The sequence below is a fragment of the Methylothermus subterraneus genome, from assembly GCF_054656915.1.
The window spans coordinates 163,768-218,978 of sequence record NZ_BAAHXK010000003.1; the positions used below are offsets into that span (position 1 = coordinate 163,768).

A 55,211-nucleotide genomic window follows, 5' to 3' on the forward strand; every position below is an offset into this window, starting at 1 on the left:
TCGATCTGGGGCAGCTCAAACTCTTCGACCTGTTCTACGTCCACCTCAAACCGCACGGTTTTCCCAGCAAGGTTTTCGGCGTGGTAGTCTTCCGGGAAAGTCAGCTCAAATTCCAAGTGATCCCCGGGTTTGCTGCCCAACAATTTCTCTTCAAAGCCAGGAATCATCTGGCCAGCGCCGAGTTCAATTTGGAAGTGCTCTACCTTGCCTTCCGCAATCGGCTGATCTCCTTGGAATGCCTCAAAAGTTAGAGTGATCCGATCGCCGGTTGCGCTCCCTCGCTCTACCGCGCGCCAGGTTTTCTTCTGTTCCCGTAGGCGTTCGAGCATGTTTTCCAAATCCGCCTCGGTGATTTGGCAAACCGGTTTGCGGATTTCCAAAGTGTCTAAGGAAACCAGCTCGATTTCCGGATAGACTTCAAATTGCGCTTCGAAGGCGAAACCTTCTTGGGTTTCCTGGGGAATGATTTTGGGTTCGCCCGCCGGGCGCAGGGCGTGCTCTTTGAGCGCGGCGTTAAAGCTTGAACCGATCAAGTCGTAGATGACCTCTTCGCGGACCTGCTTGCCAAAGCGCTGACGCACGATGTGCGCAGGCACTTTGCCTGGCCGGAAGCCGGCTACTTTCACCCGTTGCGCCAGAGACTTTAAACGGGTGGCGACCTCAGACTGGATTTCTTCCTCTGGGATCTGGACGGTCATTTTGCGGCCGATAGCAGAGGTGGTTTCAACAGAAATCTGCATGCGTTTTTACCTCGTGCGGACTGGGTAAGTATCAACGGTTACTACGGGTTTTAGGTTGGGTCAACCGGCGGGCGGACTCAAGAGTTGGTGCGAATGGAGAGACTCGAACTCTCACGGGTTGCCCCACTGGAACCTAAATCCAGCGCGTCTACCAATTCCGCCACATTCGCAAAAACACCTTCTTGTCAACGCCTTGGGAGTATCGAGATTATAGGACCAAAGCCGTGCTTTGGGCAGGGTGCTAGCTTAGCCAATTTCGTACAACAGTCAAGTTCTTAAAGGATAAGCGATGGTTGAGAGCGAAGGCGCAGTTAAATACCGTTTGCAGTTTATTTTGGATGAGCCTCCCCGTTGGGAGGATTGCCCAACCTTAGAGGCTTGGCGGCGGATTTTGTTTCATCTGCGCTTGATCGGTCTGGACCCAAACCGCTACCAGGGGCTGGCTTATGGCAACGTCAGTCAACGTCTGGCAGGAGATAAGTTTATCATTTCTGCCACCCAGACCGGTGGTTTGGAGCATCTAGGACCTGAACATTATTGTCTGGTGGAAAAGGCCGATCTTGCGGCCAATCGGGTCGTTGCGCGGGGACGTTATCCCCCATCCTCGGAGGCCTTGACCCACGCCGCTGTTTACCAGGCGGCTCCTGGAGTTGGGGCAGTCGTACACGGGCATTGTCCAGAGATCTGGCATCTTGGGGAGCGCTTGGGTTGCAAGCAAACTTCGGCTGCTGCTTCTTATGGGACGCCCGCTCTGGCTTGGGCGGTCTTAGAGCAAGTGAGAACTCAGCCTGAACAAGGTATCATAGTGATGCGTGGCCACCTCGATGGGGTTTTAGCCTATGCGGGCTCTCCCCGCGGCGCTGCGATCCTTTTGATCGAGGCTTTGGCGCGCGCATGGTCCCAAGTTTAGGCTTGAGGGAGGTAGAGGATGGGAAAAGCACGGTTTGGTTTGATCGGGTTATGGATTCTAGCCAGTGGCGCCGATGCCTTGGAAGCCGTCTCGATCCGCACATTGTCTCTGGAGTCTGCGCTGCAAGCGGCTCAAGCGGCCGTTGCCGACTGTCAAGGCAAAGGCTACGCTGTGAGTGCCGCCGTGGTCGATGCAGGCGGCCATCTTTTAGCGTTGCTGCGCAGTCCCAAGGCCGGTCCGCATACGGCCGACAGCAGTCGCCGCAAGGCGTATACCGCTTTGAGCTTAGGCAAGCCGACTCACGAGTTAGCGAGGATGGTTGCTAAGGATCCGGAGATTCAGGCCTTGCGCGATATGAACGAGATCATCTTGATCTTAGGCGGGGGGCTGCCGATTCGCATCGATGGCCAGGTGGTTGGAGGCATCGGCGTAGGCGGCGCGCCGGGAGTCCTATGGGATGTGGCTTGCGCCGAGGCCGGGATCAAAGCCATCGGTGGCCAGTTGGAAAAGGAATAAAAAAGCAGGGTAAAAACCCTGCTGTCAAAGAGGAGGAAAATCGCACTACTGTCATGCAATCGCGGTTCGGCATCGCCAAACCTCGATTTTAGGATAGCAAGGCTTAAGATCGATTGGAATGCGACAAATTGTCGCATTTTGGTTTAAAAGAAAAATGGCAGGGGACTTACTCTCCCTGCCAAGCGAAAGAGGAGGAAATCGAGGTAATTGCCATTACCTAAAAACTACGATAGCAAATTCAGCAAACTTTGGAATGCGGCAAATTGTCGCATAGAGTGATTTTTATGCTGCGCGCTCCGGTGGATTCTGCCGATGCCGCCCGCGCCAATTTGCATTGGCTGTTCGTGCTGCGGAATCTTTTGATCACTGCCGCGGCGGTGATCGTCGTGATTGCGGTTTACGATCTTGGCGTGGCGTTGCCCACCGGACCTTTGTGGGGAATCATCGCCACGATGTTGGCGGTCAATTGCCTGACTTGGCTTAGGCTTCAAGATCTGCGCCCGGTGACTGAGTTGGAGTTGTTTCTTCACTTGGGTTTGGATGCTTTGAGCATCACTGGCTTGTTGTATTTTGCCGGCGGGGCGACCAATCCGATGGCGTGGTTTTTATTGTTGCCGTTGATTATTACGGCGACCGTCCTGCCCCAACGTTATACCTGGTATATGATGCTGCTCGCCTGCGGCGGCTACACCTTGCTGATTTTTTATTACCATCCTTTGCCCCCCCTTCCGGTTGCCCAAGTGATCCAAACCAACCGCTTGCCTGCGGAGATGCTCGAACAGCGCCACCGCTTCGAGTTGCACGCGTTTGGAACCTGGGCGGGGTTTGTCTTCAGTGCGGGATTAGTGGCTTATTTCGTGGTCGAGATGGCCAATACCTTGCGGGAGCGCGAGCGCAAATTGGCCGAGGTGCGCGAGCAGGCGTTGCGCGATGAGCGCGTGGTGGCGTTGGGGACCTTGGCCGCAGGCGCTGCGCATGAAATGGGCACCCCTCTGGGGACGATGGCCATTCTTGTCCAAGAATTGCTAGAAGATTATTCTGACCGTGAGCACGAGGAATTGCGCCAGCGCTTGCTGATTTGCAAAGATCAGATCGAGCGTTGCAAGAACGCTTTGGCGGTGATGTCGGCTTCTGCAGGACAGGTGCGCGCCGAATCGGGTCATCCGGAAGAGGTGCGCCGTTACCTGGAAAAGTTGGTCCAGCAATGGCGCCAGCAGCGGCCGGGAACGAGGTTGAAGTTTCAAGTTGGCGAAGCCGATGAGGGCGCCAAAATCGTTGCCGAGCGCACCTTAAGTCACGCCCTGATCAACATCCTCAACAACGCCGCCGATGTCTCCCCGGAAGTGGAGCTGCACGCCCGCTGGAATTCATTTCGGCTCGAGCTTGTGATCGTCGATCGCGGCCCTGGAATCAGCCCGGCATTGACCGACGCATTGGGCAAGCGTCCTGTCGTATCCAGCAAGCAAGGGCTGGGGGTCGGCTTATTTTTGGCGTATGCTACCGTCGAGCGTATGGGCGGAGCGATCGCGATGGAAGCCCTTCCTGAAGGCGGAACCCGAACGCAGATTACTTTACCTTTATTAGCCCAGTCCGCGTATGAGTGATCGCCCCAGACTGCTTTTAGTAGACGACGATTTGACCTTTGGCGAGGTATTGCAAAAGGCCTTGGTAAAACGCGGCTTTGAGGTCTTCGTGGCCCAGACCGTAGAAGAGGGGCTGGCTCAGGCAGCTCGGCTGACTCCTGAGTACGCCGTGATCGATCTGCGCATCGGTCACGATTCGGGATTGGTCCTGATCAAGAAACTTAAAGAGCTCGATGCCAACACGCGCATTGTGGTCTTGACCGGTTACGCCAGCATTGCGACCGCGGTAGAAGCGGTAAAGTTAGGCGCGGTACACTATTTGACTAAACCGGCCGATGCGGATGAGATCGTCGCCGCCTTTCATAAGGAGGAAGGCGACGTCGGGGTAGCGATCAAAGACAAGCCTTTGTCCGCCCGCAGGATGGAGTGGGAGTACTTGCAGAAAGTGCTGCTTGAGCACCACGGCAACATCTCCGCCGCGGCGCGAGCGCTGGGGATGCACCGTCGGACTTTGCAGCGTAAACTAGACAAACGCCCGGTCAAGGAATGAGCCTTGGACGCGGTGAAACTTAACTAACTAGATAGAGGAGGTCGCGCATGGCAGAGACAATTTCCCACAAGGTCGTCATCGTCGGCGGGGGCACAGCCGGCATCGCCGTAGCTTCTCACCTAAAAAAGCTCGAGGAATCCGGCGCCTTGGATATAGCCATCTTAGAGCCCAAGGACGTGCATTATTACCAACCCGGCTGGACCTTGGTTGGCGGCGGAGAGATGAAGCCCAAAGCCACCTGGCGGCCGATGAAAGCGGTGATCCCGCAAGGGGTGGCTTGGATCCAGGACGCGGTAGCGCACTTCGATCCCGACGCCAATACGCTCACGACCGCTTCCGGCAAGCAGATCCGTTACGAGTATCTGGTGGTGGCGGCAGGGATAGAGATCGCCTGGGAGCAAATCCCAGGTCTTGAGGAAGCCCTGCAACGCAACCTGGCGGTGTCGATCTACGATTACGACTTGGCGCCTAAAGTATGGGAAGCGATCAAGGGGTTTTCCGGGGGAACGGCGATCTTCACCCAACCCAAACCGCCGTTCAAATGCCCGGGAGCGGCGCAGAAGATCGCTTATCTGGCCGACGACGCCTGGCGCAAGCGCAATGTGCGGGGCAAAACCAAGCTCCTGTTCTTCTCGGCGGCCCCGAGCATTTTCCCGGTCAAGCGCTACGCCAAGACCTTGAACGAGGTCTTAAAGCGCAAGGCGATCGAGACCCATTTCCAGCACCACCTCGTAGCCATCGATGTCGATAACAAACAGGCGGTGTTCGAGCACATCGCCACGGGTGACCGCCAAAGCCACGCCTTCGATTTCCTCCACGTCACCCCTCCCATGCGTCCCCCGGCCTGCTTGAGGTCCAGTCCGTTGGCCGATGAAGCCGGCTGGATGAACGTGGACAAACACACCTTACGCCACCCCAAATACCAAAACGTCTATGGCTTGGGCGATTGCACCAATACGCCCAACTCCAAGACCGCCGCGGCCTGCCGCGCCCAGACCTACGTCGTGGTCAGCAATCTTTTGACCGAGCTGGCAGGTGGTCGGGGGATCTCGGCCTACGACGGCTATGCCTCCTGCCCCCTCATCACCGGCTACGGCAAATTGGTGTTGGCCGAATTCGACTACAACCTGCAGCCTAAGGAGACCTTTCCCATCGATCAGAGCAAGGAGCGCCGGAGCATGTATTATTTCAAGAAGTATTTCCTGCCCTGGTACTACTGGAACGTGCTCTTGAAAGGCGGAGACGCCACGATCTGGCCGGCGTGACTTGACTTTCAGCGCGTGGCGGTCAAGACGATGCTATAGTTTTAACATCGGCAGCAAAACGAAGCGGGAGCAAGATGCGCGCGCAAATTCTATTGACTGTTGGGTTACTGGCTTGGGGCGGGGCAGGGCAAGCGCTGGAGGTGGTGATTCAAGGCAAAAAACTGGTCCCTGAGCGGGAGAGCGAAACGTGCGTCGAGATCGCCGGAGAGTATCCAGGAATCCGGATCGAGCCGAGCGAAGCAGGCAAGGTGCCGCAAGTTTGCTACAGCGACGCCAGGCGTGACATATTGACCATCCACAACGCCTTGTTTGTGGCCACGGAAGGGACGGTTTCCAGCGTCCGAGACGGGGAGCAGACTTCAGGAACGGCTACCTCCGGGGTTCCGGAAGTCATCGTCGAGTTCCAGCACACTTTTCCGCCCGGTCCGAACGGCCTGATCATGGCGCGCGCCAAGATCGAGGGGTTCTTTGCCACCGCTACCGGTCTTGGGGTAGCGTCGGGAGATACCATCCGGTTTGCCGGCTCTTTTGCGCAAGAGGATCAGGAAGATTACATCGCCGAGCCCTTTATCCATACGGTGGGCGAGGAGTTGGAAAGCGCGATCTTCGAGAACAAGGCCAAGAAGCGCTATCTGATCGCCGGTCCCCGCACCCTTAAGGCCAAACTGACGTTCAGTTTCACCGCGGCGGGGCATAAGCTCGCCCTGACCAAAGGGGCCTCAGTGAGCATAGACACCGGCGCCACGTTCGAGGACAAACTGGAAGAGATGGAGAGCGCGGAAGAGTCGCCCAAGGAGGGGGAAGAGGAGGCTCCCGAGGAAGAGGAAGCGCAGCCGCCTGCGGAAGAGGAGTTTTCGTTTTGAGGGGTCAGCTCTGGCACCTTGCGCAGTAGTAAGTCGCGCGTTGGCCTAAAGCGATGCGGCGGATCGGTCGGGCGCAGCGTGGGCAAGGTTTGCCCTCTCGACCGTAAACTTGTAAGGCGAGTTGAAAGTAACCTGGCCGGCCAGTGGCGTCGCTAAAGTCGCGCAAGGTGGTTCCTCCCTGGGCGATCGCCAAAGCCAAAATACCGCGAACGGCGGTCACCAGCTTTTGGTAGCGTGGTTTTGAAATCTCGCCCGCTGGGCGGGCAGGATGGATCCCTGCGGAAAACAAGGCCTCATTGGCATAAATGTTGCCAATGCCTACGACCACGCGTTGGTCCATCAGCAACGATTTGACCGCTTGCCGGCGACCCCGAGCCAGCCGCCAGAGCCAGTCGCCGGTAAAAAGCGGATCGAAAGGCTCGAGTCCCAAGTGGCAAAGCAACGGGTGGGTCGCGGGATTTGAGGTCCATACCAAGGCGCCGAAGCGGCGCGGATCGTGGAAGATAAGCCGCTCCCCGGCCTCTAGAGTGAACGCAGCGTGATCGTGAGGTCGCAGGGGCTGCTCACTGGAGCTAAGACGGAGGCTGCCGGACATCCCAAGATGAACGATCAAAACGCCGTTTCCGGTCTGCACCAGCAGGTATTTACCGCGCCGCTTGATTTCTTCGATCGGCGCTTTGGGCAGTTGCTCGGCCAGATCGGGCGCTACCGGCCAGCGCAGCCGGGGCTGAAAGATGGCAACGCTTTGGACGCGCTTTCCCACGAGGTAGGGCTCAAGACTTTGGCGTATCGTCTCGACTTCGGGAAGCTCCGGCATCGCTTGGCGAGGACGGTTTGGGGGTCAGCAGGTTTTGGCCGACGCTGCCGTAAAAGTGGTAGCGCAGCTTTTGCTCCGGGCGCAGCAAGATCAGTTCCGGTTCGCGTTGCAGGACGACGAATTCGAGCGTTTGGCCGGCGATCGAAACGCGGATGCGCGGCTGTTCAGGCGAAGGTTCCTCGGTGGCCGGCGTGATTTGCACCGCACGCGCCGTCCGCCAGGTATCCACCAGGCGCTCTAAGTCGGCGGCCGGAGCCGCGGGTTCGGAGGTCCAGCCGCCAGCTTCTGTTGCGGTAATCCGCCAGCCGGGGAGCTCCAGGGCTTGCAAGGGGCCTTGGGGGAGCAATTGGTGCTCGACCCAGGTGGTGGCCGGGGCGGTCAGGGAGTAAAACAGGGCGTCGTCAAGCAAGTGGATGACGTCGCCGACCTGCAGATAGCGCTGAAAATTCAAGGGATTCTGGCCGCCAAAGCGGAACTCCACCGCATCGAGGCGGACGATGGCTTGAGGCGGCTGCAATTCAAAGCGCGCCAAGTCCATTCCTGCCGCGGGGTAGCGGGTTGGACTGGTTTGCTTTGGTAAGTCTAATAGCTGCTGGATATGATACGCATCGGCCAGGGCTTGGAACGGCTCGGTCATGCGCCAGACGTCTTCTGCGCGCGTAAATTCCAGGCGGTCGGTGCGGCGTTCGATGACGATGTGCCGCACCTTGCCCGGGTCAAAGTCTGCCAGCAAAGGAAGCGGCGTTGGCTCGGGAGCGCGCTCGATCCAATACACCCAAGCCGCCAGTCCGGTTACCAGGATCAGCAAGATGAAAATCGTCCACCAGCGTTTAACCATGGTTCAAGCCCGCCGGCGCCGCCACCAGATGAAAAGACCGCAAGCGAACAAGGACAGCGGCAAAAACAGCAAAAACCCAGAGCCGATCAACGCCAAGGCCGTGGGCGAGAGTTCCAGCTGCGTGTCGGGTGCGGCGCGGGCCGGGATGGAGATGAGCTGGTCGTTGTGGGTCAGCCATTGGACGAGGTTTAACCCTAGGTCCAAGTTGCTGCCGTTGCCAAGATAAGCGTTGGCGAGGAAATCGCCGTCGCCGACCACGACCACGCGCTGCTCTTGCGCTTGGTCGTCCGGTTTGTCGCTCGCCACCTTGCGGCTTAAGGCAAAACCTAAAGTTAACGGCCCGGTGCGTTCTCCTTGGTCAGGGTCCAAGCGGATCTCCCCGGTCAAAGGGCCGGTCTCGTTCCAGCTTCGGGGCAGGGTCTGTAAAAAGGCCTCGGCGCTAAATTCCCCCCCTTGGCCGGCTTCCAAAGCCCGCGCTTGGGGGAAAAGGGTAAGGCTGCGTAGGTCTTGGGTGATCGCGTGGATCGGGTATTGGGCGACCAGGGCGAAAGTGGGATCGCCGATGCCGAGCGCCTGACCGTTCGGATCGACCACCACGCCGGGGAGGAAAGTAAGGTTTAAGGCTTTTGCCAAGGGTTCTAGCCCTTTCGGTTCCCCAGGCTCGACCAACCACAACAAAGATCCTCCCTGCCGGAGAAAAGCCAACAGGCGCTCGACCTCGCCCGGGAGGTAGGCGGTCTGCGGGCTGGCGATGACCACGAGCGCGGTATTTTCCGGCAAGTCCGGGTGTTCAGCGAGATTCCAAGCGTGGACGCGGAAGCCACGGGACGTCAGGGTGCGCCCGAACTGGCCCAGGTCAAAGTTGGCTTGCCCCAAGGCAGAGCGCTCGCCATGGCCTTCGATGAACAAGATCTGCTGTTCGCTGCGTTTGGCCAAACGCAAAAGCGCCGAGGTCAGGGCTCGTTCGCTCAAATCCTGAACCTTCTCGGTGCGCCCTTGGTAGGCGACGACCAGCTCCCCGTCCGCGGTGATGCCAAGCTCCCGCACCCGGTCCGGGTGCAGGTCGGGGTTGACAAAGCGCAGCTCGATCTCGGGCTTGTGGCGCTGATACTTGGCCACCAGGTCCTGGATCCGGCCGCGCAGCTCGTTGTTTTCGCGCGCGTAGGCGGTGATCTCTACTTTCTGGTCGAGAACGGCCAGCGCCTTGCGGCTGGCCTCGGCCAGGCTGTGGCGGCCTGACGCGGTCCAGTCGAAGGTTAGCGAATAGCGCTGGGACAAAAAGCCCAAAAGCCCGATCAAGGCTAAAAAGAGAACGGTAAAGAGGAAATTTTGCAGCCGGATCTGCTGGTGAAGCCTGCGGTCGATTTTCATTTTTGCAGCCGGTCGTTATCGAGCTGACGGATGCTAAGGACCAAAAACGCCGCGCTCAAGAGCAAAAAATACGCCAAATCCGAGGTGCTGACCTGGCCTTTGAGCAAGGCTTCGTAATGGCGCAGCATGGACAGATACCCCAGCACTCGGCCGGACTCGGTGCCGATCGTGCCGCTCCAGTCGATAATCCATAAGAGCAGCAAAGCGCCAAACCCTCCCACCGCCGCCACGATGGGCTGCGGGGTGAGAGTGGAAAGATACAGCCCGATGGCGGTGAAGGCGGCCAGGAGTAAGCTCAAGGCGAGCACGCACGCGGCCAATGTCCCCCAGTCCAGCGAGGTCCCCGCCGCCAAAGACAAAGGCATCAGCGTGATCAAAAGCACCAGAAACCCCAGCAAGCCCAGCGTGCCCAAGTATTTCCCCAAGATGATCTCGGTCACCGACACCGGCGCGCTGAACAACAGGCTTAAAGTGCGGCTGCGCCGCTCCTCGCTGATCAGGCGCATGGTCAAGAGGGGGGTGATCAAAAGCAGGATGACGCCCGCGTTGCCGTACAGAGGGGCCACCACCAGCTCGGTGACGCCGGGGCTGTCTTCCAAAACCGCAAGCCGCGGCGCGAACATTTGAAAATACTCCAGCTGAGCCAAAAACAAATACCCTAAAAGCAGCTGCACCACGGCCAGGATCGACCAGGCCAGGGGCGACAAAAACAGGCTGCGCAGCTCCCGGGCAGCGATAGTAAAAATCGTCATTGCAGGGTCGGCTCTTGTTGGGTGATGTCCACGAAAATCTGCTCTATCGAGCGCTTGACCGGGCTAAGCTCTAACAGGCCCAAACCGCGCTCCACCGCCAAGGCGGCGATGGCTTCGGCCGGATTTTTGTCTTTGGCAAAAAACACTTGGTACCGAAAACGCTCGCCCGGCTCTTGAGCGACGCTCTGGACGCCATCGATTGCCATTAAGGCGTCGAGGTCTGCGGGTCTTTTGGTCTCCAGGATCAGGCTCGAGGCCCTTAGGTTGCGCTCCAACTCCGCGACGGTGGCGTTTAAAGCCAGCCGTCCTTTGTGGATGATCAGCACCCGGCTGCACACCGCCTGGACCTCGGGCAGGATATGGGTAGAAAGCAGCACCGCGTGTTCCCGCCCGAGGTCGCGGATCAGCTCGCGGATTTCCCGGATTTGGATCGGATCGAGGCCGACGGTGGGTTCGTCCAGCACCACCACCTGCGGGGAGTGCAAGATCGCCTGGGCGATGCCGATGCGTTGCTGAAAGCCTTTGGACAAATTGCCGATCAGCCGCCGCCCGACTTCCCCTAAGCCGCATCGCGCTTTGGCGTTGTCGAGCGCGAGGCGCAGCGCCTGGCCCTTGAGGCCGTGCAGGCGGCCGCAGTAGGTTAAGTATTCGTCCACCGTCAGTTCCCGGTACAAGGGCGGCGTTTCAGGCAGATACCCCAGATAACGCTTAGCGGCCTTGGGTTGCTCGAGAAGGTCGATGCCGTGGACGCGGATCTGGCCGGCGCTGGGGGCCAAATTCCCGCACAGCATTTGCATGGTGGTCGTCTTGCCGGCGCCGTTGGGCCCTAGAAAGCCTAAGATCTCGCCTTTGCTCAGGGTCAGCGACAGGTCGGCCACGGCGCAGGCGTCGCCGTAGTAGCGATAGAGGTTTTGCGCTTCGATCAGATAGCTCATGCCAACTGATCCAACAAGGCTTGGGTTTCCTGCATTAGCTTGCGGCGGTTGAGCAGGAATTTCCACCGCGCCCCGCCGCATTGCCGCCACAGCACCGCCGCGCGGATGCCGGCGAGCAGCAGGGCGCGGATTTTAGGCGCATTGGCCGGGTCGGTCAAGAACCTCCGCTCGCCGGAGACGATGATCCTAGGTCCTAAGGGGCTGATGTTCTGATGATAGACTTGGCCCAGAATCTCAAGCACCGCTTCGTCGGTCACCGAGCTTTGTGCAGCCTGCAAGGCCGCTTTCTCTACTCCTTCGCGAATCTTTTGCTGGACTTCGGGGCGCTTTTCCAACTTGCTCTCTAAAAACACCAGCATGGCACTGTAGCGGGCGTGTTCTGGGTCGATGCTCTCGCGCCCGCCCAGTTGTTGCCTCAATTTCAGCAGACCGTCGCGGATGCCGGCCAGCCCGCCGAAAACGTCCTCCACGCTCTCGGCGTCGATCTTCAACACGCTAGCGATGCTCACAGCCAGCGCTTCCTCGTCCGCCTGGCCGCGCTTGGCGATCTGCTGAACCAGATGCACGGCTTGGGCCAGGCCGGCTAAAGCGATGGCTTGATTGCGGAGGGTGCGTAACATGAACAATAAAATACCCTCTGCCGCCTAGGGCGGCAAGCCTAGGGTTTTTCAGCGCCGGATGGCGTCCTCGGTCGCTTCTTTCAGGCAAGACACCCTTAAGGGCTTAAGGCTTTGACAAAGCCGGGCCAGCTCGCCGCAGACTGAAGCGCCGGTTGCTTTATCGAGGAGAGCCGGTGGGGAGAGGAAAGATTGGTTGGCGCTGCGTGGCGCAGAATCCAGCATCCAGGCGAGTTCAAAAGGATCGAGCGCAAACTCGGTTGTGCGGTCATCGAGCTTTGCTTTGGCGGTTGGAGGCGGGGCGTAGTTTTGGATGTCCCTTGCCCAGGATCGCATCAGCGGCAACCCGTCGGCGACCAAATAAGCCATTAGCAACAAAAGCGCCGCTCCCGCCGCCCACGATCGCCCCCACGATCGCGGCGCGGGTACAGCGCTTGGCTCAGGGGGCAGGGCGATTTCGGGCGGGTCCTGGCGCATCGCCCAGAGGCTCCAAAACCTGCGGCAATGACGGCAGCGGCGCCTGCGCTCGTTCTCGATGATCTGATTAGGCTGTCCGCAATGCGGGCAAGGCATGGTGAAGCTTTTAGGCTTCAGGCTCAGCTCGCAGGGAGGAGAGGCCGGGCGGTAGTTGCACAAAAGTCCGCTTGCCACGAGGCGGATTTGCAGCGATTTCGCCTCGGCCTCAGACAACCCGCCGATCAGCACCGAACCGCTCGACCGCAGCGCTCGCCAGAGGTCGTCTGGTTTTTTTTCTAGAAGCCGGCACAGCACGTCTTCGATGGCTTGCAGGGAGCAACCCGGCTGCACAGAGAAAAACACGATCTCGTAGGTTTGCGCCATTTGCATGTCCTCCTTGACCGACAAGTGTAGTCGAAGAACAAGCGCATGGCGGGCCGTTTCAAAATCGGTTCGAAGATCTAGCGTCGTTCCCGCAGGCTTTGGGCCATGTGCTCGGCGATGACCTGGCGCATTTTGCCGAGTCGGCCCTGGGGATCTAAGCGCTCGGCTTCCTCCATTTGCTTGGCCGCCCCGTCCCGATCGCCGACCAAAAACAGCGCCTGGGCTAGGTTCAGGCGGAAGGCCGGGTCGTTTTCGTCCAGCGCCACCTGCTCGCGGGCGTAGCGCACCGCCTGCGCGTAGGCCTGATGGCGGAAAGCCACCGGCAGGGCGGCAATCAGCAGATCCTTGCGCCAGCTTCCGGTTAGGCGCGGGTTTTCCAGAAGCGCGTCCACCGCCGCAAGCAGCGCCTCAGCCGGCAGGTTCCAGCGATCTTTGAGTTGGTCCTCGAGCAGTCGGGTCAAAGTAAAGACCTGGTTGGCGGCCACCGGACCTGTGCGCAGCCTAGCCTGGAGCTCTTCCAGCAACCCTGTATCGACCGGCTTGCCGTCGAGGGCGTCCAAGGTCAACAGGCCGAAGCGACCCACCAGATAGTAATCGTCGAAGCGGTTGGCGTGGCGGTAGAGCGTCCGGGCAAGCTCCCGCAGCTCTTTGGCTTCTTCGCTGTTGCGGCCGTAGCGTTCCGACAGCTCGATCATCACCCGCGCGGCGCTGAAACTCGCGCGCGCCGACTTGGGATGGTGGGTCGCCTCGGCTATCACCAGCGTCCGCTGGTCCGACCAGGAAAGCGCCCTAGCCCAGGTGGCGGCCGCCGAAAGCGCGCCGAACCCGGCCAGAACCAAGACCCGCAGCCCAAGCCAGGATTCCTGTTCAGGGATCTGGCCGCGCAGTCTGGCGAGGACCTGGCCGAACTCGGGATGCAGCAGGTAGTAACCTAGGATCAGAAATATCCCCCACGACGGCAGGTAGTTGCGGTGTTCGTGGACGATTTCCAGCGGAAAGACGGTCGATTCCAGGCTGTGGCCGGCGAGGAAGAACAGCACCCCGAAGGCGAACACCGCCGCCTTTCGGCGCGCCCCGAGCCAAAGCGCAAGCCCGACGACCAGGATCCACTCCAGGATGGCGAGCGCGGTAGTGGGAGGGTCCCACAGCCCCCGCGAGAGGGGGATGTCGTCGTGGAACAGCCCCATCTCGCGGATGTCGGGAACAAGCAGCCAGCGCACGTACCACCATAAAATCCGCGGCTCGGTCAGCACCCGTTCGGCGAGCGTGAAATCGCGCAGCGCGTAGCCGCCGACTAGCTCTGAAAAGCGCAAGCCAAGCTGCCAGATCGCCGCGCCCGCCACCGGCAGGCCGACGCCGAGGGCATGACCAAGCTTGAGCCAGGTCTGGGCTGGCTTGGAGGCGGCGCGAAAACCGAAGATCAACCACTCGATCAAGAACAAAAACACCGGCAACAGCAGACCGTTTTCCTTGGCCAGCGCCGCAGGCGCGGTGCAAAAGACGCCCGCTAAAATCGCCGCGCCGCCTGCCCCGTCGCTGGTTTTGAGCCAGCGCCGCCGCCCCGTTGTGTAACCGAGCATCCCGAGCAAGGCGAAGGTCGCCGCCAGGCTGGTCATGCGCTGGACGGTGTAGAGCACCGAAGTCAGCTGCAACGGGGCAAGCAGCCACAGCGCCGTCACCGCCAGCGCGATCCAACGCGCCCGCGCTGGGCTTGGCGGGGCGCCCTGGGCCTCGCGCAAGGCCGCCAGCAATTGCCGTGTCAGGCAATACAGCAGCCAGCCGTTGACCAGGTGGATGAAAATGTTGGTGAGCTTGAAGAAAACCGGATTCATCCCTGCCAGCCACACGTTGACGGCAAAGCTCGCCATGCTTAAAGGGCGCTTTAAGGGGCCGGCATCGCCCGAGCGCATCACCTGCCACAGCGACTCCCAGGTGGGGCGGGCGGTCTTGAGCGCCTCGTTGAGGGTCAAGTTGCTCGTGTCGTCAAACAGAAAGCCGCCCGTGATCCCGGGCAGGTACGCCAAAAGCGCCAGAGCGAAAGTGAAAATCCACAACCCGTAAAAGCGCACGCTTCCAACCTCTTTTCGCCAACGCAGATTGTTGAGCTGGCAAATAAGGTGCCAGATGCGGGGGGCGGATTTTGCGCTTTGCGTTCGCGTTCCCGGCAAGAAACTGTGGCTTTTCCTACACATTGTGGCAAATGCCGCAGTGTGAAGCGCGTCACACTTTGCCCGCTTTTTGGAAAACCGCCGTTTTTGCGGTTGGCACGAGGCGTGCAAAAAGAGACGCGCGGAGGGAATCGAGGAAAGCACACGGAAGCGAAAAAGGGGAGCCGCTTTGGGCGGCCCAAAGCGGCTGAAAAACTTGGATCAACTGCAATTATAGGAGAAAAACCATGATGTATCCGCAAGCTATGCCAATTCCATCGCGCAAGCGCCAGGCCGGTTTGACTTTGCTCGAACTGACCGTGGTCTTGTTGATCCTCATCGGCCTGTCGGGGTTGATCCTGCCCTACGCGCAGGGGTACCTGCAACGGACGCACGACTCGACGGGAAACGACAACCTGTGGGAGCTCAACAACGCCATCAACCTGTTCCAGGCCAAGTATCTGGAATATCCCGACGGGTTCCATACTTTGGTCCAACCTGGTAACACTGCCTACAGCGATTTGATGAATACGGGTTTGGTTGATGTGGTGGCTTCCCCAGGCATGATTAGAAACATGTCCCTGACGATGGCCGGCATCAACCAAGTGTGGGATATGAAGAATGGCGCAGCCAACGGCAGCGCCACCTTCGATGCGGTCAGCTCGCTGCAGACGATTACCAAGACTTCGACAGTTCCGCTGGCGGTAGTGACTAAAGGGCCTGAGTTTTCAAGCGCCGCCCGCCATCTGGCGTATGCGTTCTACAACAATTCGGCCAAATACACCGAATTTGACACCACCTGCTACGACTACGTCGTCTTCGGCGTCGGGCCGGAAAGCGAGATGGTCAACAAGGTGATGTCCGATGCGCCGCTGCATTTTGCGGCCACCGGCGGCATGGGGCCGGAAGAAAAGTACAACCGCTTCGTGGCGGTGTTCAAGGTGGACAAGAGCAACGCCTCCGGTTGTTCCGACCATACCGAACCGGCCAAACTCGTCGGCTCGGCGATGCTGATGATGCCGAATCATCTGTTCGGTCTGGCGCATACCCAGGCGCACACTTGGGAGAACATCGGCGACAAGAACAACTGATCGCGTTCTTGTCTGACCTGACGGGCGGGCGCTTTGGCGCCCGCCTTTCTGCCGCCTAAAACCGGCCATGAAAAGAAGACACTCCGGCTTCACCCTCCTGGAGCTGACCGTGGTGCTGCTGATTCTGGTGGCGCTCGCGGGGGTGGTGCTGCCCTTCACCCAGGGAACGGTCGGTCAGGCCGCCTGCCAGGCCACCGACGCGACGCTGGCGGCGGTGAAGGAGGCGATCATGGGGTCGGGCGCGGGGCCGGGGTATTACAGCGACATGCAAAACCACTATCCCGCCTGGCAAGACGGCAGCGGCAATCTGCACTATCACCTGCATTTTCTGTTCAACACCACGACGCATGTTTCCAGCCTAGGAACCGTTTCCCTGTATCCGAAGAATTTGACCGGTTTCCATCCCAACCTGGCCCTCGGCTGGCGCGGGCCGTATTTGCAAAACGGCGGAGGCAAACTCCCTGATCCGAGCGAAATGAGCGCTTTGGGTTTTGACGACGATACCGGCGCCAACGCCAAGGTCCATTTTAAGCACAGCCAGCAACCAGACGATTTTTACATCTTTGATCAGTTTCCGACGAGACGGCCTATCGTCTTGCAAGTGCCCAACGGTTCTTTAGACTGCCCCGGACATTCTGGCGGCAATGACGGCGAATGGTGCGCCCGCCTGGTGTCCGCCGGACCCGACGGCGTATTGCAAACCCAGATCAGCGACGCCGACGCCTCCGGCCGCGGCGACGACCGGGTGTTGTTTTTGCGCATTCCGAACCCTTACTTGCCAGCCTCGCCAAGCGAACGAGAACGACGGGACGCCAACGGGAATTTGAAATGCGCACAATGACCGCCGGCACGAAAATTCTGCCTTATCTCCTCCTCTCATCCATTCTGCGTAGGCCGGATGCGCTGCGTTTATCCAATGCATTCCCCATCCCCGGGTGCCGTCGGCCCCGGCGTAAAGGAAAAGACGGGATGGCAATAAATGCATCCCAAACCGATCCTCCTTCGTGCGGGAAGCAGCGGAAGAGGGGGGCGTTTTGCCGTAGCGCCTTCGGCAATCAAACCGGCCTGACCCTGCTGGAGCTGGTGGTCAGCCTGCTGGTGCTGACGATTCTGACTTCGGTGGCGATCCGCTCGGTGAGCGGGATTCAGGAGCAGGCGCGGTATGAGAAGACGGTGCGGCTGTTGGAGGAATTTCGCCAGGCGATTGTGGGCGACGGCGACTGGAGCAAGGGCATCCGGGCGTATGCTTTGGATATGGGAACGTTGCCACCGAATTTGAGGGCGCTAATGGTGGAACCGACCACCACCGCCATGCGATGGGGAGATGCCGTTACATTCATTGGAATGGTCTCAATTCATATGGGTGTTGGCTGGCGTGGACCCTATCTCGCAACATCCGGCTCTGCAGATCATCCAGACACACTTAGGGACGGTTTCGGTGGAACACGAGATTGCGACAACGACGGCATCCAAGACTGCGACAGCAGTGCAGATACGACGAATTATGGGTGGTACTACGCACCTTTCGATGGAGTCAGCATGACAATTCTCAGTCATGGCGCCGATGCTCTGGCCGGACCTGCCGGCACTTGTGGCCAGGATGCAGATTATGAAGAAGACTGTAAATTAAAAATTCCCCTGAACTCGTGGACGATCTCCGCGCCTTTCAGCCTCAGCATGCATTTCCTATCAGGCGACGCAGACACCAATCCTCACCGCTTATGCCTGCGAATTTACACCCGCAAGGTCGACAACGACAGCAGCCTGGACAACAACATCGTATCCTTTAGCCCCGTCACCTCAGTCAGTCTGGATGTTGTGACCGGAATGACTGTGACATGGAATTTCAACACGCCGATACCTGCAGGTCAGAACTATGCAGTTGTCGTGGAATGCGATGCTGGCATCTTGGATACCACTGTAACCATCTACCCGGCGGGAAAATTGCCAGTAGCCATCGACATGCGCCCAGGCAGCACCATTCCCGTCATAGATTGGTAACACAATAACGAAAAATGCCTGTTGAATGGAAATAACCCCCCTCCTCGCCAAGCTCCCCAGCGCAGTTCGCCCCCGCTGGCCGTGGGGCCGGCGGTCTGCCCACACCTTGCTGTACGTCACCCGCACCCAAAGCTTTCGCCTGGATGCGAACTCCCAGGGCGAGGCTTTAGGCGAGATCGAGGCGGTCGAGAAGTTGTGCGAGGGGGCGGACGATCTGCTCGAGGTGGTCGAGCACGCCTTCCGCGCCCGTCCCCCGGGCCGGCGGCTGTGGCTGTTGTACGAGGGGCTGGAGACCCACTCCCTGGCGCTGCCGGCGGCGCAGGTGCACGGCGTGGGCGCGGCGGCCTTGACCCAGGCCTTGTGCTTTGAGATCGAAGCTCTGACCGGAGCTTCGGTGGTCAACCGCCAGCTCGGGTATGTGCTGACCACCTCGCCGGATGAGGAGATGCGGAGCTATTGGGCGAGCCTGCTGCCGCAGCGCTTGTTCGAGCGCCTAGAGAAAGAAGTGCGCGGCAAGGGGGCGAAGCTGGCGGCGGTGCTGCATCCAGGCGGCATACCGCTGCCCTTGACGCAGGCGGTCGAGCCGCCTTGGCGGCGCGTGGAATATTGGCCGGAAGTGGTGATTTGCCTGGCGGTGCGCCGCCGCGGCGAGCCGCAGGAGGTGCTGGTGATCCCGACCGAAGGCCTGACGCGCGCGGCCGAACGCGAGCTTGCGGAATGGCTGGCGGATCATCCGGGCTCGGTGTTTTGGGGGGAAACGCTGCGCGCCGACCATAAGCTGACTCCGAATGCGGAAGAACCATCCCTGGATCTTGGCTCGGCGGAAGGCTTGACGCGTTGGTTGGGTGCGTGGGCCAAGGTGCTCGCCCAGCGTGAGAACTACGCCCTGCCTTTGGTTCAGGCCACCGCGCGGGTTGAGAAAGAAATCGTGTATCTGGTGGCCTCCGGGGTTGCGGGGCTTATGATCGTCGCTTTGCACGCCGGTTGGCAGACGTATCTCAAGCGCGACTACGAAAGCCAAATTCAGCAGCTCGAAGCGATCCAGAAACAGATGGACGAGTACAACCAGGGAATCAAGGCTCGGAACGAGAGGCTCGCCGCCGCCGACAAGACCTTGGCCTTGCTGGAACAGAGCGGGAGCCTGGCGGGGGTCGTGGAAAAACTGCGCCGGCGCCCGGCGCGCCTGTTGGCGGCCTTGGCGTTGGCCCGCTCGCCGCAAATCGTGATCACCGAGCTGGAGATAGGCGCGCCAACCTGGGCGGTCGGTGGGGTGAGCGTGGATTTCAGCGCCCCCAACGCGTACGCCGGCGCGTTGGAGGAGGCGCTCAGGCCCTTAGGGATAAAAGTGAACCCGCCGGCCAAGGCGAGCTTGCAGGAAAACCCGGGGGGAGAAAACCGCGGTCCTTGGCGGTTTAAGATCGAGCTGGGGGATTTGAGCTTAGGGGGGATGCGCGATGGCGTGGTCCGATGAGGCGGCGCGCCAGCAGTTTTTGCGCCGCATCTTGCCGGCCCTGGCGATCTGCGTGGCGTATTTCACCTTTGCCAAAGGGTTTTTGGAGGAGAACACGCGCAAAGCTGAGGAAAAGTGGCGCGGCTTGGTCGAGAAAGGCATCAGCCAAGAGGCGCTTGCGGCTCTGGCGCAACGCATGGAAAGACTGGACGCGGACTTGGCGGCGCGGGAGGCGAAAAAACAGCGCTTTGTCCAAGAAGTGGCCCAGGTGGTGGGTGGTTTGGATCCCGTGCAGGGCGAAGCGGACTTCAACCGCCTCATCGAGCACTTGCACCAACTGCTCGGCGCCCACCAGCTAGAGCTCCTCGCCGAGCGCGAAGCTGCCCAGACCTTGGAACGGGCGACGGCGGCGGTGTCGGAGTTCAGGCAGCTTCTGACCCAGGGCGGGCTGGGGGACAAACTGCCGGCGCGCGCCTGGCAGCTTGAGTTTTTGGGCCGATACGCCGATGTGTACCGGGCGCTCGAGGCGCTCGCGCGCGACCCGCGAGTCATTTTGGTGGTTTCTTTGACCATGAAACCGCCGCCTGACGATTCCGACCCGAGGATGTTATGGACTTTGACCGTATGGATTTGAGCATGGCAAGTACGATTCCGGCCGTTTCCGAGCGCCGCAAGTCCTCCAGACAACCCAGCGGGGGCACAAGCGTGGCGATTGCCCTGGAGGCGGGTTTTGGCGAGCTTAAAGGACGCTTGCTCGATTTGTCGGAGGAGGGCGCGGGCTTGCAGGTTTGGGTGCAAGCGGAAGCCTTGGAAGTGGGCGCGGTGTTGACAGTGCGCATGAGCGAGCCGCCGGTCACCCGACGCGCGTTGATCTGTTGGGTGCGCGCCGAAACGGACGGGGGCTTTCGGCTTGGCGTGCGATTTTTGAAACCGCACGCCTTCGAGCCGCAATCCCACACTCTGGATATCGAGCACGTGCGCATCGACCCCGACTGCGTGCTCAAGATTCCCTCGTCTTTGGCGATGCGCCGCAAGGTCCTGCCGTTTGCGCGCCTCGATGGCGTTATCCACGTCGCCTGCGCCGAACCCGATTGCCGCTCGACGGTGCGGGTGATGGAGAAAATGTTCAAAGCGCCGGTCGTCACCTGGGCCACCGATGCCGAAGCCTTAGAGCGGGTGGTGCGGCGGGTGTTCGGCGATGGCCGCGACGTGCCTGGGCGCAGCCCGACGCAGCCGTTGCAGAATCTCGATGCGGATGCAGTGGCGTTGGCGGACGAGATTCTCTATGCGGCGTACTTGAAGCGGGCTTCCGACATTCACCTGGATCCCACTCCCGAAGGGGTCAAGGTGCGCCTGCGCGTGGATGGGCAGTTGGAGACCTACGCCGTGCTGCCGGCTGCCGTCCACAGCGAACTGATCGGGCGGCTCAAGGTGCTCGCCGGCATGGACATCGCGGAAAAACGCGCGCCGCAAGACGGGAGCTTCACTAAGAGTTTCGCCAGCCACGCCCGCCCGATCGATTTTCGCGTCGCCACGCTGCCGACCAAGTACGGCGAGCGGATGACCTTGCGGCTTCTGGCCTTGGATACTGACTCCTTGACCTTGGACAAACTGGGTTTGTCCGAACGCCACCGGTTGGCGGTCGAGCGGTTCTTGCAGCGCAACCAGGGGACAATGATCCTGACTGGCCCGACCGGCTCGGGCAAAACCACCACTTTGTATGCCTGCATCCGCGCCCTGCTCAACCGCAGGAACCTGAACGTGATCACCGTCGAAGACCCGATCGAGTACGAGATTTCCGGGGTGGCGCAGGCGGAGGTCGACGCCGCCGACAAGGTCAGCTTTGCGAAAGCCCTGCGCAGCATTTTGCGCCACGACCCGGACGCGATCATGATCGGCGAGATCCGCGACCTTGAAACCGCCGACACCGCCATCAAGGCGGCGTTGACGGGGCATTTAGTGTTTTCGACCCTGCATACCAACTCCGCCGCAGGCAGCATCACCCGCCTGATCGATATGGGGGTCGCGCCGTTTCTGGTCGGGGCGAGCCTGCGTTTGGCCATCGCCCAGCGCCTGGTGCGCAGGTTGTGCCCTCATTGCCGCTTCCCCCGCCGTTTGACCGAACGCGAGGCGCTGGCGCTGGGGCGCGTGGAGCTTGCAGGCAGCACCGTATACGAAGGCGTAGGGTGCATCTATTGCGGCGGGGTGGGTTATCTCGGACGGACAGGGGTATACGAGCTGCTGGAAATCGGCGAGGAACAGGCGCGGCGCATCGCTGAGGGAGCCAAGGAAGCCGAACTCGTCGCATGGATGCGCGAGCAGAAAATTCCCCTGCTGATGGACGATGCCGTCGATAAGCTCCTTGCCGGCCAAACCTCGGTCACTGAGGTGTTGCGCATCGCCCTGTCCTGGTAACTCATGCCGCAGTATCGCTATCTTGCCCGCGACCTTGCCGGCCGCCAGCAGACTGGGGTGTTAACCGCCGAGTCCCCGCAGCAGGTGGTTGCGAGGCTGCGCGACAACCGCCTGCTCGTTTTGCAAGTGGCCGAAGTCAGGCCGGGTCAAGGACGCGAGGGCCTGCCTTGGAATCCTTTAGAATATCGCCCAATGCGCCTTTATGACGTCGAGCGCGATTTTCACCAGCTTGCGGTCATGCTTAGAAGCGGCTTGCCGTTGCTGGAGGCGCTCAAGATCACCGCCGATCACGCCAGATACGCGGTGCGCAAAGTGTGGCGGCAGGTGGCGAGCCGGATCAACGAAGGCGACAGCTTGATGGATGCCTTGTCGGAGCATCGAGTGTTTGACCGCCTGATCTTGGCCATGGTGCGGGTGGGGGAGCAAACCGGCAATTTGGATTTTGTGTTGGAGCACGCCTCCAAAGAGTTGGAGGCGCGGCGCAACTTCAAGCGCCAGGTGCTTTCAGCTCTGGCCTATCCAAGCTTTGTGATCGTTTTTGCCATTGGCGTGGCGGTGTTCATGCTCGTCAAGGTGGTGCCGGAGATCAAGAAATTTCTGGCCATCCTGGGGCGCAAGCTTCCGCCGATCACCCAGGCGCTGATCGACACCTCCGACTGGATCGAAACCAATGGGCCGGGCATTTTGCTCGGGTTGGCCGTCGTCGGCGTGGTAATCGCCTTGCTGCGCCGCTGGCCGGTGACTCGTTACTGGATGGATTATGCGATTTTGAAGCTGCCAGTCTTCGGCCCCATCGCCCAGCTCGGGGGCACGGTGGACTTTTGCCGCGGCCTTTACACCATGCTTCGCAGCGGCGTTCCTATCGCGGAAGGGCTGGAGACGGTGGGGGGGGTGCTGTTTAACACTTATCTTGCTGAGCGGGTGTTTGCGGCCCGCTCTCAGGTGCTGCGAGGGGAGGCGCTCTCCAAGCCGATCGGAGAAAGATTCGGTTTTCCGCCGCTTTTGTATCGCATGCTGGTGGTGGGAGAAAGTTCAGGAACCTTAGAGCAAATCTTGGCGGAGATGACCGATTTTCATGAAAGCCTGCTCGCCCGTCGGATCCGCACCATGGCCGCGATCATGGAGCCGGTGGTGACCATCGTCGTGGGAGGCATTGTGGGGTTTGTTTATGCGGCTTTTTTGGTGGCCATGTTTTCCGCAGGAGGCAAGGGGTGAGGTGGTTGGCGCTCTGGCTGGCTTGGGGAGCGGCGCTTGCCCAGGAAGATTTGCTGCAGGTTGGCAAAACCCCGGCAGAGAAACTGGAACAGGAAACGCAGAAAGCAAAAGATAACGTGGAGGCGGCTTTGCAAAAATACGAACAAAAAAAGCAACTTCTGACCCAGGCCCTCAAAGGGCGGGATAACGCCGCGCCCGCTGGGCAGGCGAGCGCGGCTCAGTCCATGGGCCAAACGGAAGCTGCGGCTGCCTGGCAGGCCAATGTCGAGATTCCCGATCCCACCCAAGCCGATCTTGAGTTTCAGCGCCAATTCCGCGCCTTGCTCCGAGGTGGGGCGGCGAGCTCCGGCTCCGGCGAAGTCCTTCCCCCCATGCCGCAGATCGCCTTGGCGGCCAAAGTGGAGTACCTGGGGCGTGACCCCGTGGCTTTGCTGCGCATCGACGGTCAGGACTTTCTGGTGCGAACGAGCGACACGCTGAGCTTTCTCAGTAAGGGTCAGCCGATCACGATCCAAGTGCGGGAGGTCAACCAGCACGCCGTGAAAGTGATCGTCTTCCCTCACAACCTGCCGCTGACACTCCAGTGAGCGCCATGGGCAAGTGGCTGGCGTTAGTAAGTTTGCTGCTGCTGACCGTGGCCGGCTTGGCCGCCGACAGGAGGATCGCCCAGTTGGACTTTCGCAGCATCACCGTCGGCGACGCGCTGCGCATTCTAACTGAAGAGTCCGGATTGAACGTGGTCGCTTCCGAAAAGGCGGCGCGCATCCCTATCACGATGTACCTACGCAACGTCGCTCCCTTGGACGTGCTCGAGGCCATGGCCAAAACCTACAACCTTTGGTATCGGCGCGATCCGGATTCGGGCATCGTTCGGGTGTACACGGTGGATGAGTTCCGCTTGGGACAGGTGGAATACACCCGCGAGCAGATCAAGGTGTTTACTTTAAAGCACGAAATGAACGTGCTCGATGCGGTGACCGCAATTACCGGCCTCTACGGCAAGCGCGTGATCTTCGACCGCAATTCGCAGCAGGATTTTCAGATTTTATTTGATCTGGCCCAGCGTTTTGCCCGTTTCAACATCATCGATGCCCAAAGCCGACTTGGGCAGGGGATAGGTATAGGCGGTGGCAGGTTTGGCGGCTTTGGTGGGAGAGGATTTGGCGGCTTTGGTGGTTTTGGTGGGGGAGGATTTGGCGGCTTTGGCGGGGGGTTCGGCTTTGGGTTTCCCGGAGGGTTCGGCCCCGGCCTGGGACAACCCCAGGCCGGGGGCGAAACCCAAGTCAAGCCGGAAGAAATGCGCGAAGAGATGGCAGGCACGGAGAGGCTCACCGGCGAACTCAAAGAAAAGGAGGTCGTCACCGAGGCCACCCGTCGCCTGGCGCCGATTTATCTGACTTATATTCGCCGGCAGAACCGCCTGATCGTACGCACCCGCGACACCGACGCCCTCGAGCAGATCCAGGAGTTGATCGCCCGCATCGACACCGATATGGCGACCTTGTTGCTTGAGGTCAAGATGTTTCAGATCGACCTGTCCGACGGTTACGATTCGGTGTTCGAGTTTGCGATCAAAGACAACAAAGTCGGCGTCTCCAAGGGTAACGTCGCCTTTGCCACCACCCCCGACAAGGTCATTACCCAAGGGGTTAGAGAAAATCCCGACGGCACGGCCGAGACCGTCGATGTGGCGACCAAGCTGGGGCCGGCGATCCTCAACAGTTTGGCCACGACGGCGCCGTCGCTGGGAAATCCGGCGTTGCTTGCGACGCTGGTAACGGAAAACTTCCGTGCCCGGCTGCAGCTGATGGAGAAAGAAGGGCGCGTCACCCAGGTCGCCACGCCGATGCTGTTCACCAGCAATCAGGAGGTCAGCCGGATTTTCATTGGCGAGGAGCGCCCGATCACCACCGACATCAACGTGACCTGTACCACGACCACGGCTCAGGTAATCACGACCACGGCCGGCGTATGTCAGTTCGATCCTCAGGTGGAAACGCGCAACATCGGCGATACCTTGCTTCTGACGCCCACCATCAACGCCGATGGCAGTGTCAGCATCCGCCTGGTGGTCGAGCAGGCCCTTCCTTGCCCTAATTGCGGCCGTATTCCGGTGCCCAGGGCACAAACCGCCGCCCAGTTTGGCCAAGAGGTGGTGCCGGTCGATACCGTTCAGACGCGCACTTACACGGGATCGGTGATCGCCCAAGACGGCCAAGAAGTGGCCATCGGCGGCCTGATCAACGAAAGCGCAGAAGATCGCGAGGAGAAGGTTCCGGTGCTCGGAGACATTCCGCTGTTGGGGCGGCTGTTTCGCGACGAAGTGCAAAGGCGCAAGCGCACCGAACTGGTCATCGTAATCCGGCCGTTCGTGATCCGGGCGCCGCAGGAATCTCAAGCCGTTAGTGAGCGCGAGCTGCGCGAGCAGAGCGTTCATCCCGGCTTGGACCAGCGCAACCGTAATCTCAACGTTTATAAGAATCCCTACGGCACCCACCGCGGCTATGAGCTGCAGGAACCGTATAAAACGTATCCCGGGCAGGACGCGTTCGACCGTTACAACCGCAAGGACGGATATTGGCGGCCACCTGCCCGCGAGGAGCGCGAACTGCTGCCGGATGCTACCGAGCGGCTTTATTTGGAATTGACTCGTTACGCGGCGCAAGTGGTCCATGGCGAGTCGCCGTCAGATCGGGACCTGAAGATCAAAGCGCTCCCTGCTCCGCCGAGCCGGCCGGTGTTTTTGACCCCACACCTTGAGGCGACGCCGTTGGCCAGCTGGCAGCGCGGCGGCATCACGGTGACCGCGCTTAGGCTTGTCAACCGCAGCCGCAAAGAAGTGACCTTCGTCGCTCAAGATCTCAAGGGCGAGTGGTTGGCGGCTACGGTGGAGAAACCTCAGCTTGCGCCGGATGAAGAAACGTATCTGTATCTGCTTTCGGCCGGTAGCTTTAAAGAGGCGCTTGGGCGATGAGACGCGCGCTTTGGTTGTGTTCCCTACCTATGCTCGCTTTGGCCGACGCACCCCCATTGCACTTGACGGTACTCAGGCCGCTGCCCGTCACGGCCTCGGGCGCCGAACAATCCCCTACGCTGCATTTGACGGTGCTGCGTTCATCCGCCTCTGCGCCCGAAGAACGGCCGAAGGCTTTGCAACCGTACACTTTCACCTATGCGCTCGGCTTGGGGTATCGCGGCGATCGGCTTAACTGGCGCAGCAACCTGGGCGCCGGGGTTCGTACTCAGGAAAAGTGGCGCGATTTGGACAGCCTGCGCTTAGGGGGCGATATGCATTTGACTACGCCGATCCGGCTGAGCTTTCAGGGAAGCTTGGCCTATACCTGGGTCTTGGCAGGTCGATTGGGCCGGTCGAATGCTCCTGGGTCTTTGCCGGTCGCCGGGGACGCCGACGATGGGCATGTGTTCGAGGTAAGCGGCGGCTTGGGTTACCGTTTTTCCCCGACCGCTTGGCCGATTCGCCCTTATCTTGAACCCTTGGCCGGTTACGCCTACCGCAAGCAGAACCTGCACGCCCAGGACTTCCAAAACGCTGGCGGGCACTACCGTTATCGCGCCGAGTGGTACGGCCCCTGGCTAGGGCTGCGTTTGGGCGTCGAAGGGCAAAAATGGGGCGTATTTGGCCAGGGCGAATATCATTTTGCCAATTATCGCGCCGATAGCGATTGGAAAGGCGAGGACCGCGCGATCCGACAAAACGCCGATGGTTCTGGCGTAGTCGTGCGTGCTGGCGGGAGCTATCGGATTTTAGAACAACTCGCGTTGCGTTTAAGTTTTGACTTTGAACGCTGGCAGTCGGATCCAGGTCAAGACCGCACGGTGTTTGGAGAGGGCGCCTGGATTAAGACGCGCCTAGAGGAGGCCAGCTGGCGTTCTTTGGGAGGCAACCTCGCGCTGGAATATCGGTTTTGAAGGGGGAAAAGATGCGTTGGATCCTGTGCGTTGGGATTGCGTGCCTTTGGCAGTCGGTTTGGGGAGCGAGCGGGGCGTTGAGCATGCGCCTTAGCGCTTTGGTTCAGGAATACGGGGCATATCAGCGCAGCGGTCAGGCGCAACCTTTTCGTTCCACCGACGTCGGGTTGAAGGTTTGGCAAGGCAAGGTGTTGGTGACGATCACGGTCGAAGGCTCGGTCGAAGCGTTATTGCCCAGATTGCAAGCGCTCGGAATGGTAAACCTGACGAGCTTTGCCAACGCCGTTTCGGGCTGGGTACCGATCGAGCGTTTGCCGGATTTGGAGTTCTTGCCAGCGATAGTTCAAATCCGGCCGGCGCTGCTTAGGAAAAACGCCTTTGGCAAGGGCCCGAATTCGGTGGTTAGTCAAGGCGATCTGGCTTTGCAAGCCGACCGCATACGCAAGCAGTTCGGCGTTGACGGCAGCCGAGTTGCAGTAGGGGTGCTCTCCGACAGTTTTGATTGCTTAAATGGCTACGAGGAGGATGTCGCCTTTAAAGAGCTGCCCGCCAACGTAGAGGTGCTAAGCGATTTGAGCCGCGAGGTCGACGAAGAGCAGGGGGGACCGAGCGAATGCGAGGCTCTGGGCGGAAACGACGAAGGGCGGGCGATGCTGCAGATCATTCACGACCTTGCGCCTGGAGCCAGGTTGCTGTTTCATACCGCTTTCCGAGGCGAGGCTGAGTTCGCTGCAGGTATTCTCGCGTTAGCGAATGCAGGCGCCAAAGTCATCGTGGACGATGTCGGCTATTTTTCCGAACCAATCTATCAGGACGGGATGATCGCGCAGGCCATCGAGCAGGTTCAGGCGCGGGGAGTGGCGTATTTGACCGCGGCCGGAAATTCCGGTCGGCTGGGATACGAGGCCGCTTTTCGACCTGCCTGGGTTCGCCTGAGCGGTGAGGTGGCTCACGATTTCAACCCCGATCTCAACATCGAAGATTTTTATCAAGCCATTGAGATCCCCCAGGGCGCTGAAATTACCATCGTCCTGCAATGGAATCAGCCTTTCCGCACCGGTTCTAAAGCCAAAGGCGCCGCTTCGGATTCGGATCTGGACCTGATTCTGTTTGACGAAAAGCTTGCCCGAGTGGTGGCAATAAGCCGGGAAGCCAATCTCGACCGAGACCCTCTGGAGGTGCTAACCTTTGTCAACGATACCGACCAAACCAGGTTTCAGCTTTATATCGCCCATCGCGCTGGGGTTTTTCCTGAGCGTATTGCGTACTGGATCAATGGGCCGTCGCCGTCATGGCCTGCCGAGCGCGGACCGGCCCCGCACAACTGCCTTCTCGAAAACAGCGTAGGCGGGCTTGGAGCGGGGCAGTCGAGCGATCCTCAAGCGCCCGCGGTTAAAATTCTAGAGTACACCAGCCCGTCCAACGGCAGCACCATCGTCGGCCATGCCAACGCGCGCGGGGCTCTGACGATCGGGGCGATTTCTTACCGGGAAACGCCGTTTTTCGGCGTTTGTACGCAGATGGCACGAATCGAGCCTTTCTCTTCGGTCGGGGGGATTCCGGTGTATTTCGCCGCCGACGGCGCTCCTTTGCCGGATGCGCCCGAGATTCGGCAAAAGCCCGATCTGATCGCGGCAGATGAAGTCAACACGTCTTTCTTTCCAACGCGCGAAGGCGCCGATAGCGATGGCGATGGGCTGCCCAATTTCTCTGGAACCTCCGCCGCTGCGCCTCACGCCGCTGCCATTGCCGCCTTGCTGTTTGACTACGCGCCTAAGCTGACGGTGAATCAGCTGTATGACGCATTGCGCCGTTCGGCGCGCGATCTGGATGATCCAGGAACGGCCGGATTTGACTACGGTTTTGATTTTGCCTCAGGATTTGGTCTCTTGGACGCAAGTTTGGCGTTTACTGCGTTGGAAACCGACGGCCTGTTTTTGAGTCTGGCGCCTGGGCCAACAGAAGTCTTGGCCGGTCAGGAAATCTTGTATCAATTGACCGTTACCAATCTATCCGCTTTGCCTTTTTTGGATGTAGCGGTGCGCGGTGAAATTCCGGGCGCTACGCGGATTACTGGCCTGGATGGCTGTCCTAGGGTGGATGTTGGGCGTTCAGCTTGTGTGATTGGGAATTTGCCTCCCGGCGGCCGTCACCGGATCGATCTGCGCCTGAAGGTGGTTGATGGACGAGTGGGTGCAATCGAGCCGGTATTTACGCTGATGGTGGGCGACATGAGCCTTGCGGACACGCCCGGCGGACTGATTGCGCCGCGCACTCGCGTGGCTCGCCCGCTTGGCGATTTCAATCAAGACGGTTGCGTCGACGTAAGCGACCGCGGGAGGCTGCTTGCCGCCCTGCGCTGGCCTGTGGGGGTTGATCCTGCCTTCGATTTGAATGCGGACGGCAAAGTGGATTTGGAGGATCTTAAAGACCTGGTGCGCCGTTATACCTATCCGGCAGGGCAGCCGTGCTAGACGGCTTTTTGGCTCAAGCAGGCAGGTACTCATAAACCTGTCGGACGTAGGCGACGCTGTCTAGGTAAATTCGCCCAATCGTCGTCAGAGGCAGCTTTATGCAATCGATTTCGGCAAGCTGCCAGGATTCGTATTTAAGGACGCAGCGGAGGATTTCGCCTAACCTTCCTTGCTGGCAAAGACCGAGTTTGATCTCGTCGGCTAAAGGCAAGGACGAAAGGATCTCAGGCCATGGCGTGGCAAGGAGGGCATCCAGATTGGAAAACAGGCCGACGAGGAAAGCCGCGTTGGGGTCTGGGTAGTCGGTGGCGATTGCTAAAAGCTCGGCCATTCGGGCGCGGACCAGGGCAATCCGGAGTCGTTCGGCGGGCTGCGCCTGCACGGCTTGGGTTAAGGTGAGTAAGGTGGCCCAGCGCTTGATCGATTCGGTTCCCAGCAGGATGACGGCTTGTTCGATGGACTCGATGGGCCTGGGTAGGGCAAACCAGGCCGAGCGGATGAAGTTTAATAGCTTATAGCTCAAAGCCGGATCGCGGCGGATGATTTCGGCGATTTGCTTTAAGTCGCTGCACGGCTGATGGAGCTCGGTCAAGAGTTGGAGCAGGGTTTGCTGGCTGGCGTCGAGGCGCTTGCCAGCTTGGATATCGGGGCGGTGGAAGAAATAGCCTTGGAAGTAATCGCCGCCTAGGCGGTGGTAGAGCTGAAATTCGGGTTCGGACTCGACTTTTTCCAAAAGGATCTTTACCCCGTAGGGTCTGAGCCGGTCGATCAGCGCGCAAGTCTCGCTTTGTGCCTGGGCGCGCACGTCGATCTTGACGATGTGCGCCATGCGTACCAAAGGCTCCCAAGCCGGTTCGAACACGAAGTCGTCGAGGGCGATGAGATAACCGCTCGCTTTCAGGCGGCGCACGGCGGCGATTAGTTGCGGGGTGATCTGCACGCTCTCTAGAACTTCGATCACTACTTGGTCTTTGGGGAGCAGCTCGGCCAGCCCCTGCAGGAGATCGTCGGCGGTAAAATTGATAAAAGCGCGGGTGCCGCCGGTCAATTTCTCCAGACCCAGCTCCAGTAAGGCATCGCCGATTAATTGGGGGGTGCTGGCGTTGACCGCGCCGTTACAATCGTCCACACGGCGAAAAAGCAGCTCGTAGCCGAAGACGCTTAGGTTCCGGTCGAAAATCTGCTGGCGACCGATCAAGAATTCCGTCATCGCGGCGCTCCAGGTAGACAAGCAAAGTATAGACCGTGCGCGGGGGATTTAGGGCAGGCTGCGCTTGGGAAAGCGAGGCGGTCGTGTCAAGCGTGACGAAGGCGCGTCGGTCAAGTAAAATTAGTTTATTTTGATCGGGAAGCATCCCGCCTATCCATGAAACCCAAGTTCATCTTCATCACCGGCGGCGTGGTATCGTCCCTGGGCAAGGGGATCGCTGCCTCTTCTTTGGCCGCGCTGTTGGAGGCGCGTGGGCTCAAAGTCACTTTGACCAAACTCGATCCTTACATCAACGTCGATCCTGGCACCATGAGCCCATTCCAGCACGGGGAAGTGTTCGTCACCGAGGACGGGGCCGAGACCGACTTGGACCTTGGGCACTACGAACGCTTCGTGCGCACGACGATGACCCGTCAGAACAACTGGACCACCGGGCGGATCTACGAGACCGTCATTCGCAGAGAACGGCGCGGCGATTATTTGGGGGCGACGGTGCAGGTGATCCCGCACATCACCGATCAGATCAAGCACGCCATCTGTGCGAGCGCCGATGGGTACGACGTGGCCCTGATCGAGATCGGCGGCACCGTGGGCGACATCGAATCCTTGCCGTTCCTGGAAGCGATTCGCCAATTGGGGGCGGAGCTGGGGCCTGGGCAGGCGATGTTCATCCACCTGACGCTGGTGCCTTACATCCGCTCGGCCGGCGAGCTCAAGACCAAGCCGACCCAGCACTCGGTCAAGGAGCTGCGGGCTATCGGCATTCAGCCGGACGTGCTGTTGTGCCGCTGTGAAAAACCCTTGCCTCAAGCCGAGCGCTCCAAGATCGCGCTGTTCACCAACGTGCCTGAGGAGGCGGTGATCTCGGCGGTGGACGCCGATTTCATCTACCGCATTCCGCTGTTGTTTCACGCCCAAGGCCTGGACGAGATCGTGCTGCGCAAGCTGAAAGTGGCGGCGCCAGCGGCGGACTTGTCCGAATGGTGCGCGGTGGTCGAGGCTTGGGAGCGGCCGCAAAATCGGGTGAGGATCGCGATCGTCGGCAAATACGTCGAGCACACCGACGCTTACAAATCGCTGCACGAGGCGCTAGTGCACGCCGGCATCCATACCCGCACCCGGGTGATGATCGAGTATGTGGACTCGGAGGAGGTCGAAAACCACGGCACGGCTTGCCTTGAGGGCGCCGACGCGATTTTGGTGCCCGGCGGCTTCGGCAGGCGCGGCGTGGAAGGCAAGATCGCCACCGCGCGCTTTGCGCGCGAGCGCGCCGTTCCTTACCTGGGGATCTGCTTGGGGATGCAGGTCGCCGTCATCGAGTACGCGCGCCACGTGGTGGGCCTTCAAGGCGCCCACAGCACCGAGTTTTACCCCGACACGCCGCATCCGGTCATCGCCTTGATCACCGAATGGCAGGATTTAACCGGCCGGATCGAGCGCCGCGGCCCGGCGACCCAACTCGGCGGGACGATGCGCCTTGGCGCGCAGCCGTGCCGTTTGAGGCCGGACAGCTTGGCCTTTAGGTTGTACGGTCAGGAGATCATCCGCGAGCGGCATCGCCACCGTTACGAGCTCAACAACGCCTACCGCGCTGTGCTGGAGCAGGCGGGATTGCGGGTTTCCGGGGTCTCCGCCGACGGTCAGTTGGTGGAGATCGTCGAGATCCCAAGTCATCCCTGGTTTTTGGGATGCCAGTTTCATCCTGAGTTCACTTCCACCCCGCGCCGTGGCCATCCCTTGTTTTGCGGCTTTGTTCAAGCGGCCCTTCTCGCTCAGGCAGGAGTTTTGCGGCAACCATGACGACGATTTCCTTGTGTGGCTTTGAGGTAGGGCTCAACCGCCCCTTGTTTCTCATCGCCGGCCCGTGCGTGATCGAGAGCGAGGCGCTGGCGCTGGAGACCGCCGGCAGGTTAAAAGAGATCACCGCCCGGCTGTCGATCCCGTTTATTTACAAGTCTTCTTTCGACAAGGCCAACCGTTCTTCCATAGAGAGCTTTAGAGGGTTAGGGCTGGAGGCGGGGCTTAAAATCCTCGAGAAAGTCAAACGCACCTTCCAAGTTCCGGTCCTGACCGACGTCCACGAGTACACCCCGCTGGAAGAAGTGGCTGCTGTGGTGGACGTGCTGCAGACGCCGGCGTTTTTATGCCGCCAGACCGATTTCATCCAGAACGTGGCCCGCCAGGGGCGGCCGGTCAACATCAAAAAAGGCCAGTTTCTGGCGCCCTGGGACATGAAGCACGTGGTCGCCAAAGCCAAGGCGGTCGGCAACGACAAGATCTTGGTCTGCGAGCGCGGGGTGAGTTTCGGTTACAACAATCTGGTGGTGGACATGCGTTCTCTGGCGGTGATGCGCGAGACCGGTTGCCCGGTGGTGTTCGACGCCACCCATTCGGTCCAGCTGCCCGGAGGCAAGGGGACCGCCTCCGGCGGGCAACGCGAGTTCGTCCCGGTTCTGGCGCGGGCGGCGGTAGCGGCCGGGGTGGCGGGGGTGTTCATGGAAACCCATCCCGATCCGGACCGCGCCTTGAGCGACGGTCCCAACGCCTGGCCGCTCGATCGCATGGAGGCGCTGCTTGAGACCCTGCTTGCCCTCGATCGGATCGTAAAACAAAGCGAGTTTTTGGAGCATACCGTCTTAAACCTTCGCGATTCTTAAGGTTCTAGGAGGAAGCATGACGAAGATCGTAGACATCCACGCCCGCGAGATTTTGGATTCGCGCGGCAATCCCACGGTGGAGGCCGAAGTTCGATTGGCGTCCGGCGCAGTCGGTTGCGCGAAGGTGCCGTCGGGCGCCTCTACCGGCACGCGCGAGGCGGTGGAACTTCGCGACGGCGATCCCAAGCGTTATCTAGGCAAAGGCGTTTTGAGGGCGGTGGCCAACGTCAACACCGAAATCCGCGCGGCTTTGGTCGGGATGGAAGCGGACGACCTAGAAGCCTTGGACGCGCGGATGATCGCCCTGGACGGCACCAAGACCAAAAGCCGCCTCGGGGCCAATGCCATCCTTGCGGTCTCTTTGGCGACGGCGCACGCCGCCGCCCAGGACGCGGGTCAGCCGCTGTATCGGTACTTGCACGCGGGCGATTCCTTTTGCCTTCCGGTGCCGATGATGAACATCCTCAACGGCGGGGCGCACGCCGACAACAACCTGGATTTCCAGGAGTTCATGATCTTGCCGATCGGCGCGCCGAGTTTTAGCGAGGCTTTGCGGTTTGGCGCAGAGGTGTTTCACCATCTCAAAGGGGTGTTGAAACAGCGCGGCCTGTCCACCGCCGTGGGCGACGAAGGGGGGTTTGCGCCCGATCTTTCCGCCAACGCGGAGGCCCTGGAGCTGATCTTAATGGCGATCGAGAAAGCCGGCTTTCGCCCCGGCGAGGACCTGGCTTTGGGGTTGGACGTGGCCAGTTCGGAATTTTACCGCGACGGCAAATACGTCCTGGCCTCGGAAGGGGCGGAGCTTTCTTCGGCGGAGTTTGCCGATTATCTGAGCGCGTGGGTGGAGCGCTATCCGATCATCACCATCGAAGACGGCATGGCTGAGCAGGACTTTCAGGGTTGGCGCTTGCTCACCGACAAGCTGGGGGGACGCATCCAGTTGGTGGGCGATGACCTGTTCGTGACCAACCCGGAGATTTTGCAGGAAGGGATAAAAGAGGGCATCGCCAATTCGGTTCTGATCAAAGTCAATCAGATCGGCACTTTGAGCGAGACCTGGAAAGCAGTCAAAATGGCGCACGCGGCCGGCTACACTGCGGTGATCTCGCACCGCTCTGGGGAGACCGAGGACACCACCATCGCCGACCTGGCGGTGGCTTGGGGCACCGGCCAAATCAAGACCGGCTCGTTGAGCCGCTCCGATCGGATCGCCAAGTACAACCGCCTGCTGGCGATCGAGGAGCAGCTCAAAGGGCAGGCGATCTACCCTGGGCGGGCGGCGTTCAAACACCTTAGATGAAAGCGGCCGTCTTGGGGCTAGGAATCGTCTTTTTGGCGCTGCAATATCGGCTCTGGTTCGGAGACGGCGGGTTTTTGGAGCGCTACCGCCTTGAGCGGCAGGTGGCCGAGCTCAAAGCCTTGCTTAAAGAGCGCCGCGAGCGCAACCAGGCGCTGGAGGCGGAAGTTGAAGACTTAAAACACGATTTGGCCGCGGTGGAGGAGCGGGCGCGGCGGGATTTGGGGATGATCCGCGAGGACGAGACGTACTTCATGGTGGTGCCGTGACGCGCTATTTTGCGGTCGTGCCTGCGGCCGGGTCTGGCCGCCGCATGGGCGCTCAAGTGCCAAAGCAGTACCTCCTTCTGGCAGGCAAGCCGGTGCTCGAGCGCGCCCTCGAAAGCCTGCTGCAGGTGGAGAAAATAGAGAAGGTGGTGGTCGCCCTGGCCCCGGCCGATCCTTATTGGCCGAAGCTGACCCTCGCCAGCCACCCTAAGCTCGCCACCACCGTCGGCGGGCAAGAGCGCGCGCACTCGGTGCGAAACGGCCTCCATGCCTTGGCCGGGATAGCCCAAGCGCAGGATTTTGTCCTCGTGCACGATGCGGCGCGGCCTTGTCTTCGCCCGGCGGACGTGGAGCGCTTGATCGCCGCTCTGGCCGAGGATCCGGTCGGAGGAATTTTGGCCCTGCCTTCGGTCGATACCCTAAAATACGTAGAGGCCGGGCGGATTTCCGCTACCCTGGACCGAAGTCGGGTCTTTCGCGCCCTAACGCCGCAGATGTTCCGTTTCGGCTTGCTGGTCGACGCTTTGCAGGCCGCGCTTGCCGCCGGTGTTGCGGTTACCGATGAGGCCCAAGCGGTGGAAAGGGCAGGCTATGCGCCCAGGATCGTCGAAGGCTCGGACTACAACTTGAAGATCACCCGCCCGGAGGACCTGAAACTGGCGGAGTTTTTTTTGGAGCAAAGCAAATGAGCGGATTTCGCATCGGCTTTGGCTACGACGCCCACCGCTTTCAAGCCGGCGATTACGTCGTGCTGGGCGGGGTGAGGATTCCCTTTGCCAAGGGCCTGCGCGCCCATTCCGACGGCGATGTGGCCCTTCACGCTCTGTGCGATGCGCTGCTTGGCGCGGCGGGACTGGGGGATATCGGGCACCATTTCCCCGATTCCGACCCGGCGTTCAAAGGCATAGACAGCCGGGTGTTGGTGCGTAAGGTGCGGGAGCTCCTGGCGGATCGCGACCTGAAGCCCGTCAACGTGGATCTTACGATCGTTTGCGAAGCGCCGCGCTTGGCGGGTTATATCCCGGCGATGCGGGAGAATATCGCCGCCGATTTGGGGGTGGCGCCGCACCAGGTCAACGTCAAAGCGACCACGACCGAGGGGATGGGGTTTGCGGGCCGGGGCGAAGGGATTTGCGCCTACGCGGTGGCTTTGGTCCAAGTCTCATGACCTCCTTGCCCGTCTGGCCCCGCGTTTACGGCGGGCCGTTTGGGAAGGGCGGCTTGAAGCAACGTCCCGAGGACTTCCAAGTCGAAGAGATTTTGAGCTTTGCGCCTTCCGGTGACGGCGAGCACGTGTTTTTGCTGGTCGAAAAGCAAAACCAAAACACCGAAGCAGTGGCTAAAGCCCTGGCGCGCTTGGCTGCAGTGCCGCGCAGCCGTGTCGGTTACGCCGGCCTCAAGGACCGCCACGCCCTGGTGCGACAGTGGTTTAGCGTGCAGCTTCCGCAAGCGCGCGGGGCGCCTTGGGCGGCGTGGGCTGGCGATGGGTTCAGGGTGGTGCAGTGGACGCGCAACCGGCGCAAGCTCAAGCGGGGCGCGCTGCAAGGCAACCGCTTCCGCCTGTGCGTGCGCGGTGTCCACGGGGACTTGGAACAATTGGAGGCGGTTCTGAGACGGATAAAAACGGAAGGGCTGGCCAATTATTTTGGCCCCCAGCGGTTTGGGCACGCCGGAGGAAACGTGGAGCGGGCGAAGGCGTGGCTTGGCAAGCGATCTGGAGCTAGCCGGCATCGGCGCGGGTTGTATCTTTCCGCGGCGCGGTCTTTTTTGTTTAACCAGGTGTTGGCGGCCCGCGTCGAACGCGGGGACTGGAACCGGCCGCTGCCCGGGGATTGGCTGATGTTTGACGGCTCGGGGGCAGGCTTCCTGGCCGAGATCATCGACGCCGACCTGAAAGCGCGAGTGGCGGCGCTCGAGCTTCATCCTTCCGGCCCCTTGTGGGGGCAGGGCGGAGACGAAGCGACGGCGGTGGCCGCCGAGGTGGAGCGGCAGGCAGTCGGGGCGTTTGCCGAGCTCGCGCAAGGGCTTGAGGAAGCCGCCGTGCGAGGGATGCGGCGGCCGCTGCGGGTGCGGGTGCGGGAGCTTAACTGGCGCTGGCAAGGCGCGGATTTGCATTTGTGCTTTGCTTTGCCCGCGGGCGCTTACGCCACGGCGTTGCTGCGCGAGTTGGTCGAAATAGAAGGGTGAAGGAGGTAGGTTTGGATTGCGTCCATGCGTTCTGGTTGGCGTTGATGCAAGGGCTGTTGGAGTTTTTGCCGATCTCCAGCTCGGCGCATCTGATCTTGGTACCGGTGCTTTTGGGCTGGCCGGATCAAGGCTTGGCGTTCGACGTGGCGGTCCACGTAGGCACTCTGCTCGCCGTAGTGATCTACTTTCGCGCGGAGCTGGTCTTGATCCTTAAGGATTGGATCCGGTCCGTAGCGACGCGAGGGCAAGGGACTGCGCCGAACGCCGCTCTGGGCTGGGGCATGATCGTTGGCACCTTGCCGGTGGGAATCGCCGGGCTGCTCGCCAAAGACTGGGTCGAGAGTAGCTTGCGCGCGCCGTGGGTGATCGCCTTGGCCACGGTCGTTTTCGGCGGGCTGCTGTGGCTGGCTCAAAAGCTCGGTGCGCAGCGCCGCGGTTTGGCAGAACTGAGCTGGAAAGACGCGTTGGTCATTGGCCTGTTTCAGGCGCTGGCGCTGATCCCCGGGACCTCCCGTTCGGGCATCACCCTCACCGGGGGATTGGTTTTAGGCTTGGAGCGGGCGGCGGCGGCAAGGTTTTCTTTTCTGCTGTCGATTCCGGTGATTTTCCTGGCCGGCGGGTTGGAGACGATCGAGCTTTTGCGCCAGGCTACCCCGCCCGACTGGTACGCCTTGAGCTTAGGCGTTGCGGTTTCGGCCTTAAGCGCTTACGGCTGCATCGGCTGGTTCTTGCGCTTTGTGGAGCGCGTGGGGGTAGGGCCGTTTGTGCTTTACCGGCTGGGGCTTGGGGCCGTGCTGTTTTACGTCTTCCGGGGCTGAGGGGAGGCGCCGAGGACGCGAACGCCAAACCGGCGCAAGAGCGCAACGAGCTGGATCAAAGGCAGGCCGATCAAAGCGTTGGGGTCGTCGCCTTCGATCCGTTGAAACAAAGCGATCCCAAGCCCCTCGGCTTTAAAAGCGCCGACGCAGTCATAAGGCGCGTCGCGGCGGACGTAATCTTCGATTTCTTCGTGAGATAGGGTGCGGAAGTGGACTTTGCACGCGTCCACCGCGTTTAGCTGGCGGCCGGTGCGGGCGTTGAGGACGCTGACGCCGGTATAAAAGCATATGCTGCGGCCGGAAGCGGCTTGCAACTGGGCGACGGCGTTTTCGAAGTTGCCCGGTTTGTCGAGCTTGCGTCCGCCTAATAAGGCCACCTGGTCGGCGCCGATGATCAGATGCTCGGGAAATTCCTTGGCCACCGCCCGCGCCTTGGCCGCCGCCAGGCGCATGGCCAGCTGCTCGGGAGCCTCGTTGAACAGCGGCGTTTCGTCGACGTTGGGCGCGGCGGTGACAAAAGGGAGCTTAAGCTTTTCCAGCAGCAACTTGCGGTAAGGCGAAGTGGATGCAAGGACCAGCGGCTGCGTTTTCATGGACGATGACGACTGTAGCGAACCGAGAATATTTTGACAGGTTTTGGCGATTGCCGATATTATTTTTCGATGATGTCTGAGCGTTTGCCGGGTTTGATCGACCCTATCGCTTGGGTGGACAAAGGCCGACGTTGGCAAGGTAAGGTGCCGCTGGCGCGGTTGTCCAGGCTGGCGGAGATGATCGTTAACTCAGACGGCGAGGCCGAGGTGGATCTGAGTTTTAGCCGGCAAGGCCGGGTGGCGGCGATTACGGGGAAGGTGTGGGCCGATTTGGAAGTGGTGTGCCAGCGTTGTCTGGAGACCTTGCGGATCGAAGTGCGCAGCCCAGTCCGTCTAGGGGTGGTGGGGTCCATAGACGAAGGCAAGCAACTTCCTGAAGCGTACGAGCCCCTTTTGCTGGAGCAGCCCCAAATCGTTTTCAGCGACATCATCGAGGATGAGTTGATTTTAGCCATTCCGCCGATCCCCAAGCACGTCCAATGCGAGATAGTCGGCGGCAGAAGCGACCAAACGCCAAAAATTTTAGTGAAATCTTAAGGAGAAATTCGCTATGGCCGTACCACAGAACCGTAAGACTCGTTCCAAGCGCGGAATGCGCCGCTCTCACGATGCTTTAAGCAATCCGGCTCTTTCCCAGGACCCTTTAACCGGCGAGATTCATCTGCGCCATCACGTCAGCCCCGACGGTTACTATCGTGGTCGGCGCGTGATCGAGGTCCGCTCGGAAGAAGAAACAGAGGAATAGTTTCTCCGCCCCTCTAAAGCAAAGCGCAAGGACCCCAGATGGGGAAACAACCAAAAGCGGCAAGCTCTCAAGCTGTCATCGCTTTGGACGCGATGGGCGGCGATTACGGGCCGGAGGTCACGGTTCCTGCCGCGTTGGATTGCCTTAAGGAGTTTCCTAACCTGCGTTTGATCCTGGTGGGGCAGCAGGAGGCAATCGCTGCCCAGCTGGCGCGCTGCGGCGGTTTTCACAAGGAGCGGGTGCAGATTCGCCACGCCTCGCAGGTGGTGCACATGGACGATTTGCCTTCCAAAGCGCTGCGCAGCAAGCGCGATTCCTCCATGCGGGTAGCTCTTGACCTGGTTCGCGACGGGGAAGCCGCAGCCTGCGTCAGCGCGGGCAACACGGGCGCGCTGATGGCGATGGCGCGGTTTGTGTTGAAAACCATCCCCGGCATCGATCGGCCGGCGATCCTCGTGTCTTTGCCCTCCAAGAACGGGCATACCCATATCCTGGATATGGGCGCCAACGTGGACTGCACCGCCGAGCACCTATACCAGTTCGCGGTGATGGGCTACGAGTTGGTGCGCGCGGTGGAAAACACCCAAGCTCCGCGGGTGGGGCTGTTGAACATCGGCGAGGAAGAGATCAAAGGCAACGAGCAAGTCAAGCAGGCGGCCAAGCTGTTGGCGAATTCCTACCTCAATTTCGTCGGCTACGTTGAAGGCGATGACATCTTCATGGGCGATGTGGACATCGTGGTCACCGACGGCTTCGTAGGCAATGTGGCCTTGAAAGCCGTCGAGGGCTTGGTGCGGATGCTGGGGCAGGCGCTCAAGGACGACTTGCAAAGCACCTTTTATACCCGGCTGGTCGGCCTTTTGGCGCTGCCGGTGCTCAAATCGTTCAAACGCCGCTTCGATCCGCGGCGGTATAACGGCGCGACTTTGCTAGGACTTCAAGGAATCGTGATCAAAAGCCACGGCAACGCCGACCGCTATGCTTTCGCCAACGCCATCCGGATGGCGCTTTTGGAGATCGACAAAGCCGTGCCGCAACGAATTGGCGAGCGCGTTGCGGCGGTCTGCGCGGCGCAGGTGAAATCGTCCGAACCGGCCAAGGTAAAAAGCGCATGACCCGGATTTACAGCCGGATCGTCGGCACCGGCGGGTATTTGCCTGAGACGGTGTGCACCAACGAAGACATCGCCCGCCGGGTGGATACCTCGGATGCGTGGATCGTCGAGCGCACGGGGATCCGGGAGCGGCGCATCGCCGCCCCTGACGAGACCGCTTCGAGCATGGGCGAAATCGCAGCGCGGCAGGCGCTCGAAGCTGCCGGTTGGAGACCGGCAGAGGTCGACCTGATCGTCGTTGCCACCAGCACCCCGGATCGGGTTTTCCCGAGCACCGCGTGCTTGTTGCAAGAGCGGCTTGGCATCTCCAATCAATGCGGGGCTTTTGACGTCCAGGCGGCTTGTTCCGGCTTCGTGTATGCCTTGAGCATCGCCGATCAGTTCATTCGCGCCGGCACGTCTAAGCGCGTGTTGGTGGTGGGCAGCGAGGTCAACTCCCGCCTGGTCGACTGGAATGACCGCACCACCTGTATCCTGTTCGGGGACGGCGCCGGCGCGGTGGCGCTCGAGCCCGCTTTGGAACCGGGTATCCTCTCGACGCACATCCACTCCGACGGCCGCTACCGAGATCTGCTTTATCTGCCGAATCCCGAGGTAGGTATCGATGGCGAGCCGCCTTATGTCAGAATGCAGGGCAACGAAGTGTTCAAGATCGCCGTCAACACCTTGGGGCGAATCGTGGATGAAACCTTGGCCGCCAACGGCCTGGACAAATCCGAAGTGGACTGGTTGGTGCCGCACCAGGCCAACATCCGCATTATCGCCGCCACGGCGCGCAAGCTGGGGATGCCGATGGAGCGGGTGGTGGTGACCATCGAAAAGCAGGGCAATACCTCCTCGGCCTCGGTTCCCCTGGCGTTGCACGAGGCGATCCAGGACGGGCGCATCCGCCGCGGCCAGGTCCTCCTCATAGAGGCGTTCGGAGGAGGGTTTACCTGGGGATCGGCGTTGATACGCTATTGACAACGATGCGCGAGAAAGAGATGGATCCGCGATTGGCGTTCGTGTTTCCGGGACAGGGTTCACAATCCGTCGGCATGCTCGCGGAGCTGGCCAAACTCTCCCCCCTGGTGCAAGAGACTTTCGCCGAAGCTTCCCAAGCGTTGGGATTGGACCTGTGGCGCTTGGTCCAGGAAGGGCCGGAGGAGGCGCTCAATCAGACGGTCCATACCCAGCCGGCGCTTTTGGCCGCAGGCGTTGCCGTCTGGCGGGTCTGGTGCGCGCGCACCCCGGTGCGTCCGGCTTGGGTCGCAGGGCACAGCTTAGGCGAATATACGGCCTTGGTATGCGCTGAAAGCCTGGCGTTTCAGGACGCGGTCCGCTTGGTGGCCGAGCGCGGCCGCCTGATGCAGAGCGCGGTGCCGGAAGGTAAGGGCCGCATGGCGGCGATCCTGGGCTTGGAAGACCACATCGTGGTGCGCTTGTGTCGGGAAGTGGCCGTAGATCACGGGCTGGTGACCGCGGCCAATTTCAATGCCCCCGGGCAAGTCGTCATCGCCGGTGAAGCGGAGGCGGTGGCGAAGGCGTGCGAGGTGGCCAAAGCCAAAGGCGCTAAACGAGCCTTGGTGTTGCCGGTGAGCGTGCCGTCCCACTGCCCGCTGATGCAGCAGGCGGCGGCCGAGTTTGCCAAGCGGTTGAATGAGGTTCCGCTGGCGATGCCCAAAATCGACGTGATCCACAACGTGGACGTGGGCACCCATCCGGCGCCAGAAGTGATCCGGGCGCTGCTGGCCGAACAGCTTTATTCTCCGGTACGCTGGAGCGATACGATCCGTTTCTTGCGCGATCAAGGGGTTATCCATTTTGTCGAGTGCGGACCGGGCAAGGTGCTTACTGGGCTCAACAAACGCATTGCGCCGGAGTGTCGGACTTGGTCGCTGTCCGATCCGGAAGGTTTTCAAGACGCCTTGGAGGCTTTGGGATGACGCAGGAAAAAGTGGCTTTGGTCACAGGCGCCAGCCGGGGAATCGGTCGGGCGATCGCGCTTGAGCTGGCGCGCGCCGGGTTTTTGGTGGTCGGGACGGCGACCTCCCAAGCGGGCGCCGACGGCATTACCGCCGTCTTACAGGACCGGGGAGGCCGCGGGATGGTTTTGGACGTTACCAAGGCCGGGCAAATCCAGGCGGTCGTAGAGGAGATTCACAAGACCTTGGGCCCCCCTTTGGTCTTGGTCAACAATGCGGGCATCACCCGCGACGATCTGCTGCTCCGGATGAAAGAAGAGGACTGGACAGCGATTCTCGAAACCAATTTAACTTCGGTTTTCCGCCTGTGCAAGGCTTGCTTGCGCGGCATGATGAAAGCGCGGTGGGGAAGGATCGTCAACGTCGGTTCGGTGGTCGGCGCCACCGGCAACGTAGGGCAGAGCAATTACGCCGCCGCCAAGGCGGGAATCGTAGGGTTTACCAAGTCTTTGGCGCGCGAAGTCGCCTCGCGTGGGATCACCGTCAATACGGTCGCGCCTGGATTCATCGACACCGACATGACCCGCGACTTGCCTGCAGAGCAACGCCAGGCGTTGCTCTCGGCGATTCCTCTGGGGCGCTTGGGGGAGGCGGAGGAGGTCGCCTACGCGGTGGCTTTTCTGTGCTCGGACCGGGCGGCCTATATTACGGGAGAGACGTTGCACGTGAACGGCGGCATGTACATGCCTTAAGATGGATTGAAACGGGGACGGGCGGCGATTAAAATGCCCGCCCGGATGGATTAAAAAACGCAACTCAGAGGTAGAAAGAGATCATGAGCGACGTGGCAGAACGCGTGAAGAAAATCGTGGCCGAACAGCTGGGAGTTAAGGAAGAAGTGTCCAACGACGCTTCTTTCGTCGATGACCTTGGGGCAGACTCGCTCGACACGGTGGAGCTGGTGATGGCCCTGGAAGAAGAGTTCGACTGCGAGATTCCCGACGAGGACGCCGAAAAGATTACCACCGTGCAGGATGCGATCGATTACATCGAAAGCCACCTAAAAAAATAACCCAAGGAAGTTTTGGCTTTTTTCCAACTCATCTAGGTTAACGAGTTGAGCGCAAGACGAGTCGTCATCACCGGCATGGGCATGGTCTGCCCGGTGGGGAACACCGTCGCCGAGGCGTGGCGGAGCATTCTCGCCGGCCAAAGCGGGATCGGGCCGATCGAGTACTTCGACGTCAGCCAATTTCCCACCCGCTTTGCTGGAACCGTCAAGGGATTTGATGTGACCGAGTACATCCCGGCCAAGGAAGCCAAGAAGATGGATCCTTTCATCCATTACGGCATTGCCGCGGCGTGCCAGGCGTTCGCCGATGCCGGCCTGGAAGTGAGCGAGGAAAACGCCGAGCAGATCGGCGTCATGATCGGCGCCGGGATCGGCGGAATCACCGGCATCGAGAACGGGCACACGGCTTTCATGCAAGGCGGGCCGCGGCGGATTTCGCCGTTCTTCGTGCCGGCCAACATCATCAACATGATCTCGGGAAATTTCTCGGTGATGAAGGGGCTCAAAGGGCCAAACTTCGCCGTGGTGTCTGCGTGCGCCACCGCCAACCACAACATCGGCGAGGCGGCGCGCATCATCCGCACCGGCGACGCCGAAGTGATGATCGCCGGGGGGGCAGAATATCCGATCTCGCCCACCGGGCTGGGTGGGTTTGCGGCGGCCCGGGCGTTGTCGCGGCGCAACGACGAACCGCAGCGGGCGAGCCGTCCCTGGGATCGGGACCGGGACGGGTTTGTCCTGTCCGAGGGGGCGGGGGTGCTGGTTCTCGAGTCGCTGGAACACGCCCGCAAGCGAGGCGCTCGTATTTACGCCGAGCTGATCGGCTACGCCGCCAGCGCCGATGCCTATCACATGACCCAACCCCCTGAAAATGGCGAGGGAGCGGCGTTGTGCATGCGGCGGGCGCTGCGTTCGGCTGGAATCGATCCGGAGCAGGTGGACTACATCAACGCCCATGGAACCTCGACCCCTGCGGGGGATCTGGCCGAGACCCGGGCGATCAAGCAGGTTTTTAAGGAGTTTGCCTACCGGATTCCGGTCAGCTCCACCAAATCCATGACCGGTCACTTGTTGGGCGCGGCGGGAGGAATCGAGGCGATCTTCACGATCCTGGCGATTCGCGATCGGGTGGCCCCCCCGACCATCAACCTGGACAACCCGGATCCGGAGTGCGATTTGGATTACGTTCCTCACACCGCCAGGGAAATGAAGATCGAAATCGCCATGTCCAATTCCTTCGGCTTTGGCGGCACCAACTCTACCCTGATTTTCAAGAGATTCACCGGTTGAACCGGCCTGGGTATGGCCAAAGCGCCGGTTTGGGTCAACGGTCTGCCCACCTCTAAGGTGGAGGTCGCTGATCGTGGCTTTCAATACGGCGACGGCTTGTTTGAGACCTTGTTGCTCCAGCGCGGCGTTCCCCATCTGTGGTCGGCCCATCTTCGCCGCCTGCGCAGGGGGTGCGCCCGTTTGAGGTTGGCTTTCCCCGATCCCGACCTGCTTCGGCGCGAAGCAGAAGGCGCGTGTCTCGCCGAGCAAGGCGTGTTGAAGCTGATCCTCACCCGTGGAGTTGGCGGGCGCGGGTATGCGCCCTCGAAAGCGTCCGAGCCGACCCGAGTGTTTAGTTTCCATCCTATGCCTGCCGACCTGAAAGCGCTGAAAGAGGGCGTTGAAGCGCGGTGGTGCCGCACCCGCCTAAGCATCAATCCGGCGCTGGCCGGAATCAAGCATTTGAATCGGCTCGAACAAATATTGGCGCGAAGCGAGTGGGACGACCCTGCGGTTTACGAAGGATTGATGTGCGATGTTCAGGGGTTTGTGGTCGAAGGGACCAAAACCAACGTGTTTTGGCGGCGCGCGCAGACCCTTTATACGCCCAAGCTGGATCGCTGCGGCGTGGCCGGCATCGCCCGGGCCTGGGTGGTCGCAAAAGCTTTGGCATGGGGGATGGCGGTGGAAGAGGTTCGGGCAAGACCTTCTGCCTTGCTCGAAGGGGAAGAGGTCTTTTTGACCAACAGCGTGATCGGACCGGTGCCGGTGGTGGCGCTTGCTGACCGGCGCTGGCCGGTCGGCCTGGTCACCGCTCGCCTCCAGGCGAGTTGGCAGCGCTCCCTGGCAGAGGCCGCCTGGTGATGAAAAGAGCCTTCGGCTTGGGTCTGCTGTTGCTGGTGGCCGGCGGAATCGGCGGCTTGGAGTTTTACCGCTATCGCAGCGCGCTGGCCAAGCCGCTGCCGAACGGGGCGTCGGTGGTGTTCGAGGTCCAGCCCAAAGAACCGCTGGCTTCAGTGGCAGCGCGCCTTCAGCAGCAAGGGCTGATAGAAAAAGCGTGGTGGTTGAAGCTGTTGGCGTTCCAGCGGCGCTCGGCGGGAAAGCTCAAAGCGGGAGAATACGAAATCGAACCCGGCACCACGCTCGAGGGTTTGTGGACGCTGTTCGTCTCGGGCAAAGTCAAGCAACACAAAATCACGTTCGTGGAAGGTTGGACGGTCGGCCAGGCGCTTGCGGCGCTGCGGGCTCACCCGGCGGTGCGGTTTACCTTGGAGGGCGTGCCTTTGGAGCGGTTGCTCGCCGAGCTGGGATTGCCGCCCGGGCACCCGGAAGGGCAGTTTTTCCCAGATACGTATTTCTTCGTGCGCGGGACCCAGGATCGCGAAATTTTACGTCGCGCCTGGGAGCGCATGCAGGCGATCTTGGCTACAGAGTGGGCGCGGCGCGACCCCGATTTGCCGTTTAACACCGCTTACGAAGCGTTGATCTTGGCGTCGATCGTGGAGAAAGAAACCGGACGAGCGGAAGAGCGCGCCCAGATCGCCGGAGTGTTTGTCCGCCGGCTCCAACAAAACATGCGCCTTGAGTCCGATCCTACCGTGATCTACGGCATGGGGGAAAAGTATCAAGGGGACATCCGCACGCAAGACCTGCGGGCCGATACTCCCTACAACACCTACGTGCACGCGGGACTTCCTCCTACTCCGATCGCTTTGCCCGGACGCGCCGCCATCCACGCCGCGCTTCATCCAAGCCTAGGCGATGCGCTTTATTTTGTGGCCAAGGGGGATGGTAGCCACGACTTTTCCGCCACCTTCGAAGAGCACATGCGCAAAGTCGATCGCTATCAGCGGACGCAGTGAGCAAGCGCGGGCGGTTTATCACTCTCGAAGGCGGCGAAGGGGTCGGCAAGACCACCAACCTCGCGTATGTCCGCCGCTTTTTAGAAGCTTGGGGGATCGAGGTGGTCACCACCCGCGAACCCGGGGGGGTGGCGGTGGCCGAGCGCCTCAGGGAGTTGCTTGTAGGCAAAGAGCCTTGGTTGCCGGAGGCGGAGCTTTTGCTCTTGTTCGCTGCTCGCTTCCACCACGTCCGCGAACTGATCCTGCCCGCTCTGGCCCAGGGCAAGTGGGTAGTGAGCGACCGGTTTACCGACGCCAGCTACGCTTATCAAGGCGGCGGAAGGGAACTTCCCTGGCAGCGCATCCGCTATCTGGAAGACTGGCTGCTCGCTGGATTGAAGCCGGATCTCACTCTGCTGTTGGACGCGCCGGTGGAAGTGGGGCTAGCCCGGGCCAGGGCGCGCGGGGAGACCAACCGCTTTGAGGCCGAAACGCAGGCGTTCATGCAGCGCGTGCGCCGCGCTTATCTGTCTTTGTGGCAGCAAGAGCCGGATCGGATCAAACGCATCGACGCCAGCCAACCTTTGCTCCAGGTTCAGCTGGAAATCGCTGGCCATCTCAAGGCGCTGGTGGAGAGGGCGCGGGGATGACTTGGCTGCCTTGGCAGAGTGCCGCCTGGGAGCGGCTCAAAGCGTATCTGCGGCAGGAGCGCCTGCCCCAGGCCTTGCTCGTGAGCGGGCCGCATGGGATAGGCAAGCGGCCGCTGGTGCGGCGGTTTGCCCAGGTGTGGTTGTGTGAGAAGCGTTGTGGGTGTGGGAAATGTCCGGCTTGCCGGTTGTTCGAGGCCGGCACCCATCCCGATTGGATCCACCTAGCGCCGGAAGAAGATAAGGAGCTGACGGTAGATAAAATCCGCGAGTTGATCGCCGTTTTGACCTTAAAACCCCAGTATGGTCAAGGACGGGTCGTAATGATCGAAGCCAGCGAGCGAATGAACCCGGCGGCGGCCAACAGTTTCCTCAAAACGCTGGAGGAACCGCCTTTAGGGACGGTGTTGGTGCTGCTCAGCGAGGCCCCCGGTCGCTTGCCTGCGACGATCCGCAGCCGCTGCCAGCATTTAAAGCTAAAGATTCCGCCTCGGCAAGTCGCGCTCGAATGGCTCAAGACCCAAGGAGCCGACGCGGAGACGGCCGAACTGGCCTTAGGGCTCAACGGCGGGGCGCCGTTGGCTGCGCGCGATTGGCTGCTGAGCGAAGCGCCTGCAAAGCGCCGCCAATTCCTAGAAACTTGGAGCGCCTTGCTTAAAGGGCATGATCCCATCGTGCTTGCTCAAAAATGGCAGGACGAGTCCTTGGAACAAATCCTGATTTGGCTGTTGGCGTTGACGGCCGACCTTGTGCGTTTGTCTATGGGGCTCAAAGAGCGCTTGCTCAATCCCGATCAGCGCCGCTTGTTGCAAGACCAGGCCAAAGAGCTAAACTTAACCCGAGCGCTTCGATTTTGGCAGCGTCTTTTGAAGGCCCGCCAGGCGCTTGGGACCCAATGCAATCGGGCGCTGCTTTTGGAGGCGGTGTTTCTGGCAGGCGCAGGGCTTAAAGCATGACCGAAACCAAAGCCAAACAAGGCATCTTATCCGTAACCATCAAAGACAGAAATCTCTTGTACGCGGCTTACATGCCGTTCGTGCGTAACGGCGGCTTGTTCATTCCTACCAGCCGCAGCTACGAGATCGGCGATGAGGTGTTCATGCTCTTGAGCCTGCTCGATGAGCCGGAGCGGATTCCGGTGGCGGGGCGGGTGGTTTGGGTGACTCCCAAAGGCGCAGAGGGCTATCGCGCCGCCGGCGTCGGGGTGCAATTTAGCGAGGAAGACCAAGGCCAAACCCGCGATAAGATCGAAACCCTCTTGGCCGGAATGGTGCGTTCGGAACGCCCAACCCATACCATGTGATGAACCGTGCTGATCGATTCGCACTGCCATCTCGACCGCTTGGATCTTACGCCTTACGCCAAGGACTTTGCCAAGCTTATGGAAGACCTTCGGCGCCAGGGAGTGGAGCACGTGTTGTGCGTGGGCATCAATCTGGAAACTTTTCCCAGGATGCAGGCTCTGGCGCAAGCCTATCCAGACGCGATTTCGCTTTCTGTCGGCGTGCACCCCAACGAGTGCCGGCGGCTGCCGATCGCGGTCGAAAAGCTTGTAGAATACGGCCGTGCTGCCCACGTGGTGGCCGTCGGCGAGACCGGTCTGGATTACTTTCGCAGCGAAGGCGATCTTACCTGGCAGCGCGAGCGCTTTCGCCAGCACATCCAGGTCGCTAAAGCTCTCGCCAAGCCGCTTGTGGTCCACAGCCGCGCGGCACGCGAAGATACCCTAAGGATTTGGCGGGAAGAAGGGGCGGCGGAGGTCGGAGGGGTGCTGCATTGCTTTACCGAAGACTGGGAGACGGCCAAGCGCGCTTTGGATTTGAATCTCTACATCTCGTTTTCCGGCATCCTCACTTTTCCAAAGACCGAGGCGCTCCAAGAGGTGGCGCGCAAAGTGCCAGACGATAGGTTTTTGATCGAGACCGACGCCCCTTACCTTGCCCCCGTGCCTTTCCGCGGCAAGCCCAACTACCCCCAGTACGTGCGCTACGTGGCCGAAGCGATCGCGCGGCTGCGCGGCGTTCCCTTCGCGCAGGTCGCAAGCCTCAGCGCGCGCAACTTCTACGCCCTGTTCAAATCGGCCGCAAGCGCGGTTTGAACTATAGCCAGCGCCTTATCCAGTTCCGCTTGGGTGGTGTAGAAATGCGGCGAGAAGCGGATCCCGCCGCCGCGCAAAGCGCAGATCACCCCTTCTTGGCGCAGCTTCGCATACAAGGCGGCAGGCGGGCAGGCAAGCGGGGAGAAGGTGACGATCCCGGCGTGGCGCTGGGGCGGGGTGAGCAAGCGCAAGCGTTCGTCGGCGCGGATTTTCTCGATCAGGTAGGCGGCGTTCTCCAGCACTTTGCGCTCGACTTCTGTCATTCCAATTTCTAAAAGCAGCGACAGGCTCGCTTCCAAGGCATAAATCCCTAAAAAATTTGGGCTGCCGCATTCGAAGCGGCGCGCGCTTTGGGCGATCTCCCACGTCTGCCGCTCGTAGTCGCCGGCGTGTTCCACCATGTGCCAACCGTATTCGTGAAGGCGCAGGAGATCCCGCGCCCTAGGGGTAGTGTAGAACACCCCCAAGCCTTCCGGCCCGAACAGCCATTTATGACCGTCGGCCATGACAAAATCTGCCTGCCAAGCCTGAACGTCGGCGCGCAGCGCGCCTAAGCTTTGGATCGCGTCCACGCAGAGCAAGATGCCGCGGCGTCGGCAGAAGTCGCCGATGCGTTCTAAGTCTAAAGCCAGACCGCTGGCGTATTGGACCGAACTGACGGCGATCAAGCGCGTCGCCCGGTCGACTAGAGAAAACAAGGCCTCTTCTGGCGTTTTGGCTTGATCCAGCCGCGCTAGCCGCAAGCTCACCCCCTGACTTTGCAGCGATTCCCAAGGAATCCGGTTGGAAGGAAACTCCCCTGCGCAGCTGACGATGTTGTCGCCCTCGCGCCAGGCAAGGCCGTAAGCCACGAACGAGATCGCTTCGGAAGTGTTTTTGACCAGCGCGATGTCGTCTTCGGAAGGCGCGTTGAGCAAAAGCTTTAGTTTCTGGCGCAGGCGTTTTTCCACCTCCAGCCAGGTTGCGTAATGGGCGGCGCCAAAGCGCGCGTTTTCCTCCGCAAACCGGATCACGGCGTGTTGGGTCCGGCGCGGCCACGGGGCCACCCCGGCGTGGTTGAGGTAGATCAGGTCGGGCGCAAGATCAAATTCCGGATGGCGCATAAAAGCAATTTTAACGGCGTATCGACCCTTATGGAAAAGGCAAGGCGCAAGACATTGACTTGACCAAGCGGGGAGCGTAGATTGCAAGAACGAGCAATCGTGAAAGGGGTAGCAAGCCATGACCGAGTTCTTTGACGCTTTCAACGCCTATGCGATGACCCACCCTGAGGTCCTCAAGCTCATGCACACCTTGTTTTGGGTCAAGTGGTGGTTGCTTTTGCTGTTGGTTTTCTGGTTCGCTTACAAAATGCAACAGCCCGTGATCGTCAAAAGCCGCCAGGAGCGCGCAGCGCGCAAGCGCCGCTTCATCGCTTGAAATTTTGCCGGCTTGCCCTTATCTAAGGGCAAGTCCGGTGTCTGTGTGAGCAAAAAGGAGCGATGAGCCAGACCGTTTCGTCCAAATCAACCTTTGGGTTTCAAGCTGAAATCAAGCAGCTTCTCCAGCTGATGATCCACTCCTTGTACAGCAACAAGGAGATATTCTTGCGCGAGCTGATCTCTAATGCCGCCGATGCGGCGGAGAAACTTCGCTTTTTAGCCCTGGCGGACGAGTCCTTGCTGGCCGGCGACAGCGAGCTAAAAATTTGGGTGGATTACGACCCCAAGGCCCGTACGATCACCGTGCGCGACAACGGCATCGGGATGAGCCGGGAGGAGGTGATCGAACACATCGGCACGATCGCGAGCTCCGGCACGCGCGCGTTCTTGAAGTCTTTGACCGGGGATGCGGCCAAGGACAGCCAGCTCATCGGCCAGTTTGGGGTGGGGTTTTATTCCGCCTTCATCGTCGCCGATCGAGTGACTTTAGAGACCCGTAAAGCCGGTGCGCCTGCCGAAGAGGGAGTGCGCTGGGAGTCGAGCGGCCAAGGGGAGTACACGCTCGAGACCGTCTTTAAGCCCGAGCGCGGCACGCGCGTGACTTTACACTTAAAGCCGGAGGAAGACGAATTCTTAAATGGATCCAGGCTGCGCGAGATCATCAAGAAATTCTCCGACCATATTCCCTTGCCCATCCTCATGCGCAAGGAAGACGGCAGCGGCGAGGAAGTGGTCAACCGCGCCTTGGCCTTATGGACCCGCCCCCGCGAGGAGATCGGCCAAAGCGACTACGAAGAGTTCTATAAACACGTCGCCCACGACTTGCAGCCGCCTTTGGCGTATCTCCACAGCCGCGTGGAGGGAACCACCGAATACACCTTGCTTTTGTACATCCCAAGCCACGTGCCGTTCGACCTTTGGGACCGCGAACCCCGCCACGGGGTAAAACTCTACGTCAAGCGGGTGTTCATTCAGGAAGATTCCAAACTGTTGCCGCGTTATCTGAGGTTTGTACGCGGAGTCATCGACGCGAACGACTTGCCGCTCAACGTCTCGCGCGAGTTTTTGCAGGAAAACCGAACCTTGGAGCGCATTCGCGCCGGGGCGGTGAAGAAAGTGTTAGGGATGCTTGAGGAGCTGGCCCAAAACCAAAAGGACAAGTATCAGACCTTCTGGCAGGCGTTCGGTACGGTATTTAAAGAAGGCATCATCGAAGACCCCAAGAACCGCGATCGCATCGCCCGCCTGTTGCGCTTTGCCTCGACGTATGACCCGGCCGCAAGCCAAAACGTCTCGCTTCAGGATTACCTTGGGCGGATGAAAGCAGGCCAGGAGAAAATCTACTACTTGGTGGCCGAGAATTATCAGGCCGCCAAAACCAGCCCGCACCTTGAAGTGTTCCGCGATAAAGGCATCGAAGTGCTGTTGCTGTGGGAGCCGGTGGACGAATGGCTGGTGGCCCATCTTCCCGAATTTGAAGGCAAGCCCCTGCAATCGGTGGCCAAAGGGGAATTGGACCTTGGGAAGCTCGCCGACGCCAACGAGGCCAAAGCGCAGGAATTGGTGGAGCAGGCGTTTGCCGCGACGCTTGCCAAAGTCAAACACGTGCTGGGCGACAAGGTAAAAGAAGTTAAATTAAGCCGCCGCCTGACCGACTCGCCCGCGTGCTTGGTATTGGAGGCTTACGGTTTGAGCCGGCGCATGGAAAGCCTCCTCAAGGCCGCCGGCCAAACGATCCTGACTGCGAGCAAGCCGGTTTTGGAGCTCAACCCCAAGCACCTGTTGGTCAAGCGCCTCGAGGATGAGTCCAATCCTCAGCGCTTTGCCGACTTATGCTGGCTGTTGTACGATCAGGCGGTGTTGGCCGAAGGCGGGCAATTAGAGGATCCTGCGGCCTTCGTGCGCCGCGTTAACGAGCTGCTCCAGGAGGCTCTTAAGGACGGAGAAGCAAGCAGCGCGGGAAGCGCTTGAACTTAACTTGAGAGGAGGTGAGTGCGATGTTGAAACTGCAACCCAATGTGGGACGCAAAGACCGCTTGATCCGCATCGTCGCGGGCGTGGCGATCATGGCTTTGGGACTCTTCTTCAAAAGCTGGTGGGGGTTGGTTGGCCTGCTCCCCATCGCCACGGCGGTGTTGCGCTGGTGTCCAGCTTATGCCCCTTTAAACATCAATACCTGCGAGGCTGAAGAAGAAGGCGCAAAAAAAGCAGGCGGTTGATGAAAAAAGCGCTTGCACGCCGACGCTAAATTCATACAATAACCAAAGTTTTCAGGCGCGTAGCTCAGTGGGAGAGCGCTGCCTTCACACGGCAGAGGTCGGCAGTTCAATCCTGCCCGCGCCTACCATCCTTTTCCCCGTAGGCTTTTGCCTGTCGTTGTAGGCGACCCCCATGGCAGATCCGTCTCCAAAGCCTTCTCCCCTGCGTAAGCGTATTTGGGCTCTTGTGATGTTGGGGTTGGTGGTTGGGACGGCCTGGGTTTTGTGGCAGGCCTATCGCGCCAAACAGGCCGCTGTTTTGGCCAAAGAAACCCCCAAGCCGCAAACGCCTTCCGTCCCCAAGGCCCAGGAAGCAACACCGCCTGAGGAGTTTGTCGCGAGGGTTACCCCTGTGGTTGATTTTCCTCCTCTGCCTTCCTTAAGCGAGAGCGATGACTGGCTGCGCCAGGAGTTGCCGGAACTCGATCAAAACCCGTTCTTGATCCGGTGGGTGCAAGAGACTCCCGATTTGCTGCGCAAATTTGTCGCTTTGGCCGACGAGATCGCGCAAGGAAAAGTGCCGCGCAAGTTGTTCGATTCTTGGGCGCCTAAAGAATCGCTCCAGGTCATAGAAAGCGAAAGCGGGGAATATCGCCTCGATCCGGCCAGCTATCACCGCTACGATGCGCTTGCCGCGGCGGTGGAGGCGGTGGATGTGGATCTGGCTTGGCGCTTGTATCGGCATCTTAAGCCTAGGATCGAGGAAGCCTACGCTGAGATCGGCCGCCCAGGCGTCGATTTCGATCAGGTGCTGCTGAACGCCATTGAACACCTGCTCAGCACTCCCCAGCCGCCAGCAGAAATCCGCCTGATCAAAAAGGCGGTAGGATATCGGTACGCTGACCCGCAACTGGAGGCGTTGAGCGCCGCGCAAAAACAGCTTTTGCGCATGGGGCCGGTGAACGCCGCCATCGTCAAGCACAAACTGGGCCTTTTGCGCGGCTTGCTCCTGGGGCAGGAGGCAGTCAAGCCTCCGGAATCCGGTCGAGCCGGCTAAGCCACGCTGTAGCCTCCCCGTCGCTGGGAGCTCGCCAGTCGCCGCGGGGAGATAAAGACCCTCCAGATCCCACCTTCGGGGCGTTGGGGATGCAGCTGCGCTTGTACTGGCTAAACTTAAAGAACCTTTCCAAAAAGACCCTTAGCCAGTGCTTGATTTCCGCGAGAGTGTATTCGCAGCGCTCGCTTTCAGGAACCTGCGGCCAGCTGCCGCAGTTTCGGTCGTGCCACGCCGACCAGGCTAAAAAAGCGACTTTCTCCGGCAGATAGCCAAAGCGCAGGAGGTAGTAAAGATGAAAATCTTGCAGCGCATAAGGGCCGACGATTTCCTCCGAGCGCTGCAGCGGCTGGGAATCGTCGCCGGCGCCGGGCACGAGCTCCGGGCTGATTTCGGTCGCCAAAATCTCTTCTAACACCGCGCTTGCCTCAGCGCCCAGCAGGCCGGTCTCGGCCACCCAGCGGATCAGGTACTGGATCAAGGTCTTGGGCACGCTGGCGTTGACGTGGTAGTGGGCCATGTGGTCGCCCACGCCGTACGTGCACCAGCCCAGCGCCAGCTCGCTTAGGTCGCTGGTGCCGATCACCGGCGCGCGGTGCAGGTTGGCGAGGCGAAACAGATAATTGGTGCGCTCGCCCGCCTGCACGTTTTCAAAAGTCACGTCGTAGACCGGCTGGCCTTCGGCGTAAGGATGGCCGATGTCTTTGAGCAGCTTAAGGCAGCTTGGCCGGATGTCGATTTCGTGCGCTTTACAGCCTAAAGCTTGCATTAATCTTCGCGCCTGGTTCAGAGTGCGCTGGCTGGTGGCAAATCCAGGCAGGGTATAGGCGAGGATGTTTGTCCGCGGCAGACCCAGAAGGTCCATCGCCCGCGCGCATACGATCAGCGCCTGGGTCGAGTCTAGGCCGCCGGAGACGCCGATCACCACTTTGTCCGCCCCCATGCTTTTTAGGCGCTTGACCAGACCGTGGACCTGGATCTCGTAAACCTCGTGGCAGCGTTCGTCGCGGCGTTTGGGATCGCTGGGAACGAAGGGGAAGCGTTCGTATTGGCGCGCAAGCAATAGCTTTTCTTGGATGGGAAGGTCGAGCGCAAAGCGGACGGTGCGAAATTGTTTGAGAGTTTCTTGGTGGTGCCGGCGGGCCTGGCCAAAGCTGTTCTGGCGCATTCGGTCCTGGACCAGGCGGTCTAAGTCGATGTCGCCTAGAATTAACTGCGATTTTAAGGCAAAGCGCTCGCTTTCGGCGAGGAGCGTACCGTTCTCGTAAATCATCCCGTGACCGTCCCAGGCCAAGTCGGTGGTCGACTCCCCCGGTCCTGCCGCGGTGTAAAGATAGGCGGCAAGGCAGCGGCTCGATTGGCTCGCGGCGAGTTGGCGGCGGTAATCGGCTTTGGCTACGGTGATGTTGGAGGCGGACAGATTGACGAGCACCGTCGCGCCGGCAAGGGCCGCGTACGAAGACGGCGGGATGGGCACCCACAGGTCCTCGCAGATTTCCA

Annotated in this window: 56 protein-coding genes and 2 tRNA genes (2 of these 58 only partly in view); 44 read left to right on the forward strand and 14 right to left on the reverse strand. The window is 60.4% G+C overall.

What is annotated here, in order from left to right; genetic code table 11:
* Both tig and ACYQ3M_RS04225 read right to left on the reverse strand, forming a co-directional pair.
* Positions 1-740, reverse strand: the 5' portion of a protein-coding gene (gene tig / locus ACYQ3M_RS04220) for a trigger factor (RefSeq protein WP_460034806.1). The gene continues 568 nt to the left of window position 1, outside the view; only the first 740 of its 1,308 coding nucleotides appear in the window; the start codon lies at positions 738-740; its stop codon lies off the left edge, out of view.
* Positions 741-825: 85 nt separating this feature from the next.
* Positions 826-910, reverse strand: a tRNA-Leu gene (locus ACYQ3M_RS04225).
* Between the two features lie 119 nt (positions 911-1,029).
* Here ACYQ3M_RS04225 and ACYQ3M_RS04230 point away from each other — a divergent pair.
* The 6 genes from ACYQ3M_RS04230 (at position 1,030) to ACYQ3M_RS04255 (ending at position 6,427) form a co-directional block, all read left to right on the forward strand.
* Positions 1,030-1,650 (forward strand): class II aldolase/adducin family protein, encoded by a 621-nt coding sequence (locus ACYQ3M_RS04230; protein WP_460034807.1) that lies wholly within the window; start codon positions 1,030-1,032, stop codon positions 1,648-1,650.
* 18 nt (positions 1,651-1,668) lie between these two features.
* Positions 1,669-2,166, forward strand: coding sequence for a GlcG/HbpS family heme-binding protein (locus ACYQ3M_RS04235; RefSeq protein ID WP_460034808.1), 498 nt, complete (start codon positions 1,669-1,671; stop codon positions 2,164-2,166).
* 284 nt (positions 2,167-2,450) lie between these two features.
* A complete protein-coding gene (locus ACYQ3M_RS04240; protein WP_460034809.1) occupies positions 2,451-3,770 on the forward strand; it encodes an ATP-binding protein in 1,320 nt (439 codons plus the stop codon).
* Positions 3,763-4,299, forward strand: a complete 537-nt coding sequence (locus ACYQ3M_RS04245) for a response regulator transcription factor (protein ID WP_460034810.1) — start codon at positions 3,763-3,765, stop codon at positions 4,297-4,299. Before ACYQ3M_RS04240 ends, ACYQ3M_RS04245 begins: the two co-directional genes overlap by 8 nt.
* A 47-nt stretch (positions 4,300-4,346) precedes the next feature.
* Positions 4,347-5,564: an NAD(P)/FAD-dependent oxidoreductase gene (locus tag ACYQ3M_RS04250; protein WP_460034811.1), complete on the forward strand. Its 1,218-nt coding sequence runs from the start codon at positions 4,347-4,349 to the stop codon at positions 5,562-5,564.
* Between the two features lie 74 nt (positions 5,565-5,638).
* Positions 5,639-6,427 carry a hypothetical protein gene (locus tag ACYQ3M_RS04255; protein WP_460034812.1) on the forward strand — a complete coding sequence of 263 codons (789 nt, stop codon included), beginning with the start codon at positions 5,639-5,641 and terminating at the stop codon, positions 6,425-6,427.
* A 4-nt stretch (positions 6,428-6,431) separates the two neighbouring features.
* Here the strand turns inward: ACYQ3M_RS04255 and mutM are convergent, their stop codons facing one another.
* The 8 genes from mutM to ACYQ3M_RS04295 form a co-directional block, all read right to left on the reverse strand.
* Positions 6,432-7,244 carry a bifunctional DNA-formamidopyrimidine glycosylase/DNA-(apurinic or apyrimidinic site) lyase gene (gene mutM, locus ACYQ3M_RS04260; RefSeq protein ID WP_460034813.1) on the reverse strand — a complete coding sequence of 271 codons (813 nt, stop codon included), beginning with the start codon at positions 7,242-7,244 and terminating at the stop codon, positions 6,432-6,434.
* Positions 7,201-8,082, reverse strand: a complete 882-nt coding sequence (locus ACYQ3M_RS04265) for a DUF4340 domain-containing protein (RefSeq protein ID WP_460034814.1) — start codon at positions 8,080-8,082, stop codon at positions 7,201-7,203. Before ACYQ3M_RS04265 ends, mutM begins: the two co-directional genes overlap by 44 nt.
* Positions 8,083-8,085: 3 nt before the next feature.
* Positions 8,086-9,453, reverse strand: coding sequence for a GldG family protein (locus ACYQ3M_RS04270; RefSeq protein WP_460034815.1), 1,368 nt, complete (start codon positions 9,451-9,453; stop codon positions 8,086-8,088).
* On the reverse strand, positions 9,450-10,205 hold the full coding sequence (locus ACYQ3M_RS04275) for an ABC transporter permease (protein ID WP_460034816.1): 756 nt from the start codon (positions 10,203-10,205) through the stop codon (positions 9,450-9,452). Before ACYQ3M_RS04275 ends, ACYQ3M_RS04270 begins: the two co-directional genes overlap by 4 nt.
* Entirely contained in the window at positions 10,202-11,140 is a 939-nt protein-coding gene (locus ACYQ3M_RS04280) for an ABC transporter ATP-binding protein (RefSeq protein ID WP_460034817.1), read from the reverse strand. Before ACYQ3M_RS04280 ends, ACYQ3M_RS04275 begins: the two co-directional genes overlap by 4 nt.
* Positions 11,137-11,760, reverse strand: a complete 624-nt coding sequence (gene hflD / locus ACYQ3M_RS04285; RefSeq protein WP_460034818.1) for a high frequency lysogenization protein HflD — start codon at positions 11,758-11,760, stop codon at positions 11,137-11,139. Before hflD ends, ACYQ3M_RS04280 begins: the two co-directional genes overlap by 4 nt.
* A gap of 48 nt (positions 11,761-11,808) precedes the next feature.
* Entirely contained in the window at positions 11,809-12,597 is a 789-nt protein-coding gene (locus ACYQ3M_RS04290) for a hypothetical protein (RefSeq protein ID WP_460034819.1), read from the reverse strand.
* 77 nt (positions 12,598-12,674) lie between these two features.
* Positions 12,675-14,666 carry a tetratricopeptide repeat protein gene (locus ACYQ3M_RS04295; RefSeq protein WP_460034820.1) on the reverse strand — a complete coding sequence of 664 codons (1,992 nt, stop codon included), beginning with the start codon at positions 14,664-14,666 and terminating at the stop codon, positions 12,675-12,677.
* Between the two features lie 344 nt (positions 14,667-15,010).
* Here ACYQ3M_RS04295 and ACYQ3M_RS04300 point away from each other — a divergent pair, with 344 nt between their 5' ends.
* The 11 genes from ACYQ3M_RS04300 to ACYQ3M_RS04350 all read left to right on the forward strand — a co-directional run bounded on the left by ACYQ3M_RS04300 (position 15,011) and on the right by ACYQ3M_RS04350 (position 29,320).
* The gene (locus tag ACYQ3M_RS04300) at positions 15,011-15,835 is read left to right on the forward strand and encodes a hypothetical protein (RefSeq protein ID WP_460034821.1); all 825 of its coding nucleotides are present in this window, start codon (positions 15,011-15,013) and stop codon (positions 15,833-15,835) included.
* A gap of 67 nt (positions 15,836-15,902) precedes the next feature.
* A complete protein-coding gene (locus tag ACYQ3M_RS04305) occupies positions 15,903-16,676 on the forward strand; it encodes a prepilin-type N-terminal cleavage/methylation domain-containing protein (RefSeq protein ID WP_460034822.1) in 774 nt (257 codons plus the stop codon).
* Positions 16,664-17,836 (forward strand): hypothetical protein, encoded by a 1,173-nt coding sequence (locus ACYQ3M_RS04310; RefSeq protein WP_460034823.1) that lies wholly within the window; start codon positions 16,664-16,666, stop codon positions 17,834-17,836. The genes ACYQ3M_RS04305 and ACYQ3M_RS04310 overlap by 13 nt, the downstream gene beginning before the upstream one ends.
* 25 nt (positions 17,837-17,861) lie before the next feature.
* Positions 17,862-19,307 carry a hypothetical protein gene (locus ACYQ3M_RS04315; RefSeq protein WP_460034824.1) on the forward strand — a complete coding sequence of 482 codons (1,446 nt, stop codon included), beginning with the start codon at positions 17,862-17,864 and terminating at the stop codon, positions 19,305-19,307.
* A complete protein-coding gene (locus ACYQ3M_RS04320) occupies positions 19,291-19,920 on the forward strand; it encodes a hypothetical protein (RefSeq protein ID WP_460034825.1) in 630 nt (209 codons plus the stop codon). The genes ACYQ3M_RS04315 and ACYQ3M_RS04320 overlap by 17 nt, the downstream gene beginning before the upstream one ends.
* Positions 19,896-21,701 (forward strand): ATPase, T2SS/T4P/T4SS family, encoded by a 1,806-nt coding sequence (locus ACYQ3M_RS04325; protein ID WP_460034826.1) that lies wholly within the window; start codon positions 19,896-19,898, stop codon positions 21,699-21,701. The genes ACYQ3M_RS04320 and ACYQ3M_RS04325 overlap by 25 nt, the downstream gene beginning before the upstream one ends.
* Positions 21,702-21,704: 3 nt before the next feature.
* Positions 21,705-22,916, forward strand: a complete 1,212-nt coding sequence (locus ACYQ3M_RS04330) for a type II secretion system F family protein (RefSeq protein ID WP_460034827.1) — start codon at positions 21,705-21,707, stop codon at positions 22,914-22,916.
* Positions 22,913-23,503, forward strand: a complete 591-nt coding sequence (locus tag ACYQ3M_RS04335; RefSeq protein WP_460034828.1) for a hypothetical protein — start codon at positions 22,913-22,915, stop codon at positions 23,501-23,503. The genes ACYQ3M_RS04330 and ACYQ3M_RS04335 overlap by 4 nt, the downstream gene beginning before the upstream one ends.
* Positions 23,504-23,508: 5 nt before the next feature.
* Positions 23,509-25,890 carry a DUF3438 family protein gene (locus ACYQ3M_RS04340; protein ID WP_460034829.1) on the forward strand — a complete coding sequence of 794 codons (2,382 nt, stop codon included), beginning with the start codon at positions 23,509-23,511 and terminating at the stop codon, positions 25,888-25,890.
* Positions 25,887-26,846 (forward strand): hypothetical protein, encoded by a 960-nt coding sequence (locus tag ACYQ3M_RS04345; RefSeq protein WP_460034830.1) that lies wholly within the window; start codon positions 25,887-25,889, stop codon positions 26,844-26,846. The genes ACYQ3M_RS04340 and ACYQ3M_RS04345 overlap by 4 nt, the downstream gene beginning before the upstream one ends.
* 11 nt (positions 26,847-26,857) lie before the next feature.
* The gene (locus ACYQ3M_RS04350; protein ID WP_460034831.1) at positions 26,858-29,320 is read left to right on the forward strand and encodes a S8 family serine peptidase; all 2,463 of its coding nucleotides are present in this window, start codon (positions 26,858-26,860) and stop codon (positions 29,318-29,320) included.
* Positions 29,321-29,333: 13 nt separating this feature from the next.
* On the opposite strand, the gene ACYQ3M_RS04355 is transcribed toward ACYQ3M_RS04350, so the two are convergent.
* The gene (locus tag ACYQ3M_RS04355) at positions 29,334-30,530 is read right to left on the reverse strand and encodes an EAL and HDOD domain-containing protein (RefSeq protein ID WP_460034832.1); all 1,197 of its coding nucleotides are present in this window, start codon (positions 30,528-30,530) and stop codon (positions 29,334-29,336) included.
* Positions 30,531-30,686: 156 nt separating this feature from the next.
* Between ACYQ3M_RS04355 and pyrG the strand changes: the two genes are divergently transcribed.
* The 8 genes from pyrG to ACYQ3M_RS04395 are packed head-to-tail and all read left to right on the forward strand — an operon-like array spanning position 30,687 to position 37,755.
* Positions 30,687-32,330, forward strand: coding sequence for a CTP synthase (gene pyrG, locus ACYQ3M_RS04360; RefSeq protein ID WP_460034833.1), 1,644 nt, complete (start codon positions 30,687-30,689; stop codon positions 32,328-32,330).
* On the forward strand, positions 32,327-33,187 hold the full coding sequence (kdsA, locus tag ACYQ3M_RS04365; protein ID WP_460034834.1) for a 3-deoxy-8-phosphooctulonate synthase: 861 nt from the start codon (positions 32,327-32,329) through the stop codon (positions 33,185-33,187). Before pyrG ends, kdsA begins: the two co-directional genes overlap by 4 nt.
* A gap of 16 nt (positions 33,188-33,203) precedes the next feature.
* Positions 33,204-34,487, forward strand: a complete 1,284-nt coding sequence (gene eno / locus ACYQ3M_RS04370; RefSeq protein ID WP_460034835.1) for a phosphopyruvate hydratase — start codon at positions 33,204-33,206, stop codon at positions 34,485-34,487.
* The gene (locus tag ACYQ3M_RS04375; RefSeq protein ID WP_460034836.1) at positions 34,484-34,753 is read left to right on the forward strand and encodes a septum formation initiator family protein; all 270 of its coding nucleotides are present in this window, start codon (positions 34,484-34,486) and stop codon (positions 34,751-34,753) included. Before eno ends, ACYQ3M_RS04375 begins: the two co-directional genes overlap by 4 nt.
* Positions 34,750-35,439 carry a 2-C-methyl-D-erythritol 4-phosphate cytidylyltransferase gene (gene ispD / locus ACYQ3M_RS04380; protein ID WP_460034837.1) on the forward strand — a complete coding sequence of 230 codons (690 nt, stop codon included), beginning with the start codon at positions 34,750-34,752 and terminating at the stop codon, positions 35,437-35,439. Before ACYQ3M_RS04375 ends, ispD begins: the two co-directional genes overlap by 4 nt.
* On the forward strand, positions 35,436-35,918 hold the full coding sequence (gene ispF / locus ACYQ3M_RS04385) for a 2-C-methyl-D-erythritol 2,4-cyclodiphosphate synthase (protein ID WP_460034838.1): 483 nt from the start codon (positions 35,436-35,438) through the stop codon (positions 35,916-35,918). Before ispD ends, ispF begins: the two co-directional genes overlap by 4 nt.
* On the forward strand, positions 35,915-36,937 hold the full coding sequence (gene truD / locus ACYQ3M_RS04390; protein ID WP_460034839.1) for a tRNA pseudouridine(13) synthase TruD: 1,023 nt from the start codon (positions 35,915-35,917) through the stop codon (positions 36,935-36,937). Before ispF ends, truD begins: the two co-directional genes overlap by 4 nt.
* A gap of 11 nt (positions 36,938-36,948) precedes the next feature.
* The gene (locus tag ACYQ3M_RS04395) at positions 36,949-37,755 is read left to right on the forward strand and encodes an undecaprenyl-diphosphate phosphatase (RefSeq protein WP_460034840.1); all 807 of its coding nucleotides are present in this window, start codon (positions 36,949-36,951) and stop codon (positions 37,753-37,755) included.
* On the opposite strand, the gene ACYQ3M_RS04400 is transcribed toward ACYQ3M_RS04395, so the two are convergent.
* Positions 37,737-38,348, reverse strand: a complete 612-nt coding sequence (locus tag ACYQ3M_RS04400; protein ID WP_460034841.1) for a Maf family protein — start codon at positions 38,346-38,348, stop codon at positions 37,737-37,739. The genes ACYQ3M_RS04395 and ACYQ3M_RS04400 overlap by 19 nt on opposite strands.
* A 72-nt stretch (positions 38,349-38,420) precedes the next feature.
* Here ACYQ3M_RS04400 and ACYQ3M_RS04405 point away from each other — a divergent pair, with 72 nt between their 5' ends.
* The 14 genes from ACYQ3M_RS04405 (at position 38,421) to ACYQ3M_RS04470 (ending at position 49,038) form a co-directional block, all read left to right on the forward strand.
* Entirely contained in the window at positions 38,421-38,885 is a 465-nt protein-coding gene (locus ACYQ3M_RS04405; RefSeq protein ID WP_460034842.1) for a YceD family protein, read from the forward strand.
* Between the two features lie 13 nt (positions 38,886-38,898).
* The gene (rpmF, locus tag ACYQ3M_RS04410) at positions 38,899-39,093 is read left to right on the forward strand and encodes a 50S ribosomal protein L32 (RefSeq protein WP_460034843.1); all 195 of its coding nucleotides are present in this window, start codon (positions 38,899-38,901) and stop codon (positions 39,091-39,093) included.
* A gap of 38 nt (positions 39,094-39,131) precedes the next feature.
* On the forward strand, positions 39,132-40,208 hold the full coding sequence (plsX, locus tag ACYQ3M_RS04415; protein WP_460034844.1) for a phosphate acyltransferase PlsX: 1,077 nt from the start codon (positions 39,132-39,134) through the stop codon (positions 40,206-40,208).
* Complete coding sequence (locus ACYQ3M_RS04420; protein WP_460034845.1) at positions 40,205-41,170, forward strand: beta-ketoacyl-ACP synthase III; 966 nt, start codon at positions 40,205-40,207, stop codon at positions 41,168-41,170. The genes plsX and ACYQ3M_RS04420 overlap by 4 nt, the downstream gene beginning before the upstream one ends.
* A 20-nt stretch (positions 41,171-41,190) precedes the next feature.
* On the forward strand, positions 41,191-42,132 hold the full coding sequence (gene fabD, locus ACYQ3M_RS04425; RefSeq protein ID WP_460034846.1) for an ACP S-malonyltransferase: 942 nt from the start codon (positions 41,191-41,193) through the stop codon (positions 42,130-42,132).
* A complete protein-coding gene (gene fabG, locus ACYQ3M_RS04430) occupies positions 42,129-42,863 on the forward strand; it encodes a 3-oxoacyl-ACP reductase FabG (RefSeq protein ID WP_460034847.1) in 735 nt (244 codons plus the stop codon). Before fabD ends, fabG begins: the two co-directional genes overlap by 4 nt.
* Before the next feature lie 83 nt (positions 42,864-42,946).
* Positions 42,947-43,183: an acyl carrier protein gene (gene acpP / locus ACYQ3M_RS04435; protein WP_460034848.1), complete on the forward strand. Its 237-nt coding sequence runs from the start codon at positions 42,947-42,949 to the stop codon at positions 43,181-43,183.
* 45 nt (positions 43,184-43,228) lie between these two features.
* Positions 43,229-44,473 (forward strand): beta-ketoacyl-ACP synthase II, encoded by a 1,245-nt coding sequence (fabF, locus tag ACYQ3M_RS04440; protein ID WP_460034849.1) that lies wholly within the window; start codon positions 43,229-43,231, stop codon positions 44,471-44,473.
* 12 nt (positions 44,474-44,485) lie between these two features.
* A complete protein-coding gene (pabC, locus tag ACYQ3M_RS04445) occupies positions 44,486-45,316 on the forward strand; it encodes an aminodeoxychorismate lyase (RefSeq protein ID WP_460034850.1) in 831 nt (276 codons plus the stop codon).
* Positions 45,316-46,314 carry an endolytic transglycosylase MltG gene (gene mltG, locus ACYQ3M_RS04450; RefSeq protein ID WP_460034851.1) on the forward strand — a complete coding sequence of 333 codons (999 nt, stop codon included), beginning with the start codon at positions 45,316-45,318 and terminating at the stop codon, positions 46,312-46,314. Before pabC ends, mltG begins: the two co-directional genes overlap by 1 nt.
* A complete protein-coding gene (gene tmk / locus ACYQ3M_RS04455; protein WP_460034852.1) occupies positions 46,311-46,943 on the forward strand; it encodes a dTMP kinase in 633 nt (210 codons plus the stop codon). The genes mltG and tmk overlap by 4 nt, the downstream gene beginning before the upstream one ends.
* On the forward strand, positions 46,940-47,896 hold the full coding sequence (gene holB / locus ACYQ3M_RS04460; protein WP_460034853.1) for a DNA polymerase III subunit delta': 957 nt from the start codon (positions 46,940-46,942) through the stop codon (positions 47,894-47,896). The genes tmk and holB overlap by 4 nt, the downstream gene beginning before the upstream one ends.
* Positions 47,893-48,243, forward strand: a complete 351-nt coding sequence (locus ACYQ3M_RS04465; protein ID WP_460034854.1) for a PilZ domain-containing protein — start codon at positions 47,893-47,895, stop codon at positions 48,241-48,243. The genes holB and ACYQ3M_RS04465 overlap by 4 nt, the downstream gene beginning before the upstream one ends.
* Positions 48,244-48,249: 6 nt before the next feature.
* Entirely contained in the window at positions 48,250-49,038 is a 789-nt protein-coding gene (locus tag ACYQ3M_RS04470; RefSeq protein WP_460034855.1) for a TatD family hydrolase, read from the forward strand.
* Here ACYQ3M_RS04470 and ACYQ3M_RS04475 read toward each other — a convergent pair.
* The gene (locus ACYQ3M_RS04475; protein ID WP_460034856.1) at positions 49,002-50,141 is read right to left on the reverse strand and encodes an aminotransferase class V-fold PLP-dependent enzyme; all 1,140 of its coding nucleotides are present in this window, start codon (positions 50,139-50,141) and stop codon (positions 49,002-49,004) included. The genes ACYQ3M_RS04470 and ACYQ3M_RS04475 overlap by 37 nt on opposite strands.
* A 118-nt stretch (positions 50,142-50,259) precedes the next feature.
* Here ACYQ3M_RS04475 and ACYQ3M_RS04480 point away from each other — a divergent pair, with 118 nt between their 5' ends.
* From ACYQ3M_RS04480 to ACYQ3M_RS04500, 5 genes are all read left to right on the forward strand, one after another.
* Positions 50,260-50,457 (forward strand): hypothetical protein, encoded by a 198-nt coding sequence (locus tag ACYQ3M_RS04480; RefSeq protein WP_460034857.1) that lies wholly within the window; start codon positions 50,260-50,262, stop codon positions 50,455-50,457.
* Positions 50,458-50,519: 62 nt separating this feature from the next.
* The gene (htpG, locus tag ACYQ3M_RS04485; RefSeq protein WP_460034858.1) at positions 50,520-52,430 is read left to right on the forward strand and encodes a molecular chaperone HtpG; all 1,911 of its coding nucleotides are present in this window, start codon (positions 50,520-50,522) and stop codon (positions 52,428-52,430) included.
* A 26-nt stretch (positions 52,431-52,456) separates the two neighbouring features.
* Positions 52,457-52,678 (forward strand): YgaP family membrane protein, encoded by a 222-nt coding sequence (locus ACYQ3M_RS04490; RefSeq protein WP_460034859.1) that lies wholly within the window; start codon positions 52,457-52,459, stop codon positions 52,676-52,678.
* Positions 52,679-52,731: 53 nt separating this feature from the next.
* Positions 52,732-52,806: transfer RNA gene (locus ACYQ3M_RS04495), tRNA-Val, on the forward strand.
* Between the two features lie 44 nt (positions 52,807-52,850).
* Positions 52,851-53,714: a DUF3014 domain-containing protein gene (locus tag ACYQ3M_RS04500; protein WP_460034860.1), complete on the forward strand. Its 864-nt coding sequence runs from the start codon at positions 52,851-52,853 to the stop codon at positions 53,712-53,714.
* On the opposite strand, the gene ACYQ3M_RS04505 is transcribed toward ACYQ3M_RS04500, so the two are convergent.
* Positions 53,683-55,211 carry the 3' portion of an NAD(+) synthase gene (locus tag ACYQ3M_RS04505; RefSeq protein ID WP_460034861.1) on the reverse strand. Its footprint extends 526 nt past the window's final position, so 1,529 of the gene's 2,055 nt are visible here — the last part of the coding sequence; the start codon falls outside the window, past its right edge — the gene reads right to left on this strand; its stop codon occupies positions 53,683-53,685. The genes ACYQ3M_RS04500 and ACYQ3M_RS04505 overlap by 32 nt on opposite strands.

Coding starts and splice junctions, on each gene's coding strand:
- ACYQ3M_RS04230 (WP_460034807.1), top strand. CDS start 1,030: ATGGTTGAGAGCGAAGGCGCAGTTAAATACCGTTTGCAGTTTATTTTG.
- ACYQ3M_RS04235 (WP_460034808.1), top strand. CDS start 1,669: ATGGGAAAAGCACGGTTTGGTTTGATCGGGTTATGGATTCTAGCCAGT.
- ACYQ3M_RS04240 (WP_460034809.1), top strand. CDS start 2,451: ATGCTGCGCGCTCCGGTGGATTCTGCCGATGCCGCCCGCGCCAATTTG.
- ACYQ3M_RS04245 (WP_460034810.1), top strand. CDS start 3,763: ATGAGTGATCGCCCCAGACTGCTTTTAGTAGACGACGATTTGACCTTT.
- ACYQ3M_RS04250 (WP_460034811.1), top strand. CDS start 4,347: ATGGCAGAGACAATTTCCCACAAGGTCGTCATCGTCGGCGGGGGCACA.
- ACYQ3M_RS04255 (WP_460034812.1), top strand. CDS start 5,639: ATGCGCGCGCAAATTCTATTGACTGTTGGGTTACTGGCTTGGGGCGGG.
- mutM (WP_460034813.1), bottom strand. CDS start 7,244: ATGCCGGAGCTTCCCGAAGTCGAGACGATACGCCAAAGTCTTGAGCCC.
- ACYQ3M_RS04265 (WP_460034814.1), bottom strand. CDS start 8,082: ATGGTTAAACGCTGGTGGACGATTTTCATCTTGCTGATCCTGGTAACC.
- ACYQ3M_RS04270 (WP_460034815.1), bottom strand. CDS start 9,453: ATGAAAATCGACCGCAGGCTTCACCAGCAGATCCGGCTGCAAAATTTC.
- ACYQ3M_RS04275 (WP_460034816.1), bottom strand. CDS start 10,205: ATGACGATTTTTACTATCGCTGCCCGGGAGCTGCGCAGCCTGTTTTTG.
- ACYQ3M_RS04280 (WP_460034817.1), bottom strand. CDS start 11,140: ATGAGCTATCTGATCGAAGCGCAAAACCTCTATCGCTACTACGGCGAC.
- hflD (WP_460034818.1), bottom strand. CDS start 11,760: ATGTTACGCACCCTCCGCAATCAAGCCATCGCTTTAGCCGGCCTGGCC.
- ACYQ3M_RS04290 (WP_460034819.1), bottom strand. CDS start 12,597: ATGGCGCAAACCTACGAGATCGTGTTTTTCTCTGTGCAGCCGGGTTGC.
- ACYQ3M_RS04300 (WP_460034821.1), top strand. CDS start 15,011: ATGCCAATTCCATCGCGCAAGCGCCAGGCCGGTTTGACTTTGCTCGAA.
- ACYQ3M_RS04305 (WP_460034822.1), top strand. CDS start 15,903: ATGAAAAGAAGACACTCCGGCTTCACCCTCCTGGAGCTGACCGTGGTG.
- ACYQ3M_RS04310 (WP_460034823.1), top strand. CDS start 16,664: ATGCGCACAATGACCGCCGGCACGAAAATTCTGCCTTATCTCCTCCTC.
- ACYQ3M_RS04315 (WP_460034824.1), top strand. CDS start 17,862: ATGGAAATAACCCCCCTCCTCGCCAAGCTCCCCAGCGCAGTTCGCCCC.
- ACYQ3M_RS04320 (WP_460034825.1), top strand. CDS start 19,291: ATGGCGTGGTCCGATGAGGCGGCGCGCCAGCAGTTTTTGCGCCGCATC.
- ACYQ3M_RS04325 (WP_460034826.1), top strand. CDS start 19,896: ATGGACTTTGACCGTATGGATTTGAGCATGGCAAGTACGATTCCGGCC.
- ACYQ3M_RS04330 (WP_460034827.1), top strand. CDS start 21,705: ATGCCGCAGTATCGCTATCTTGCCCGCGACCTTGCCGGCCGCCAGCAG.
- ACYQ3M_RS04340 (WP_460034829.1), top strand. CDS start 23,509: ATGGGCAAGTGGCTGGCGTTAGTAAGTTTGCTGCTGCTGACCGTGGCC.
- ACYQ3M_RS04345 (WP_460034830.1), top strand. CDS start 25,887: ATGAGACGCGCGCTTTGGTTGTGTTCCCTACCTATGCTCGCTTTGGCC.
- ACYQ3M_RS04350 (WP_460034831.1), top strand. CDS start 26,858: ATGCGTTGGATCCTGTGCGTTGGGATTGCGTGCCTTTGGCAGTCGGTT.
- ACYQ3M_RS04355 (WP_460034832.1), bottom strand. CDS start 30,530: ATGACGGAATTCTTGATCGGTCGCCAGCAGATTTTCGACCGGAACCTA.
- pyrG (WP_460034833.1), top strand. CDS start 30,687: ATGAAACCCAAGTTCATCTTCATCACCGGCGGCGTGGTATCGTCCCTG.
- kdsA (WP_460034834.1), top strand. CDS start 32,327: ATGACGACGATTTCCTTGTGTGGCTTTGAGGTAGGGCTCAACCGCCCC.
- eno (WP_460034835.1), top strand. CDS start 33,204: ATGACGAAGATCGTAGACATCCACGCCCGCGAGATTTTGGATTCGCGC.
- ACYQ3M_RS04375 (WP_460034836.1), top strand. CDS start 34,484: ATGAAAGCGGCCGTCTTGGGGCTAGGAATCGTCTTTTTGGCGCTGCAA.
- ispF (WP_460034838.1), top strand. CDS start 35,436: ATGAGCGGATTTCGCATCGGCTTTGGCTACGACGCCCACCGCTTTCAA.
- truD (WP_460034839.1), top strand. CDS start 35,915: ATGACCTCCTTGCCCGTCTGGCCCCGCGTTTACGGCGGGCCGTTTGGG.
- ACYQ3M_RS04400 (WP_460034841.1), bottom strand. CDS start 38,348: ATGAAAACGCAGCCGCTGGTCCTTGCATCCACTTCGCCTTACCGCAAG.
- ACYQ3M_RS04405 (WP_460034842.1), top strand. CDS start 38,421: ATGTCTGAGCGTTTGCCGGGTTTGATCGACCCTATCGCTTGGGTGGAC.
- rpmF (WP_460034843.1), top strand. CDS start 38,899: ATGGCCGTACCACAGAACCGTAAGACTCGTTCCAAGCGCGGAATGCGC.
- plsX (WP_460034844.1), top strand. CDS start 39,132: ATGGGGAAACAACCAAAAGCGGCAAGCTCTCAAGCTGTCATCGCTTTG.
- ACYQ3M_RS04420 (WP_460034845.1), top strand. CDS start 40,205: ATGACCCGGATTTACAGCCGGATCGTCGGCACCGGCGGGTATTTGCCT.
- fabD (WP_460034846.1), top strand. CDS start 41,191: ATGGATCCGCGATTGGCGTTCGTGTTTCCGGGACAGGGTTCACAATCC.
- fabG (WP_460034847.1), top strand. CDS start 42,129: ATGACGCAGGAAAAAGTGGCTTTGGTCACAGGCGCCAGCCGGGGAATC.
- acpP (WP_460034848.1), top strand. CDS start 42,947: ATGAGCGACGTGGCAGAACGCGTGAAGAAAATCGTGGCCGAACAGCTG.
- pabC (WP_460034850.1), top strand. CDS start 44,486: ATGGCCAAAGCGCCGGTTTGGGTCAACGGTCTGCCCACCTCTAAGGTG.
- mltG (WP_460034851.1), top strand. CDS start 45,316: ATGAAAAGAGCCTTCGGCTTGGGTCTGCTGTTGCTGGTGGCCGGCGGA.
- holB (WP_460034853.1), top strand. CDS start 46,940: ATGACTTGGCTGCCTTGGCAGAGTGCCGCCTGGGAGCGGCTCAAAGCG.
- ACYQ3M_RS04465 (WP_460034854.1), top strand. CDS start 47,893: ATGACCGAAACCAAAGCCAAACAAGGCATCTTATCCGTAACCATCAAA.
- ACYQ3M_RS04475 (WP_460034856.1), bottom strand. CDS start 50,141: ATGCGCCATCCGGAATTTGATCTTGCGCCCGACCTGATCTACCTCAAC.
- ACYQ3M_RS04480 (WP_460034857.1), top strand. CDS start 50,260: ATGACCGAGTTCTTTGACGCTTTCAACGCCTATGCGATGACCCACCCT.
- htpG (WP_460034858.1), top strand. CDS start 50,520: ATGAGCCAGACCGTTTCGTCCAAATCAACCTTTGGGTTTCAAGCTGAA.
- ACYQ3M_RS04490 (WP_460034859.1), top strand. CDS start 52,457: ATGTTGAAACTGCAACCCAATGTGGGACGCAAAGACCGCTTGATCCGC.
- ACYQ3M_RS04500 (WP_460034860.1), top strand. CDS start 52,851: ATGGCAGATCCGTCTCCAAAGCCTTCTCCCCTGCGTAAGCGTATTTGG.